This is a genomic window from Intrasporangium flavum (assembly GCF_001956915.1).
Lineage (GTDB): Bacteria > Actinomycetota > Actinomycetes > Actinomycetales > Dermatophilaceae > Monashia > Monashia flava.
This window is the reverse complement of the sequence record NZ_MLJO01000025.1, coordinates 1-51,983: the sequence shown is the minus strand read 5'-3', so window position 1 is coordinate 51,983 and position 51,983 is coordinate 1. Positions and strand designations below refer to the sequence as shown.

Here is a 51,983-nt window from a genome sequence, read left to right as displayed (position 1 = left end):
CTCGGCCCCAACGGCGCCGGAAAGACCACCACCGTCCGGATGATGACGACCCTCACCACCCCGACGAGCGGCACCGCCCGCGTCGCCGGGCACGACGTGCGCACCGATCCTGAGGCCGTCCGCCGCAGCATGGGCCTCACCGGGCAGGCCGCGACCGTCGACGAGATGCTCACCGGCCGCGAGAACCTCCGGCTCATCGGCTCGCTCTACGGCCTCGGGCGGCCCGACGTTCGGCGCCTGTCCGACGAGCTGCTCGAGCGGTTCTCGCTGACCGACGCCGGCAACAAGGTCGTCAAGGAGTACAGCGGCGGCATGCGGCGTCGCCTCGACCTCGCCGTCAGCCTCATCGCCGCCCCGCCCGTCCTCTTCCTCGACGAGCCCACCACCGGGCTCGACCCGCGCAGCCGCGTCGAGCTGTGGGAGGTCCTGCGCGGCCTCGTCGCCGACGGCACGACGCTGCTGCTCACGACGCAGTACCTCGAGGAGGCCGACCAGCTCGCCGACCGCATCGTCGTCATCGACCACGGCCGGGTCATCGCCGAGGGCACCCCGCTCGAGCTGAAGGACCAGTCCGGCCAGGCCGCCATCGTGCTGACCGTGTCGCACGCCGACCAGCTCGAGGAGGCGCGCGCCCTGCTCGCCTCGCACGTCACCGAGGTCCACGTCGACGTCCCGGCGCGCCAGCTGACCGCGCCCGCCGAGGGCCTGTCCGACATGACGCGCGTCGCCGCCGTCTTCGACCGCAGCCAGATCGTCCTCGACGACCTCGGCCTCAAGCGTCCGAGCCTCGACGACGTCTTCCTCAGCCTGACCGGCCACCGCGCCGAGCAGGAGGACGGCGCCGCCGCGGCCGGGGAGGGGGAGTCCCGATGAGCCAGTCCACCGCCACCGACACCCGGCGTCGCGCCGACGCCGCTGCCCCCGTCCTGCACCCGCCGGGGCTGCTGCGCCAGGTGCAGATGATGGTGTGGCGCAGCCTCAAGCACACCCGGCGCCAGCCGGAGATGCTCACCGACGTCACGATCCAGCCGATCATGTTCGTCGTCCTGTTCGCCTTCGTCTTCGGCGGCTCGATCCAGACCGACAGCGCCTCCTACCGCGAGTGGCTGCTGCCCGGGATCATGGCCCAGACGATGGCGTTCTCCTCGTTCATCGTCGCCAACGGCCTCAACATGGACCTCGACAAGGGCATCATCGACCGCTTCCGGTCGCTACCGATCTCGCGCGGCTCGGTCCTCATCGGCCGCAGCGTCTACGGCATCATCCACTCGAGCATCGGCGTCTTCGTCATGTCGATGACCGGCCTGGTCATCGGCTGGCGCATCCGCGACGGATTCGGCCCGGCGGTGCTCGCCTTCGCGCTGCTGCTGCTCTTCGGGTTCTCGATGATCTGGATCGGCATCCTCGTCGGCTCGGCGATGCGCTCGCCCGAGGCCGTCAACGGCCTGATGTTCACGACGATGTTCCCGATCACCTTCCTGGCCAACACGTTCGCGCCGACCGCGGCCATGCCCTCGGTGCTGCGCACCATCGCCGAGTGGAACCCCATCAGCGCGCTCGTCCAGGCGATGCGCGAGCTGTGGGGCAACGTCCCGGGCACGCCGCCGGGTGCGGCCTGGCCGCTGCAGCACGCGGTCGGCGTCTCGATCGGGTGGTCGCTGCTCATCACGGCCGTCGTCGCCCCGCTCGCGATCCGCGCCTACGTGCGCCGCACCACCGACTGACGCCCCAGCACGTCCCCACGCGCGAACGGCGCGGTCCCCGGGTGGGGGCCGCGCCGTTCGCGTCCTGCTGGTGGTCTGAGGTGGTGACGAGTCGGGTGCCGGCTACTTCACCGAGCCGCTCATGAGGCCACCGATGAAGTAGCGGCCGAGCAGGATGTAGACGAGCAGCGTCGGCAGCGAGGCGAGCAGCACGCCCGCCATGATCTGCGGGTAGTTCGGGTTCTGCCCGCCGGCCAGCTCGTTGAGCGCGTACGTCACCGGGCCGTTGTTGCGGTTGGTGAGGAACAGCGCGAAGAGGAAGTCGTTCCAGGCCGAGGTGAACTGCCAGATCATCGTCACGACGAAGCCCGGCATCGAGATCGGCAGGACGACCGAGAAGAACGTGCGGAACAGGCCCGCACCGTCGACCTTGGCCGCCTCGAGGATCTCCGTCGGGAGCGCCGTCGCGTAGTAGTTGCGGAAGATCAGCGTGCAGATCGGGATGCCGAAGATGACGTGCACGGCGATGAGCTTGGCGATGCCGTCGAACCACGAGAAGCCCGGCGTGGACTGCACGTCGATGAGCATCCCCTGCAGCGGGATCATGACCGCCTGGTACGGGATGAACATCCCGAAGAGGAACAGCGTGAAGACCGTCGTCGCCCCGGGGAAACGCCACTTGGAGAAGACGAACCCGTTGACCGAGCCGAGCGCCGAGGAGAGCACGGCGACCGACAGGGCCAGGATGAGCGAGCGGAACAGGGGCGGCGAGAGCGCCGTCCACGCTGAGGCCCAGCCGTCGCGGGAGAACACCGTCGGCAGCGACCACGCCTGGCTCGCCGTGACGTCGCCGCTGCGCTTGAAGCTCGTGACGAGCAGCACGTAGAGCGGCAGCAGGATCATGACGAGGAAGAGCACCAGCAGCGCGTAGCGGACGGTCCGTCCCGCGACCGTCCCCTCGGTGCCGGGCGCCTTGCCCGTCGTGCGACGCGTCGGGATGGGCTCGCCGACCGCGCCACCGCGTCCGCCGGCGGCGACCGGCGCGACCTCGTTCGTCGTGGCGGTCATCCGCGCGTCTCCTTCTCCGTCTTGTTCGTGTAGATGAGGTACGGCACGACGACGAGGGCGACGAGCACCAGCAGGATCGTGGCGTTGACCGCGGCGGCGGTCGGGTTGTTCTGCTGGAACATCTGGGTCCACATCATCGTCGCGGGCACCGAGGCCTTGTACGAGTTCTGGCCGGCGATCGCGTAGATGAGGTCGAACATCTTCATCGACATGTGCCCGATGATGATGAGCGCCGACAGGGCGATCGGGGACAGCTGCGGGAAGAGGACGTGCCGGTAGAGCTTCCACTCGCTCGCGCCGTCGATGCGGGCGGCCTCGCGCTGGTCCTCGCTGATCCCGCGGAACCCCGCGAGGAAGAGGGCCATGACGTAGCCGGACAGCTGCCAGATGGCCGGGATGGCCATGGCCGCCATCGAGAACGCGCTCGGTGACTGCCACCACGCGCTCTGGAAGCGTTCGAGCCCGATCATCGCGAGCAGCTGGTTGAGGCCGACGGCCTGGTCACCCTTGCCGGGCGAGAGCAGCCAGCGCCACACGATGCCGGCCGCGATGAACGAGATCGCCATGGGCAGCAGGTAGACGGAGCGGAAGATGCCCTCGGCGCGCACGCCCTTCTCGAGCAGGACGGCCCACAGCAGGCCGAAGAGCATCGTGCCGGCGACGAAGACGACGGTGAGGACGAGCAGGTTGAACAGGGCGTGCTGGTAGTCGTCGCTGCCGAGCAGGTTCGAGTAGTTCTGCAGGCCGCCCGGGTTCGTGACGCGCTTGGTCGCCTTGGTCACGGTGCGGTCGAGCGACGTCGCGACGTTGCGCCCGATGAGCCAGTAGACGAAGACCCCGACGAGGATGATCGACGGCAGCACGAGGAGGAACCCCGGCAGCCAGTCCTTGGTCTTGCGCATGGATGGTCCTTGAGGGAACGGGCGGTCCGGCCGGCGCGGGCCCACCTCCGACGGAGGCGGGCCGCGCCGGCCGGGACCGCGTCAGCTGACGTACTTCTTCGCGGCGGCCGCGAGGTCGCTCACGAGGGTCGCGTCGTCCTTGCTCGAGTAGAACTTGCTGATCGCGGTGCTGATGTCCGCGTTCCACGCGAGCGACACGGCGGCGCCGTGCGCGATCGAGGACACGATGGTGTTGGACTTGAAGGCGTCCATCGCGGACTGCTGGTAGGGCGGGAAGTCGGTCTTCGGCACGTCGGTGCGCGCCGGGATCGAGCCCTTGGCCAGGTTGAAGGCCTTCTGGCCCTCGGCCGAGCCGATGAGCATGAGCCAGTCCTTCGTGCCGCCGGGGTTCTTCGCGCCCTTCGGGAGCGTGAAGGAGTCGGCGAGGAAGTCGAAGACGCCGTCGGTGCCCGGGGTCGGGAACCACGTCCAGTCCTGGTCCTGCTTCTTGCCCTTGTCCGCGAACTCGGCCACGGCCCAGTCGCCCATGACGTTGTAGGCGGCCTTGCCGTCGATGACCATGTCGGTCGCGACCGGCCAGTCGTCACCGTCGGAGGCCGTGTTGGCGTAGGTCAGCAGCTTCTTGTAGTCGGCCGCGGCGGTCTTGACCTCCGCGGAGTCCCACTTGGTCTTGCCGTCGAACAGGCCGCTGTACTTCTCCGCGCCGAGGTCGGCGATGAGGACGTTCTCGAACAGCTGGACCTGGGTCCACGTGCCCGAGACCGACAGCGGCGTCGAGACGCCGGAGGCCTTGACCTTGTCCATGTCGGCGATCCAGGACTTGATGTCCTTCGGCGGGGTGTTGACACCGGCCTTCTTCAGGACGGCGACGTTGGCCCACACGACGTTGGCGCGGTGGATGTTCGAGGGGACCGAGTAGATGTTCCCGTCGACGGTCAGCCGCTCGATGAGGTTCTTCGGGAAGACCGACTCGCCACCGAGCGCCTGGATGACGTCGTTGACGGGCTCGATCTGCTCCGCGTCGATGTAGTCGGCGAGCTCGGCACCGGCGTGGCCCTGGAACGAGTCCGGCGGCTGGTTGTTCTGCAGGTCGGACGCGAGCTTGGCCTTCGCGTTCGAGCCTGCGCCACCGGCGACGGCCAGGTTGACGAAGGTGTCGTTCGGGTACTTCTCCTTGAAGAGCGCCTCGAGCGCGTCGAGGCCCTTCTTCTCCGAGCCGGCCGCCCACCACGTGAACACGCCGACGTCACCACCGGCGCCGCCGGCCTTGGTCGCGAGCGAGGTGCTCGCGCCGCCGGAGCCACCGGTGTCGTTGGTCGAGCCCGACCCGCAGGCGGCGAGCGCGACGGCCACGACCCCCGCCATCGCCACGGCTGCAACAGCCCTGTTGCGCATTGATCCTCCTTGTTGGTTCCGATGCCCCGACCGGTTGCCGGATGGGACTCGGTGCGGTGCCGGTGCCCCCTCCGGGTCCGGCCGTGTGTCGGTGCCGCGGTCAGGCGGCGGGAGTGCCATACGGCGGCATGCACCGGATGACGGTGACGTCTCCCTCGACGCGGACGGAACCCGCGCCGTGGGGGACGAGGAGGACATCTCCCCTGGTGATGTCCATGGATGCGCCGCCGGTGTCGCCGGCGCCGGTCACGAGGGTGCCGTGACCGTCGACGACGACCGTGACGGCGAACGCCGCCTCGACGGTGACCGGCTCGGGGCCGGTCGGCCGGACGACCTGCGCCCGGAAGAAGGTGTCGGCCTGCGCGGGCAGCGCGCCGCCCGACCCGACGACGTCGGACCAGCGCCGGCGCAGGCCGGCGAGGGCCTCCGGCGTCAGCGGGCCGCGGTCGACGCTGCGCAGCGCGAGGCCGCGTTCGAGGCCGAGGAAGGCGTGCGCCTCCTCGAGTCCGAAGCGTTGGTGCTCGAGCATGACCGACAGGTCGGTGGGCTCCTGCAGCTCGAGGACGAGGACGCCCTCGCCGATGACGTGCGGCTGCCCGGCCGGCACGAGGATCGCGTCGCCGCGGGTCACCTCGACGGGGTTGAGGGCCGCGAGCAGCTGGTCGTCCTGGGCCTCGACGAGCTCGGCGAGACGCTCGGGCGAGACCTCGTCGCGGAACCCGAGCCACACGCGGGCGCCCGGCTCGGCGTCGAGGACGATCCACGCCTCGGTCTTGCCGTTGTCGCAGTGCAGGTGGGCCTTGGCGAAGGCGCGGTCGGGGTGGGAGTGCACCGGCAGGCGCTCGCCGCTGTCGAGCAGCTTGGTCAGCAGGCCCGGCACGACGCCGAACGTGTCGACGTGCGCGTCGCCGAGCCACTCCCGCGGGTCGGACTCGAGCGCCGAGGGCAGGTCGGCGCCGTCGTCGAGCAGGGTGAGGCCGCCGCCGCCCTCGGCGAAGAGGCGCGTCGTCGAGGCGAGCCAGTCCTCGGGCCGGTGGCCGTCGAAGCCGTCGGGCACCGGCAGGCCGCGGAAGGCGAGGATCCGCTCGCCGCCGCGGTAGAAGCGGTGCGGCGTGTTGACGGGCAGGTGCCTCGGGACGAGGTGCTGGGTGGTGGTCATCGGTGGTTTCCTCGGGTGCTGTCGCGGCGGACGCCGGACGCGCGGACGATCAGACGCGTCGGCATGACGACGGTCTGGGGCGGGGACTCGTCGCCGAGGAGGCGCGAGAACAGCTGTTGGGCCGCCTTCTGCCCCATGGCGGCCGGGTCCTGGTGGACGACGGTCACGGGTGGGTCGATGAGCTCGGCGAGCTCGAAGTCGTCGTAGCCGACGAGCGAGAGGTTCGCGTGCAGGTCGCGGATCGCGAAGAGCGCCGCGAGGGTGATCCGGTTGTTGCCGGTGATGACGGCGGTGATCGGCTCGGGGCCGGCGCTCCAGCGGGTCAGGACGTCGCGGACCGACACGACCGAGTGCGGGCCCATGACGACGCGGGCCGAGCCGGGCAGGCCGAGCGCCTCGTGGGTGGCGACGAAGGACTCGCGACGCTGGCGGGCGGTCCAGAAGCCGGGGTCGTCGCCGAGGAAGGCGATGTGCCGGTGGCCGTGGGCGACGAGGTGCTCGATGGCGCTGCGGACCCCGCCCTGGTTGTCGCTGAGGACGGTGTCGCGGGGCGTGCCGCGCACGGGCCGGTCCATGTAGACGATCGGGGTGCCGCTCGCGTCGATCTCCGGGTCGGCCGACGCGGCCTCGCTCGCGGGCACGACGACGATGCCGTCGACGCGTCGGGCGATGAGCGCCTCGAGGGCCGCGCGCTCGCGGCTCGGGGACCCCTCGGCCGAGGCGGTGATGAGCTGGTGCTGGCGGATCCGGGCCTCGCGCTCCACCGCCGCGCCGACGAGGGAGTAGAAGGGGTTCGCGAGGTCCTCGACGACGAGCCCGATGGTGAAGGTGCGGCCCTGGCGGATGAGCCGGGCGCCGTCGTGGCGACGGAAGCCGAGCCGCTCGATGACGGCCCGGACGCGCTCGGCGGTGTCGGGCCGGACGCCGGGTTCGTGGTTGACGACGCGCGACACCGTCTTGACCGAGACATGTGCCTCGGCGGCCACGTCCGCCATCGTGGGACGTGCGCCTGTCCGGTGGTCAGACAACGCTGTCATGCCTGCAATCTGAGCAGATCGAGGCGAAGCTCGGCAACGGAATCCGGTGGGTCGAGGCCTGTCCGGCCGGTTCCTGTCCGATTGGCTGTCCCGACCGGACAAGAACCATCTGCACCGTTGACGACACTCGTCCCCCGGGGAAAGTCTCGCCGGGTCTTGCATTGCTCAGCTCAAGGACGAGCACGGAGGAACCGATGGGTTTGACACCTGGGATCCAGAGAGGCGCCGTCGCCATGGCGCTGCTGGTCACCTCGACGATGGGGGCGGTCGCCGGACCGCCCAGCGCGGCGGCCGCGGCCGCCGACGACACCGGCAGCTTCTCGACCTCGTTCGAGACCGGCGACCCCCAGCCGGCCTTCGGGGCGGTCGAGAACGGGCCCGACGGGCCGCGTCAGAAGAACGTCACCGGCACGGTGAGCGTCGACGGCAGCCTGCTCGGTCAGGTCACGGCGGTCACCGCCAGCGCCGAGAACACGCCGGGCGAGGTGGCGGCCAACCTCGCCGACGCCAACCCGGACACCAAGTGGCTCGCCTTCGCCTCGAGCGGCTGGGTGCGCTACCAGCTCGCCTCGCCGGCCAAGGTCGTGCGCTACTCGCTGACCTCGGCCAACGACTCGCCCGAGCGCGACCCGAAGAGCTTCACGCTCCAGGGCTCGGCCGACGGCACGACGTGGACCGACCTCGACTCGCGCAGCAACATCGACTTCGCCGGCCGGTTCGCGAAGCAGGACTTCACGGTCACGACGCCGGGCAGCTATGCGTACTACCGGCTCAACGTCACCGCCGTGCACTCGGGCAGCATCGTGCAGCTGGCCGACTGGGACATCTCCGACGGCTCGACCGGTACCGGTCCGGCCACGCCGATGGTGACGAAGGTCGGCTCGGGCCCGATCTCCGGCTTCAACATCAAGCCCCTCGTCGGCTGGACCGGCGTCAAGGCGCTGCGCTACTCCGGTGGCCACACCGCCGACGGCCGCGGCTACGCCTGGAACCGCCTCTTCGACGTCAACCTCCCGGTCAACCCGGCAACCCGCCTGTCCTACAAGGTCTTCCCCGACATGGTCGCGGGCGACCTCAGCTACCCGTCGACCTACAGCGCCCTCGACCTGCACTTCACCGACGGCACCTACCTGTCCGACCTCGAGGCCACCGACGCCAACGGCGTCGCCGCCAGCCCGAACGGCCAGGGCAGGGGCAAGATCCTCTACGCCAACCAGTGGAACGCCGTCTCCGTCGACGTCGGCACCGTCGCCGCGGGCAAGACGATCGACCGCATCCTCGTCGGCTACGACAACGACACGGCGAAGAAGGACACCCGCTTCGGCGGCTGGATCGACGACCTCGACGTCGCGGCCCACCCCGCCGCGGTCGACGCGTCCGACCTGACGCACTTCGTCGACACGCGTCGGGGCACGAACGCCTCGGGCAGCTTCTCGCGCGGCAACAACCTGCCGATCAGCGCGCTGCCCAACGGCTTCACGTTCTTCACCCCCGTGACGAACGCGAACTCGCAGTCGTGGGAGTACTACTACCAGTCGGCCAACAACGCCTCGAACCTGCCGGTGATGCAGGGCCTGGCCATCTCGCACGAGCCGAGCCCGTGGATGGGTGACCGCAACCAGCTCTCGGTCATGCCGTCCACGACGACCGGCACCCCCACCGGCAGCGCGTCCGGTCGCGCCCTCACCTTCGACCACCGCACCGAGGTGGCCCGGCCCGACTACTACAAGGCCGTGCTCCAGGGCGGCCTCGTGTCGGAGATGACGCCCGCCGACCACGGCGGCGTCTACCGGTTCACCTTCCCGTCCGGCACGACCAAGGGCAGCCTCGTCCTCGACACCATCGACGACAACGGCACCTTCACCGTCGACGCCGCGGCCGGCACCGTGACCGGCTGGGTCGACAACGGCAGCGGCCTGTCCGCCGGGCGCAGCCGGATGTTCGTCTACGGAACCTTCGACCGGGCCGCGACCGCCGCCGGCACCGCCCCGAACGGGCACGCCGGCACGCGGTACGCGTCGTTCGACACGAGCACCGACAAGACGGTCGTGCTCAAGCTCGCGACGTCGTTCATCTCGCTCGACCAGGCGAAGCGCAACCACGCGCTCGAGCTGGCCGCCCGCGACTTCGACGCCGTCCACGCGGCCGCCAACACGGCGTGGAACCAGCGCCTGGGCGTCGTCGGGGTCAAGACGAACACCGACACGAACGCCGACACGCAGCGCACGACGCTGTACTCGAACCTCTACCGGCTCAACCTCTACCCGAACAGCCAGTTCGAGAACACCGGCACGGCAGCGGCTCCGCACTACCAGTACGCGAGCCCCGTTGCGGCCAAGTCGGGTTCGGCCACCGCGACGACGACGAACGCCGCCGTCAAGGACGGCAAGATCTACGTCAACAACGGCTTCTGGGACACCTACCGGACCGTGTGGCCGGCCTACAGCCTCCTCTATCCGGAGGTCGCGGCCGAGATCGCCGACGGCTTCGTGCAGCAGTACCGCGACGGTGGCTGGATCGCCCGCTGGAGCTCGCCGGGCTACGCCGACCTCATGACCGGGACCAGCTCGGACGTCGCCTTCGCCGACGCGTACGTCAAGGGCGTCAAGCTGCCCGACCCGCTCGGCGCCTACGACGCCGCCGTGAAGAACGCGACGGTCCTGCCGACGTCGAGCGCCGTGGGCCGCAAGGGCCTCGACACCTCGATCTTCCTCGGCTACACGAGCACGAGCACCGGCGAGTCGGTGTCGTGGGGTCTCGAGGGCCTCGTCAACGACTTCGGCATCGGCAACATGGCCGCGAAGCTCGCCAAGGACCCGGCCACGCCGGCGAACCGGCGCGCCCAGCTGCAGGAGGAGTCGCAGTACTTCCTCGAGCGGGCCACGCACTACGTCAACGCCTTCAACCCGAAGGTCGGGTTCTTCCAGGGCCGCAAGCCCGACGGCAGCTTCCCGGCGACCTTCGACCCCGAGGCGTGGGGCGGGGACTACACCGAGACGAACGGCTGGAACTTCGCCTTCCACGCACCGCAGGACGGCACGGGCCTGGCCAACCTCTACGGCGGCCGCGACGCCCTCGCGAAGAAGCTCGACACGTTCTTCGCGACGCCCGAGACGGCGACGAAGCCCGGCGGTTACGGCGGCACGATCCACGAGATGCTCGAGGCGCGTGACGTCCGGATGGGCCAGCTCGGCCAGTCCAACCAGGTGTCGCACCACATCGCGTACATGTACGACTGGACCGGCCAGCAGTACAAGACGGCCGAGAAGGTCCGCGAGATCCTGCGCCGCCTCTACGTCGGCACCGACACGGGCCAGGGCTACCCCGGCGACGAGGACAACGGCGAGATGTCGGCCTGGTACGTGCTCTCCTCGCTCGGCCTCTACCCGCTGCAGGTGGGCTCGTCGCAGTGGGCCGTCGGCTCGCCGAAGTTCCAGCAGGTCACGGTGCACCGCACGCAGGGCGACCTCGTCGTCAACGCACCCGGCAACTCGGAGAAGAACCTCTACGTGCAGGGCCTGACCGTCAACGGCCAGAAGCAGAAGTCGGTCTCGGTCGACCAGTCGCAGATCGCTGGCGCCTCGACGCTCGACTTCGCGATGGGCAGCACGCCGTCCGACTTCGGCGCCCGGGCCCAGGACGCCCCGCCGTCGCTGACGACGGGCACCGAGGCCCCGAAGCCGTTGCGCGACATGACCGGTCCCGGTCGTGGCACCGCCTCGGCCACCGGCCTCGCATCGGGTGCCGACGCCGCGAAGCTGTTCGACGACACGTCGCGCACCTCGGCCGCGTTCGCCTCGGGGACGCCGACCGTGACGTTCGACCTGTCGGGCGTCGGGCAGCGGGCCACCTGGTACACGATCACCTCCGGCCCGGCCGCGGGCGACCCGTCCGCGTGGCGCGTCGAGGGCAGCAAGGACGGCGGCAAGACGTGGCGCACGCTCGACACGCGCACCGACCAGTCCTTCCCGTGGCGGGTGCAGACGCGTCCGTTCAAGCTGGCCGACACCGGCACGTACACCTCCTACCGGCTCGTCGTCACGGCGACCACGGGGGCGGCCGCGCCGAACCTCTCGGAGGTGGAGTTCCTCACCGACGGCTCGAAGGCGCAGAACACCGGCATCACGGTGACCGCCGGTCCGGCGTTCGAGACGTCCGAGGACACCGCCTGGTCCGGCACCGTCGGGACCTTCTCCGGAGGCGTCGGCCAGGGTCAGGACCCCTCGGCCACCGCGACGGCGACCATCGCCTGGGGCGACGGCTCCACCTCGGAGGGCACCATCACGGCCGGTGACCTCGGGTCGTTCACGATCCGCGGCAGCCACACGTGGGCCAAGCCGGGGTACTACCAGCCGAAGGTCACCGTGACTACGGCCAACGACAGCGGCTCCGCCCTCGGCGGCGCCACGGTCCACACGGCGTCGGTGCCGTCGTACGCGGTCGGGTTCGACTCGGTGTGCTTCGGAAACGTCGGCGACTCGGTCCCGTGCGACGGCGACCGGGCGGGCCTGTCCCGTGAGGCGCTCGCCGACGCGGGCGGGGTGCCGGGCAAGCTGCTGACCGTCCCGGGCACCGACCTTCGCTACTCGATGGCGGGCATCCCGGTGGGGCAGAAGGACAACGCCACGGGCGCCGGCCAGACGCTCACGGTGTCCCTCGCGCCGGGAGCCACGAAGCTGTCGTTCATCGGCACGGCGACGCAGACGGCCCAGGACGTCACGGCGACGGTCCACTTCACCGACGGCACGACGGCGCCCTACCGGGTGCAGTACGGCGACTGGTGCGGTTCGGCGCAGTTCGGCAACGTCGTCGCGCTCGAGATGGCCTACCGCCTCAACGGCACGAGCACGGACAGCTGCCACGCCAAGCTGTTCGCGACGGCACCGCTGAGCATCCCGTCGGGCAAGACCGTCGACTCGGTGAGCCTGCCGACGCAGACGGGTGACCCGAAGTCGGCCGGGCGGATCCACGTGTTCGCCGTCGCCGACAACGGCTCGGCCATGCAGGTCACGCCGGGCGCCGACGCGTCGGCCCAGGCGGGTGCGGCCGCGGACGTCGCGCTCGGCACCGTCACCGGAGGCGTGCCGGACGGCACGTACCGGGCCCGGGTCCAGTGGGGCGACGGGTCCGTCACCGAGGACGCGACGGTCGCGGCACCCGGTGCCGACGGCGTCGCGACGATCAGCGCGAACCACGCGTGGGCCGCGGCCGGCACCTACCGGGTGCGCGTGCTCGTGTCCGACTCCCGCTCCGACGTGCTCGGGACCCTGACGGTCACGGTGCGCTGAGGACCGACCCCACCGCACGCGGGACAGACCGGCCCGCCGACAGCCACGAGCCGTCGGCGGGCCGGTCGGGCGTCAGGGGGCAGGGTTCTCAGGACGTGTCGAGGAAGGGGCGGACGGCGGCGAGGAAGCCGTCGGGGTCGGTGTCGTGGACGAGGTGACCGGCATCGACGCGGACGAGCCGGCCGGCGGGCAGCGTGCGGGCCAGCTCCTCGACGTGCTCGGCCGGCATCGGGCTCGACGGACCGCCCCACACGACGAGCGTCGGGGCGCCGACCGAGCGGGCGACGTCGGCCCAACCGGGGTCGGGGTCGTCGATCTGCGCGCGCACCTGCAGCACCATCTCCCAGTCGAACCCGGGGTCGGCGTCGGGCCGCGCCGGCGGGTTCGGGGTGCGCGGGTGCGGCAGCGGGACGTCCTCGAGCACGACCCGCCGCACGCGTCGGGGCTCGGTGGCCGCGACGAGGAGCGCGACGAGCCCGCCCATCGAGTGCCCGACGACGTCGTAGGTGTCGGCCTCGGCGAGCACCGGCAGGCTGCCGGCCACGGCGAGGGCGTCGGCGGCCATCTCCTCGAGCCGGTAGGAGCCCGGGCGGCTGCTGCCGGCGTGGCCGCGCGCGTCGAGCGCGACGACGGTCCGCCTCGAGCGCAGGTCGCTCGCCACGTGCGCCCAGTCGAGCGAGGACTCGCCGGTCGCGTGGAGCAGGAGCACCGGCCGCCCCGCGGGGTCGGTGTCCGAGCCTTGCCGTGGCCAGGTGCGGACGAGCACGTCGACGCCGTGCAGCGCGACGAGGGCCGTGTCGCCGGGGTCGGTGGAGGTCACGCGCGAGGGTCCCAGGCGCGACGTCAGAGGGCGCGCATGCGGTTGTTGCGCGGCTGGTGCTCCACCTCGGCGAGGCCGAGCTCCTCCAGCAGCGGCGGCAGGTACATGCCGACCCGGCCGCGGTAGCCCTTGCGCAGGCCGTACCACCCGCCCACCGGGTTGGACTCCGAGCGGGCCCACGCCTCGACGGTCCCGTCCTTGGCCGGCTTCTGCTCGTCGGCCGAGCCCAGGGGCACCCAGTCGCCCTGCTCGCGCAGCCAGGCGTGGAGGTCGTCGACGACGCGGGCGTCGTAGGTCAGCCGCGTCGACCCCACCTGGCAGACGAGCTGCGCCGGGGTGGCGGCGTCGTCGCGGTGCATCGTGTACTCGGCGGTGCCCGGCGGGGTGCGCAGGACCCACGGGTCGTCGGTGCTTCCGGTGCCGCTCACGGTCGTCCTCCTCGGGCTCGTGCGTCCTTCCCACCTTTCTACCCCTGCCGCGTCAGGATCGCGTCAAGACGGCGTCAGGGTGCCGCGGTCCCCGCCTCGCGCGCGCCCGCGCGGCGCGACGATGAGGCCATGACCAGCGACACCACCGGGCGAATGGCAGGGCGGATCACCGATCGGCTCGCCGATCGACTCACGACGCGACGCGGGCTGGTGCGCCTGCTCGCCGTGCTCCTGCCCGTCGTCGTCGGCGCGGGCCTCGCGCTCGTGCGCTCCGGGATGGACCAGAGCACCGCGGCGATGGTCCTCGTGCTGCCGGTCGTCGCGGCGTCGGCCACCGGGGACCGGGTCGCGGGGGTGCTCGCGGCGCTCGCCGCGGCGGGCAGCTTCGACTTCTTCCTGACCGAGCCCTACTACTCGTTCTCGATCCACCACCGCGACGACCTCGAGCTGGCCGTGGCCCTCGTCGTCGTCGGGCTCGCCGTGACCGAGGTGGCCCTCTGGGGCCGGCGCCAGCAGGCTGCCGCGCTGCGCCGCGACGGCTACATCCGGGGCCTGGCCCAGCTGCTCGACGCCCCGGCCGACTCGGGCGTGCAGGAGCGCGCCGTCGCCATCGGGGCCGCGATCACCGAGGCGCTGGGCGCCGACCGCGCCGAGTGGGTCGGCACCCACCCCCGCTGGAACGACGCCGTCGTCGGCCCCGACGGGCGCGTCACCTCGGGCGGGCGCGTGGTGCCGGTGCAGCGCGTCGGGCTGCCCACGGAGGCGTGGACCGCGCTGCCCGTGCGGCGCGGTGACCGCGTCGTCGGGCACTTCCGGGTGACGGCCGCGACGCGCGTCGTGCGCCCGAGCGCCGAGCAGCTGCGCGTCGCCGAGCTGCTCGCCGACCGGATGGCCGCGGTGCTCGAGCGCGACCGCGCCTGACGCCGTCGCTGCGCGGCGTCAGGCGCGGCTTCCCCGCCCCTCAGTCGACCTGCGTGTAGAGGCTCTGCTCGACGGAGCCGAAGTACGGCCCGTACATGACGTCCTTCTCGCCGCGGTAGCCGAAGGAGTTGAGCGAGTTGAGCTGGCCTCCGGTGATCCAGCCGCCGCCCGAGGAGCCGCCGGTCATGCTGCACGGCAGCCGGTTGTCGGTGGATCCGCGGGTGTCCATCGTCGTGGCCCCGCTGCACTTCCAGAGGGTCTGGCCGTCGTACGGGCTCGCCTGCGGGTAGCCGTAGGCGTCGAAGGTGCGGCCGTACCCGAGGTTGAAGGCGATGGGGTAGGAGCCCCCGACGGTGGCGGCGAGCGTCTTGCCCGCGAGCGGGTTCATGACGGCGAAGCCGATGTCGTGGTTGAAGTCGCCGCTCGTGCGCCACTCGGTGGTCGTCAGCAGCGAGGCCGCCGTGAACGTGCCGTACGGGCGGTTGCCGTTCTCGTACTTGGGCACGAAGGCGAAGTTGGTGACGTAGGCGCCCGGGCCCTCGTTGACGCAGTGGCCGGCCGTCGTGACGAGCGAGCCGCTCGAGCTCTGCGTCACGGTTCCGGAGCAGACGTAGTTGAGGCCCTTCTCGGTGAAGAAGACCTTGCCGAAGAGCGGCGAGGCCGGCACCTGGACGGCCTGGGCGCCGCTCGTGCCGCCACCCGGCTTGCCCTTGTTCGCGACGTACTTCTTCTCGCGGGGGATGGCGCTCTTCATCCGGGCCGGCGTCCAGTAGGCGAGGACGCGCTGCTGCTCGGCGGGCGTCGTGGCCGCGGCGTGCGGCGTCGGGCCGTGCGAGCGTCCGGGACCCGACGCGGTGGCGACGGGAGCGGCGACGAGCGAGAGCACGAGGGCGCCGGCGCCCAGGGCGCCGGCGAGGAGCGAGCTGGTCCTGCGCATGCAGCCTCCTTGGGAGGAACGGCCGCCGGACGGTCCCCCGAGGACGGCCCTTCCTGCACGGTACGGGCAGGAGTGCCCCCCTTGGGTCAGGTTTCGGTCAGAAAAGGGTCAGGCGACCCGTCCGCGCAGCCAGGCGATGTCGGCGGCCTGGGCCTCGGTGCCGCCCGGCGTCTCGCACACGACGGGCGCCCCGGCCGCACGGACGACGTCGGCGAGGGCGTCGCCGTCGATGTGTCCGGAGCCGAAGTTCGTGTGCCGGTCGGCGCCGGAGTCGAACTCGTCGCGGGAGTCGTTGGCGTGGACGAGGTCGATGCGCCCGGTGATGGCGCGCACCTGGTCGACGACGCTGCCGAGGTCGTTGCCGCCGGCGTGCGCGTGGCAGGTGTCGAGGCAGAAGCCGACGTTCTCGCTGCCCGACGCCTGGCCGATGGCGTCCCAGAGCCGGGCGATGGCCTCGAGCCGGCGCGCCATGGCGTTGTCGCCGCCGGCCGTGTTCTCGATGAGCAGCGGGACCGGCAGGTCGAGGCCGTCGATGCACTTGCGCCAGTTGTCGAAGCCCTTGGCGGCGTCCTCCTCGACGCCGAGGTGGCCGCCGTGGACGATGACGCCCTTGGCGCCGATCTCGGCCGCTGCGGTGAGGTGCTGCTGGAGCAGCTTGCGACCGGGGATCCGGATGCGGTTGTTGAGACTGGCCACGTTGATCGGGTACGGCGCGTGCACCCAGAGGTCGATGCCCGCGGCTGCCGCGTCGGCCTTGAGCGCCTCGGCGCCGCCGGCGTACCGGACGACCGGGCCCTTGTAGCTCTGCGGGTCGCCGAGGAAGAGCTGCGAGAGCGACGCGCCGCGGGCCTTCGCCTCCGCGATCGGGTCCTCCTGGTCGACGTGCGCACCGATGTGTAGGGCCATCCCCCGAGCGTAGGCCGTGGTACCGACGCGGGGTCGTGCGGGCTCGCGCGTGCCGATGTCACACATCGGTGCCGCCGGGTGTCCACCTGTCGACGGACGATTTCCCACCACCTGCAGGAGGACACGATGACCACCAGGATCCCGCCGAAGGAGATCACCGGGCCCTACGGCGCCCTCGTCAAGCGGTTCAGCAAGAAGATGTTCGGCAGCGTGCCCGAGTCCCTCGGGGTCATGTGGCACCACCAACCACTGCTGCGGGCGACGATGAGCCTGGGCCAGAAGATCCAGAAGGCTGACGAGTGCGACGAGGGCCTCAAGGCATTCGCGCACATGGCCGTCGCCTCGATGCTCGGCTGCTCGTGGTGCCTCGACTACAACTACTTCATGGCCTACCACGAGGGCCTCGACGTCGAGAAGGCGCGGGAGATCCCCAGGTGGCGCGAGTCGGAGGTGTTCTCGCCGCTGGAGCGCACGGTCATGGAGTACGCCGAGGCGATGAGCCAGACCCCGCCCGAGCCCGATGAGGAGCTCGTCGCGAGCCTGCTGCGCGAGCTCGGTCCGGCGGGCCTCGTCGAGCTGACCACCGTGATCGGGTTCGCCAACCTCACGACCCGCTGCAACATCGCCCTCGGCATCGAGTCGGAAGGCTTCGCCGCCTCGTGCGGCCTCGCCCCGATGGCATCGAGGTCCGAGTCCGTGTCGAAGTGAGGGCCCGGTGTTCGACGTGAGGGCATGACGACGACCACCGACACCCAGACGGTCCCCACCCGGACCAGCCCCGCCGGCACCACCTCCGCCAGCACGCCGACGCGACGCCAGTGGCTCGCGCTCGGCGTGCTGGCCCTCACCGCCCTGCTGCTGTCGCTCGACGTCAGCGTCCTCTACCTCGCGCTGCCCGAGCTGTCGGCCGACCTCGGCGCGAGCACGACCCAGCAGCTGTGGATGCTCGACATCTACAGCTTCGTCCTCGCCGGGTTCCTCGTGACGATGGGGGCGGTCGGCGACCGCGTCGGCCGCAAGCGCCTCCTTCTCGTCGGCGCCGTCGCGTTCGGCGTCGCCAGCGCCTGCGCCGCCTACGCGAGCAGCCCCGGCCAGCTCATCTTCTGGCGCGCGGTGCTCGGCATCGCCGGCGCCACCCTGATGCCCTCGACGATGGGCCTGATCCGCACGATCTTCACCGACGAGAAGGCGATGATGGCGGCGATCGGTGTCTGGTACTCGTGCTTCATGGGCGGCATGGCCGTCGGACCGCTCGTCGGTGGCGTCCTGCTCCAGCACTTCTGGTGGGGCTCGGCGTTCCTGCTCGGCGTGCCGTTCATGCTGCTGCTCGTCGTCGTCGGCCGACGCGTCCTGCCCGAGTCGGAGCGGCACGCCGGCACGAAGGTCGACGTCGCGAGCTCGGTGCTGTCGCTCGCCACGACGCTGCCGGTCATCTACGGCTTCAAGGAGATCGCCCGCGGCGGCAGCACCACCGTCGCCCTCGTGACGGTGTCGGCCGGCCTGGCCATGGGCCTGGTCTTCGTGCGCCGCCAGCGCCGGATCGCCAACCCGCTCGTCGACCTCTCGCTCTTCCGCAGCCGGGCCTTCTCGGTGGCGCTCGCCGTCATGCTCGTCGGCGGCGTCGTCATGGCCGGGGTGTCCTTCCTCGGCTCGCAGTGGCTGCAGCTCGTCGCCGGCCTCTCGCCCCTCGGCGCCGGCCTGTGGATGCTGCCGGCGAACCTGGCCCTGCTCATCGGCTCCTCGACGTCGGCCCGGATCGCCGGGCGCCTCGGCACGGCCCGCAGCATGGCGTCCGGCCTGCTCGTGTGCGCCGCAGGGCTCCTGCTCTACACCCAGGTCGGCGCTGCCGCAGGGCTCGGCCTGCTCGTCTTCGGGATGTGCCTGACCTCGTTCGGGATCATGGTCCCCTCGACCCTGACGATGGGCGTCATGATGCAGTCCGCGCCGCCGGAGCGCGCGGGCTCGGTCGCCTCGATGTCCGAGACGTCGGCGGAGTTCGGGATCGCCGTGGGCGTCGCCGGCCTCGGCTCGCTCGCGACGTTCGTCTACCGCGGACAGCTCGCGCCGTTCGCAGCCGACCACGCGTCGGGCGCCACGACCTCGGCGCTCGACTCCCTCGCCGGTGCGGTCCGTGCGGCGGCGGCGCTGCCGGCCGACGCCGCGCGCGAGCTCGTCACGGCCGCGCAGGACGCGTTCACGACGAGCCTCAACGTCGTGGCCGGCGTCGGTGCCGTCCTCTTCGTGGTCTGCGCCTTCTTCGCGCTGCGCGTGCTGCGCACCGCCTGAACGGCCGTCCTCTCGACAGGTGGCGGTCACGGGCCCATGGCACCATGGGCGCCCGTGACCGCCCTCCTGCGCATCCTCGGCGTCGAGCTCATGGCCCGTCTGGGCCGCCGCCTGCCCACCCCGGTGGCGCGGGCGCTGAGCGCGTCGATCCTCGTCGGCGCCAACCTCCTGCCGGTCTGGGCCGTGCTCGACGGCCGCCTCGGCATGGGCGACGTGCTGCTCGTCTACTGGTTCGAGAACGTCGTCGTCTGGTTCACGACCACCGTCAAGCTGCTGACCTCGACGCGTCGCCGCGACCCCTCGGGCGCGCACCCGGTGCGCGGACCCGAGCTGCGCCGGCTCGAGGGCTGGCTCGCGGCGAGGTCGTGGGTCAGCGGCGACCCGGCGTACGCCCTGTCCTTCGCGATGCTCTTCGGCCTCTTCACGCTCGTGCACGGGGCGTTCACCGCGGTCCTCGTCGGGATGGTCGGCCTGGACGGCGGCCTGCTCGACTGGGTCGCGACGGCCGGGGTCATCCTGCTCAGCCACATCCTGTCGGTCGGGCTCAACTGGTTCGGGCGACGGGAGCGCGCCTCGGCCAACCCCGCGTGGGTCATGGTCGCGCCCTACCCGCGGATGGTGGCGCTGCACGTGACCGTCCTCGGCGGGTTCTTCCTCCTCGGCGGCGTCGACGGGCGCACGGCCCGCGAGGTCGCCGCCGTCGTGCTGCTCATGGCGCTCAAGACGCTGCTCGACCTCGTGCTGCACGTCGTCGAGCACGTCGTCCTGGCCCGGCGCGCGGCGAAGCGGGTCGCCCGGCAGTCGGCCGAGCGCGAGGCGAAGCGCGAGGCCGAGCGCGAGGCCGCGCGGCGGCGGGTGTCCACGCCCTGACCGTCCGCCCCGTGACCCGGGGTTGCATAAGTGGGCCTTATGGAGTCCATAATGCTGGCATGAGTTCCTCGCGCTTTCCCGCGGTCGTCGACGACGTCACGGTGCGGCTCATCGCCGCCGTCGTCCTCGTGGTCGGCTCCGTCGCCCTCGCGACGCAGCAGTGGTGGCTCTACGCCGTCCTCGCCGTCGACTTCACCCTGCGGGCCGCGCTCGGACCGAAGGCCAGCCCGGTGGCGCAGCTCGTCCAGCGGTGGATCCGACCCGCCGTCCGGGCGCCGAAGCAGCCGACCGCCGGCACGCCGAAGCGGTTCGCGGCGAGCATCGGTGCCGTCATGACGCTCGCCGCGACCGCGCTCTGGGTCCTCAGCCTCGCGACCGGCGCCTCGTGGGCCCTCGTCGGGGTCGTCGCGATCGGCGCGATCATGGTCGTCTTCCCGCTGCTCGAGTCGGCCTTCGGGATCTGCGTCGGGTGCATCCTCTTCTCGGGCCTCATGCGCATCGGCCTCGTGCCCGAGGAGGTCTGCCTCGAGTGCGCCGACATCACCAAGCGACGCGAGCGCATCCTCGCCGAGCGCGCGGCCGAGCGGGCCGCGGCCGCCTGAGGCGTCAGGGGGCCGCCGCGCGCAGCTTCTCCAGCAGCGGCGTCGCGGCCTCGGCCAGGAACGCCTCCTGTGCGTCGCCGCCCACCTGCACGAGGGCGATGTCGGTGAACCCCGCCTCCCAGTAGGTGCTGACCGCCTCGACGATCCGGTCGAGGTCGGGTCCGCACGGGATCGAGGCGGCGACGTCCTCGGGGCGCACGAACTGCGTCGCGCCGGCGAATCCCGCCGGCGTCGGCAGGTCGCTGTTGACCGACCACCCGCCACCGAACCACCGGAACTGGGCGTGCGCGCGCTCGATCGCCACCTTCTCGTCGGGGTCCCAGCAGATCGGGATCTGCCCGACGGCCCGGGCCCCGGAGCCGACGCGCTCGGCCCCGTCGGTGCGGTTCCACGTGTCGATGAGCTCGGCCTCCGGTTGGACGGCGATCATGTGGTCGGCGAGGGGCGCGAGCCGCTCGATCGACAGGTCCCCGCTGACGGCTACCGCGACCGGCACGAGGATGTCGGGCAGGTCCCACACGCGCGCGGAGTCGACGTCGAAGTACTCGCCGTGGTGCGTGACGAGGTCGCCGGAGTGCAGCTTGCGGATGATCTCGATCGCCTCGGCGAGCATCTCCTGGCGCGTCACGACGCCGGGCCAGCCCTCGCCGACGACGTGCTCGTTGAGGCTCTCGCCGCTGCCCAGCCCGAGCGTGAAGCGCCCGTCGGCGAGCAGCTGGAGCGTCGCGGCCTTCTGGGCGACGACGGCCGGGTGGTAGCGCATGGTCGGGCACGTCACGTACGTCATGAGCCCGACGCGCTCGGTGGCGTGGGCCACCGCGCCGAGCACCGACCACGCGTAGGGAGCGTGGCCCTGCTCGGTCAGCCACGGCGAGTAGTGGTCGCTGCTCACCTCGAAGTCGAAGCCCGCCTGCTCGGCCCCGACCGCCCACCGGACGAGGTCCTTGGGCCCGCTCTGCTCGGTCATGAGGGTGTATCCGAAGTCCGTCACGGACGCGCCGTACCCCTCGCGTCAGGCTGCCACACCAGCCTGTCCAAGGTTTGACGCTCGGCTCGTACAAGGTCTGTCCACAGTTGTGTACAAGGTTGTGGACGACCAGGCCGGCGGGGAGGCGCCGTCGGGCCGTCAGTCCACGCGATGGCGCAGCAGGAACGAGCGGATCGCCTCGCGCGGCCGGCTGCGCAGCTCGGCGCCATGGGTGAAGGCCGCGACCTCGTAGTCGAGCTCGGCGAGCCGGTGGGCCGTCTGCTGGGTCATCCGGAAGTCGGTGCAGAACGCCCTGATCGGCCAGCGCAGCCCGAGGACGTTGAAGATGGCGTCGCCGGTCACGAGGACGCCGGTCGGCTCGTGGAGCAGCGACACGTGCCCCGGTGAGTGGCCGGGCGTGTGCACGACGCGGACCCCGCCCGCGATCGGCAGCACCTCGCCGTCGGTCATCTCGTGCTCGACCGGTACCGCCGCGAAGTCCTTCCCGGGCCGGGACAGGCGGTCGAAGAGGCGCCCGAGCAGGAAGCTGCGGTCGCGCGGGGGCGAGGATCCCTCGGCGGCGTACGCGGCGTCGTCGTGGTGCACCGTGAAGGCGCGGCCCGTGGCCTCGGCGACGTGGGCCGCCCCGCCCGCGTGGTCGGGGTGGGCGTGGGTCAGCACCAGCCGCGTCACGTCGGAGGGGCCCGACCCGATCGCCGCGAGCGCAGCCACAACCTTGGGGCCGCTCCTCGCCACCCCCATGTCGACGAGCGTCACCTGCCCGTCGTCGTCGCGGAAGGCGAACCCGTTGACGAGGTCGCGCACGAGGGGGATGCGCCAGACGCCGGGCGCGAGCGGAACCACGAGGTCCTGGGCCATGCGCCGAGCGTAGGTCAGCAGGAGGGCTTCCGCCCGGGTAGCCGCCACCGGTCGGTGGGTACGGGGGCGGGACAGCGAGACGACACCACCGACACCAGGAGGGTCCCGTGTCCAAGAAGGTCGCATTCCTCGTCGCGAGCGAGGGCATCGAGCAGGTCGAGCTGACCGAGCCGTGGAAGGCGGTGACGGACGCCGGCCACGACGCCGTCCTCGTCAGCCCCGAGTCCGGGCAGGTGCAGATGTTCAACCACCTCGACAAGGGCGACACCAAGGACGTCGACGTGACCGTGTCCGACGCGTCGGTCGACGACTACGACGCGCTCGTGCTCCCCGGAGGCGTCGCCAACCCCGACGCGCTGCGCACCGATGCCGACGCCGTGGCCCTCGTCCGCGACTTCGTCGCCTCGGGCAAGCCGGTCGCCGCGATCTGCCACGCGCCGTGGACGCTCGTCGAGGCCGGCGTCCTCTCGGGCCGGCGCCTGACCTCGTGGCCGAGCCTGCAGACCGACATCCGCAACGCCGGTGGCGACTGGACCGACGAGTCGCTCGTCATCGACGGCAACCTCATCACGAGCCGCAAGCCTGATGACCTGCCCGACTTCTGCGGGGCCGTCGTCGAGGCGCTCGAGCACGGGGCGGCGGCCAGGTCGGCCTGACCTCCGACCCGCTCGCCCGGGGCGTACCGCCGGCACGGCTCGAGGGCCTACGCTCCGGGGCATGAGCGGGGACATGGGTGGCGACGACGCCGCCGTCGAGGCGCTGCGGGCACTGATCCGGATCCCGACGGTCTCGAGCTGGTTTCGCGAGGAGGAGGACCGCGACGCGTTCGACGCGCTGCTGTCCGAGCTGGCGTCGCGCTTCCCGCGGCTGCACGCGGCCTGCGAGGTCGAGCGGATCGCCGGTGACGCGCTGCTCGTGCGGTGGCGCGGCCGGACGCCCGAGGCGCCCGTCGTGCTCATGGCCCACCTCGACGTCGTGCCCGTCGGCGACGAGTCGGCGTGGACCCACCCGCCGTTCGCGGCCGAGCTCGACGGCGGGTTCGTCTGGGGCCGAGGGTCGCTCGACTGCAAGGGCTCTCTCGTCGCCATCTGCAGCGCCGTCGAGCAGCTGCTCGCCGAGGGCGTCGTGCCAGCACGTGACGTCTGGCTGTCCTTCGGGTGCAACGAGGAGGTGTCGGGCGGCGCCGCCAAGGAGGCGGTCCGCCTGCTGCGCGAGCGCGGCGTCGACGCCTGGGTCGTGCTCGACGAGGGCGGCGCCATCGTGCAGGGCGCGCTGCCCGGCGTCGCGGCGCAGACCGCGGTCATCGGCACGACGGAGAAGGGCACCGTCGACGTCGAGCTCGTCGCGCGTGGCGACGGCGGCCACGCGTCGGCTCCGAAGCGGATGGGGGCCACCGCCCGGATCGCCCGGGCCGTCCTGCGCCTCGAGCGGCACCCGTTCCCCGCGCGCCTGCCCGACCCCACGGTCGACATGCTCGAGCGGCTCGCACCGCACGCGTCCGCCCCGTACTCCCGCGTGTTCGCCCGCGCCCGCCGGCTGCGTCCCCTGCTCGGCCGGGTGCTGCCCCGGCTCGGGCACGAGCCCGCCGCGATGGCCCGCACGACGACGGCCGTGACGCAGCTGTCCGGCTCGCCCGGCGCGAACGTCATCGCGGCCGAGGCCCGCGCCCACGTCAACATGCGGGTCATGGTCGGCGAGACCGTCGACAGCGCGCTCGAGCGCATCCGCACCGTCGTGCGCGACCCGGCGGTCGAGGTCGTCCTCGTCAGCGGCGACGACCCGAGCCCCGTGTCGCCGACCGACGACGACGCGTACCGCCTCCTCGAGTCGACGCTCGCCGGCACGTTCCCCGGCGTCGTCCCCGTGCCGTACGTCATGCTCGCAGCCACCGACGCGCGGCACTTCCACCGCGTGTGGCCCCGGGTCTACCGCTTCACCCCGTTCCGGATGAGCGCGGAGCAGCGCGGTTCGATCCACGGCGTCGACGAACGCATCGGCGTCGGCGACTTCCTCGACGGCGTCCGCTGGTACCGCCGGCTCCTCGAGTCCCTCTGAGCGCGAAGGAGACCCGCACCCCCATGAGCGACCGCACCACCGGGCGTCCGGCCCTCGACACCACGGCGCGCGCCCTCGCCGCGAGCCCCATCGCCAAGGTCGTCGGCTTCCTCGTCTGCGTCGAGCTCGCGAGCGGTGTGCTCCAGGGCTACTACACGCCGATCTTCACCGACATCGCCCGGCACCTGTCGATCCACGACGCCGACGTCAACTGGTTCGAGGCGGCCCAGCTCATCGTGTCGGCGCTTGTCGTGCCGCTCCTCGCGCGGCTCGGCGACCTCGTGGGCCACCGCAAGGTCCTGCTCGGCTCGACGGTCGTCACCGCCGTCGCGTCGTGGGGCGTCGCGTTCGCGCCGAGCTTCGGCACGTTCCTCGTCGCCTGGGCCATCCAGGGCTTCTACGTCGTCTGGCTGCCGATGGAGGTCGCGATCATCCACCGCCGCACCGGGGGAGCGGAGTCGCGGGTGCGGGGCGCGGCCGGGGTGCTCGTCGCGGCGCTCGAGCTCGGCGTCATCGCGGGTGCGCTGACGAGTGGTGCGCTGGCCGAGTCCCTCGGCATGACAGGGCTGCTCGCGCTGCCGGCCGTCGTCGTGACGCTGGCGATCGCCGCGGTGTGGTTCGGCGTCGAGGACGCCCCGGGGCTCGGCGAGGGCCGCGTGCACTGGCGCGCGTTCGGCCTGCTGACGCTCGCCCTGGGCCTCGTCATGGCCGGCCTCGTCCTGATGCGCCTGCAGGGCCCGGGGTCGGTGCTGCCGTGGCTGGTCATGGTGCTCGGGCTGCTCACCCTCGTGCCCTACGCGCGCGTCGAGCTGGCGTGCGCGTGGCCGCTCGTCGACCTGCGGGTGCTCCGGGCGCGGGGCCAGTGGCCGGTGCAGGCGACGGCCTTCCTCTTCGGGGTGTCGGTGCTCGGGGCGCAGATCCCGCTGTCGACGTTCGCCCGCACCGACCCCGCCGTCACCGGCTACGGGCTCGGCGCGTCGGCCGGCAAGGTGTCGATCATCATCGGCGGGTACGTGCTCTCGCTCGCCGTCGGGGCGCTGCTGCTCCACGTCCTCGGCCGCCGCGTCGGCACCCGGGTGGCGCTCGTCGTGGCCGCGGGGTTCGTCGCCGTCGGCTACCTGCTCTTCCTGCCGTTCCACGACACCCTCGCCCAGACCATGACGAACATGGTCGTGGCCGGGCTCGGGTCCGGTGCGCTCGTCGCCGGACTGCCGACCGCCGCTGCGGCACAGGCGCCCCCGACCCACACCGGCCTCACCACCGGCATGACGAACACGACGAAGACGATCGGTGGTGCCTTCGCCTCGAGCACCTTCGCCATCGCCCTGGCCAGCACCGGGTCGGTCGACGCCGGGGCCACCGGGCACGCGTCGCTCGCCGGCTACATGACCGTCTGGGCCATCTGCGGCGTCACGGCCCTCGTCGCGGCCGTCTTCCTCGCGACGGTCCACGCCACCGACGCGCGTCGCGGTGGTGTGATGGCTACATGAAGATGCCCAAGCACACCGACGAGGCCAAGGCGTACTTCCGCGGCCTCGTGACCGCGGCCCCGGGCGTCGAGGTCAAGCCGATGTTCGGCAGCCTCGGCGCCTTCGTCAACGGCAACATGTACGCCGGTCTCTTCGGCGAGGACGTCGGCGTCAAGCCCGACGCCGACGCGCTCGCCGAGCTCGAGGCGCTGCCCGGCACCGGGCCGTTCGGCCCGGAGGAGCGGCCCATGAAGGGCTGGCGGTCGCTGCCCACGGCCATGCCGGACGGGGAGAAGTCGGCCTGGCTCGAGCGCGCCCGCGACCACGTCGCAACCCTGCCGCCCAAGGCCTCGAAGCGCTAGTCCGTCCGCCCGCCCGTAGGGTCGGGGCATGGCGCGCACGAGGCTGACGGTCACCGGCACGCCGGCCGGTGACGTCGACCTCGCCGTCGTCACGCCGACCGGCAGCCGCCGGGCCGACCCGCTGCCGCTGCTCGTCGCCCACGACGGACCCGAGTACTCGCGCCGCGCCCACCTGCTGTCGGTGCTGCGCCGCGCCACCGAGGCCGGACGCGTCCGGCGCCACCGCGTCGTGCTCCTCGAGCCCGGCCCGCGCAACGAGCGCTACGCCGCCAACCCCGCGTGGGCCGACGCCCTCGTCGGCGACGTGCTGCCCGCCGTGACGGACAGGTGGGCCACGCCGACGCGTCCGGCCCTCATGGGCGCGAGCCTCGGCGGCCTCGCCTCGCTGCAGGCCGAGTGGCTCCATCCGGGTACGTTCGGCGCGCTGTTCCTCCAGTCGGGCTCGTTCTTCCGCAGGCGGCTCGACGGCGAGGAGTCCTTCGAGCACTGGGACCGCGTCACGGCGTTCGTCGCCTCGGTCGGCCGGGCCCGGCGCCGGCGCACCGACGCCCGGATCGTGCTGACGTGCGGCCTGCAGGAGGGCAACCTCGCCAACAACCGGCTCATGGCCCGCACGCTCGAGCGCACCGGCCACGACGTCACGCTCGCCGAGGTGCCGGGCCGACACGACTGGCGCTACTGGGAGGTCGCCTTCGACCCGTTCCTGTTGACACTGCTGCAAGGATCGGGGTCACCCGACCCGTCGAGAGGGAGAGGCAGATGACGCAGACGCGCAACCACCTGATCGGACTGCTGCTGGGAGCCGAGGAGGACTGGCCCGCAGCCTTCGAGGCGCTCCTCGAGCGCGTCGGGCCGATCACCTCGGACGACGGCGTCACCCACCACCTGACCGCCGAACGGCTCACCATCGAGCCGTTCGACCTGCGCCAGCCCGTGCGCACCGAGCTCGTCATCGACCGCCTCGCGCACTGGTACTACCACCCGCGCGAGTGGCTCAAGAAGGCCGCGCTCGTCGACGGCACGTACCTGCTCAACAGCCCCTTCACCTTCCAGTCCATGGAGAAGCACAGCGCCTACTGCGCCCTGATGCGCCTCGGTCTCAAGGTGCCCGAGACATGGCTCGTGCCGTACAAGAACCCCGTCGACAACGTCCGGTGGGCCTACACGAGCGCCAAGTACAACCAGCCCTTCGACCTCAAGCAGATCGCGAACAAGCTCGGGTACCCGATGTACATGAAGCCGTTCGACGGTGGCGGCTGGCGCGGCGTCTCCCGCATCGACGACGAGGCCGACCTCGTCAAGGCCTACGACGAGTCCGGCGAGATGCTCATGCACCTGCAGGCGACCGTCGACTACGAGCACTTCGCGCGGGCCCTGTCGATCGGCCCCGAGACGATGGTCATGGACTTCCGCCCCGAGCAGCCGATGCACAACCGGTACGCCGTGTCCTACGACTTCCTCACCCCGTCCGCCGGCCGGCAGGCGGCCGCGATCAGCCGCATCGTCAACGCGATGTTCGGCTGGGAGTTCAACTCGGCCGAGATGCTCGTCCGGGGCGACGACGTCTACCCGATCGACTACGCCAACGCCTGCCCCGACGTCGCCGTCACCTCGCTGCACTACTACTTCCCGTGGGCCATCAAGGCCCTCGTGCGCTGGTCCGCGTACTGCCTCGTCACGGGCCGCCGCGGACGTGTCGACCTCGAGATGCAGCGCTACTTCGACGTCGCCGACCGCGACGACCTCACCGACGAGCAGAAGCTCGAGGCCTACCTCGGGCTCGCCGACGAGTACTTCGAGACCGACGCGTACTGGGCGTGGTGCGACACCCACCTGCCGCACCTCGACGCCGCGGTGCTCGAGTGGGTGCAGTCGGACGCGTTCGACTCGCTGCTGCGCGCCACGGTCGTCACGACGTACCCCGCGCACGAGCGCGACAAGTTCATGGCGCACTTCGGCGGGCTGGTGCGGATGTGGGTGCGCGACGAGACGGCGCGCCTCGGCATCGCCTGAGGTCCGGGCCCTCGGGCCTCAGGCCTGGCCGCCGATGCCCACGACGAGGTTGATCGTCGAGGCGATGACGATCGTGCCGTAGAGGTAGGCCAGCAGGGTGTGCCCGAGCACGACGCGGCGCACCTGCGATGACCGCACGGCCGTGTCGGACACCTGGTAGGCCATCCCGAGGTTGAACGAGAAGTAGGCGAAGTCGCTGAACGCCGGGTCCTCGTCGGTGTTGAAGTCGATGGGCGCGCGTCCCTCGTCGGCCACCGCGTAGTAGAGGCGCGCGTACCGCAGCACGTAGACGGTGTGGACGCAGAGCCAGCCGACGCCGACCGCGAGCACGCCGATGACGCCGTCCATGACCAGCTCGACGCCCTTGGCCTTGGTCGCGATGAGCAGCACCGCCACCCCGAAGAGGCTCGCCAGCCCGACGACGATGACGACGACGTCGTACCAGGCGGCGTCGCCGTCGCGCCCGGCCACCTTCTCGCGCGTGCCGGGGGCGTCGTGGCCGAGCACGTGCGCGAGCAGCGGCACGGCGAAGGACAGGCCACCGACGACGAAACCGACGAGCGCGTGCGCGAGCGGGCCACCCGCGGGGCCGAGTGGGACGAACCCCGCCGCGACCCCGACGAGGACCGCGACGAGGAGGCGGCGGCGGATCGTCGGCACGGCTCGCAGGCTACTCCCGCAACAGGTGCCGCCCCTGCGGGTATGGGGTGCAGAGGCGGGTCGTGTCGCGCCGAGACACCGTTCGCGCCCACCGCAGACCCCAGCCCGGGCCCCACCACGACACCTAGGATCCGACCCATGGCCGACCCCTCGCCGAGCCCGACCGCGTCCCAGGCCGCGTCGCAGGCCCCGTCCTCGACCGCCTCCCCGACGCGTCGACGGCTCACCGTCGTCTACAACCCCGTCAAGGTCGAGGACGTCGACCACGCCCGCGGCGTCGTGGCCGAGGCCGCGTCGCGCCACGGCTGGGAGACGCCGACGTGGATCGAGACGACCGAGCAGGAAACCGGCGAGAAGCAGGCCCGTGAGGCCGTCGAGGGCGGCGCCGACGTCGTCGCGTCGATGGGTGGCGACGGTACGGTCCGCGCGGTCGCGACGGCCCTCGTCGGCACCGACGTCGCGCTCGGGCTGCTGCCCGCCGGCACCGGCAACCTGCTGGCCCGCAACCTCGGCCTGCCCATCGACACCCTCGAGGAGGCCGCCCGGGCCCTCGTGTCCGGTGGCGAGCGACGCGTCGACGTCGGCGCCGTGCGGATGGGGGAGTCCGAGCAGGTCAGCCCCGGCACGGCCGAGGGCGTCGAGGACGGCGAGGAGGTCTTCCTCGTCATGTGCGGCCTCGGCCTCGACGGCGAGGTCATGGCCGGCACGAACGAGAAGATCAAGGGCGTCATCGGCTGGCCCGCCTACATCCTCTCGGGAGTCAAGAGCATCGGCCGTCGCGGCTTCCGGGCCGACGTCCGCGCCACGGGCGGGTCGCCGCACGCGTCGCAGGCCTCCGGCGCGCTCGCCGACACCGGGGTCGTCGGCCGTGACGGCAACGACACGAGCAAGCACGCGCGCATGGTCGTCGTCGGCAACTGCGGCACCCTGCAGGGCGGGCTCGACCTCATGCCCGACGCCCGCATCGACGACGGCGTGCTCGACGCCGTCGTCATCGCGCCGCGCGGCGTCTTCGGCTGGGCGTCGGTCGTGTCCGACATCGTGACCCGCCACCGCGCGGGCCACCACCGCCTCGACCGCCTCCGCGGCGCAGTCCTCGAGGCCCGGGTGCGCGAGGCCGTCGAGGCCGAGGTCGACGGTGACCCAGTCGGCCCCCGCGTCTCGCTGGCGGCCCGCGTCCTGCCCGGAGCGCTGGTGGTCCGCAGTGGCTGAAGCCCCCACCGGCGTCGGGTCGCAGGGCGCGCGCGAGCAGCGCGAGTCCCGCGAGGCCGCGACGCCGGGCCCGGGCAGGTGGCGGCGGCTGCGCAAGGCGATCGGCCTCGGCCTCGCCTTCGCCGTGCCGGTCACCGCCCTCGCGTTCGTCGCGCGGGAGAAGTTCCAGCCGGTCATCGCGCTCGACGACGCCGCGATCCGGGCCGCCACCGACGTGACGCGTGCGAACCCGGGCTTCAAGACGTTCCTGCTCGTGTGGCAGGAGGCGACCCAGCCCAAGTGGCCCTACATCGCGGCCACCGTCCTGTGCATCTGGGTGTGGCGGCGCCACGGTCTGCGCAGCCGCGCGATCTGGGCGTTCGCGACGATGATGGTCGCCTGGAACCTCCAGCTCGTCCTCAAGGAGGTCGTTCGCCGCGCGCGTCCGGTCGTCAGCGACCCGGTGTCGCACGCGCCGGGCTACAGCTTCCCGTCGGGGCACGCGGCCAACGCCGCCGCCATCGCGACGGCCGTCGTGCTCCTCGTCTGGCCGGTGGTGTCCTCGCGCACGCGCGTCGTCGTCGTCACCGTCGCGGTGGTCGCCGTGCTCGTGACGATGGCCGACCGCGTCTTCCTCGGCGTGCACTTCCCGTCCGACGTCGTCGGCGGGCTCCTCTTCGGTACGGGCCTCGTCGGGGCCTCGTACCTCGGGTATCTCGGGTGGAACCCTCGCAAACCGGACGACCCGGCCCCGCCGGAGGGCAGGACGGGTCCCGAGTCGAAAGGCAACCGTTGAACAACACGACCCTGCACCGTTACGAGCTCGACCGCTCGAGGCCCTCGTTCGGGGAGTCCCTGCGCGACCTCGGCCTGCGCGTCCTCGCCCCCGCGGTCGCCCTCTTCGCCGTCATCCTCGGCATCGGCCTGGTCATCGGCGGCCCGCTCGGCGGGTTCCAGTCCGAGACGTCGATCAACCGCGCGATCCAGGGCACCCGCACCAAGACGTGGGACTCGATCACCATGGTGTGGTCGCACATCGGCAACACCGAGTACGTCATCGGCGTCTGCATCCTCGTCGCGCTCCTCGTGTGGTGGCGCACGAAGCAGTGGTTCTACGCCGCCGTGCCCGCCATCGCGATCGCGACCCAGGCCAGCGTCTTCGTCGCGGCCACGACGCTCACCGGCCGGGACCGCCCGGACGTCCCGCACCTGGACCCGGCGCCGCCGACGTCGAGCTACCCCAGTGGCCACGTCGGGGCCTCGACGGCGCTCTACGTGACCTTCGCGTTCATGGCCCAGCGCATCGAGACGCCGTGGCTGCGCCGCCTCGTGACGACCCTTTGCCTCATCGTCCCGCTGCTCGTCGCCTACGCCCGGCTCTACCGCGGCATGCACCACCTGACCGACGTGCTCGTCGGCATGGCCAACGGCCTCGTCTGCTTCTGGCTGGCGTGGTTCTGGCTGCGCCGCGACGCCGGGCCGGCCAACGCGTGGGAGGCGCTGAAGGGCTCGGACACGCAGAGCCGCTCGATGGCCGCAGCGCGCTGAACAGCCCCCGCGAACGACTGCACCGCTCGCCCCTCAAGGGGGGCCGAGCGGTGCAGACGTGTGAGGCGGGTGGGGCAGGCTCAGACGCGAGCGTGCTTGGCCCGCCCGAAGGAGTAGATGCCGTAGGCGATGAGCCCGAGAGCGACGAGGGTCAGCAGGAACGGACCACCCGGGGCGCCGAGGAGGTTGTGCAGCGCGCCGTCGAGACCGCGGGCCTCGCTCGGCTTGTGCCGGACGGCGGCGAGGACGAAGAGGCCACCGACGATGGCGAGGGCGACGCCCTTGGAGATGTAGCCGAACCGGCCGGCCTTCTCGATCCACGGGCCGGGGTGCTGCTCGAGGTCCTCGAGGAACGTGCGCTTCCAGCCCTTGTACACGTGGTAGGCGCCGACGCCGATGACGACGAGGCCGACGAGGGCGACGAGCCACACCCCGGCCGGCTTGGACATGAGCGAGGAGGTGAAGTCGCGGGTCTGCGACGTGCTGCTCTGGCCCCCGCTGCCCTGGGCGTACTTGAAGGCGGTGGCCGACAGGACGAGGTAGACGACGGCCTTGGCGACGGCCTTGGCCCGGTCGCTCGCCTCGCCCCGGGTGACCGCCTCGGTCACCTGCCAGAGCGCGAGGCCGAGCCAGCCCAGGACGCCGAGCCAGAGCACGACGATGCCCAGGGGGTTGTCGGACAGGGCCCCGAGCGCACCGGACTGGTCGGCCCGGCCGCCGCTGGAGAACCAGGCGAGCTTGAGGGCGATGACGCCGATGAGGATGTGGAGGACGCCGTTGACGGCATAGCCGACGCGCGCGGCGTTCTCGAGCGCTGGGTGGTCCCCGGCGCGGGCTGCGGCGGTCGTGACGTCGGTCGAATCCATGGAGCGATCCTGTCGGTAGAGGGATCCCGAGACTTTCCCGGGACATACCCAGCGCGAACCGCCCAGCGTCGATCAGGACGAATGCCCCTCGAGCAGGCCGAGGACCCGCAGCAGCTCGGGCCAGGCGCGTAGCCCGAGGGCGCGGTCGGCCTCCTCGGTGCCGCCCCGTGCCATCCGCATCCCGCCGGCGGGAACGGGCTCCCCGGGCAGGACGACGCGGTGCCCGGCGTCGGGGTGGCTGACGACGGTCGTCGGGAGCCCGGCCTCCGAGCGACGCGCCTCGATGGCCCGGGCGCTCTCGAGGGCCGGCCAGAGCCGGTCATCGCCACCGGCGACGAGCAGGACGTCGCCGAAGAACCGCTCGACCGGGATCGTCGCGGCCACGACGCGGTCGGCCGCGGCCTCGAGGCTGTGCCGGTAGAGGCCGACGAACTCGGGCGGGTCGCCGGCCACCTCGTAGTCGTCGTCGTAGGGCACGAAGGGCACCGGCTCGCCGCCGCGGCTCCACGACGCGTGTTGCGGTCGGAGCTCGCCGTCGGGACCGGGCCCGACGTTGGCCCAGACGACGTGGCTCGGGGCGAGAGCGACGACGGCGTCGACGCGTGGGTCGTCGCTGGCGAGCAGGAGGAAGCCCTCGGCCGTCTTCGACGTGCCGAGGAGCACGACCCGGTCGCAGTCGGCGGCGAGCCGGTCGATGGCCGGACCGAAAGACTCGAGCGGATACTCCCAGATCGCTTCGGGTGTGCCGGGGGCACCGAACCACTTGTAGGACAAAGCAGCCGACGCGCCGGCGGCCGCGAGCAGGCGCGCCCTCGGCGCCTCGACGCGTCCGCTCGAGCCGGAGAGCACGAGCACCCCCGTGCCGTTGCCGCCGTCGTGCGGCATCGCGACCACGCCGTCGGCGTCGGGCAGCGGGTCGACGCGGACCGCGTCGCCGTCGAGGCGGTCGAGCACGGCGTCGAGGCCGGGGACGGAGGACAGGTCGCTGTCGGTCATGGCGACCACCCTAGGCACGACGCGTTCGCGATTCGCGCCGCGCCGCGGCCGGGCGGTGCCACGATGGGGCCATGCCCGACCACTCCCGCACCGAGGTCGTCGACGCGCCACCCGCGACGGTCTTCGCCATCCTCGACGACGTCACCCGCGCGCCCGAGTGGCTCAAGCGGTGCACGCAGCTCGACAACGTCACCGGCGGCCCGACGGCCGTCGGCACCAGGCTGCGCTACCACTACAAGGACGGCGGCCGTACCGGCGTCATGGACGGTGAGGTCGTCGCGCGCGAGCAGGACCGCACGCTGACCAACCACTTCGTCGACAAGATGATGGAGGTCACCGTCGACTTCGACGTGCAGCCCGGTCCGAGTGCGAGCCAGACCCGGCTGACCCACACGATCACGATCCGCACCAAGGGGTTCGGCAAGGCCCTGACACCCCTGATCAACCGGCAGCTGCCCGCCCAGACCGAGAGTGCGATGACCGAGCTCAAGCGTCTCGCCGAGTCGGAGGCGACGAGCGCCTGAGGCTCACCCGCCGAGGCGCTCGAACCCGGTGACGGTGAGGACGGCGGCGCCGACCTCGTCGCTCGCCGCGAGGTCGACGACGGCCGTGACGCCCCAGTCGCGGTCGCCGTCGGGGTCGACGACGACCTGGCGCAGCCGCCACTCGCCGGGCACCTTCTCGACCTGCAGCAGCCCGGGGGAGCGGGCCTCCTGGTCGGTGGCGATGGCGTCGTGCTCGTCGTAGTAGGCGCCGAGGGCCTCGTTCCACGCGTCGGCGTCCATGACGACCTGCCGCGGCGGGTCGGTCAGCTCGGCCACCCGCGCCTCGAGCTCGCCCAGCTGCTCCCACGCGTCGCGGGCGGCGAGCTCGACGCGGTGGAACATCGCGTTTCGGAGCATGACGGTGAAGGCGCGCTCGTTGGCGGTGAGCGGTCGGGCCGGGGGCGCCACCTCACCGAGACGACCCGGCGTCGCGTCGTCGGAGGGGTTGACGAGGTCCTCCCACTCGTCGAGCAGGCTCGAGTCGGTCTGTCGCACGAGCTCGCCGAGCCACTCGACGGCGTCGTCGAGCTCGTCGTCGCGGTAGTGCTCCGGCACCGTGCGGCGTAGGGCGCGGTAGGCGTCGGTGAGGTAGCGCAGCAGCAGGCCCTCGGACCGCGAAAGCCCGTAGTACGAGACGAACTCGGTGAACGTCATGCCACGCTCGTACATCTCGCGCACCACCGACTTCGGCGACAGGGCGTCGGCGGAGATCCACGGGTGGCTCTGGCGGTACGCGGCGAGGGTCACCTCGAGCAGGTCGGCGAGCGGCTTGGGCCAGGAGACCTCCTCGAGCCGCTCCATCCGCTCCTCGTACTCGATGCCGTCAAGCTTCATCGCGGCCACGGCCTCGCCGCGGGCCTTGTACTCCTGGGCCCACAGCACCTGGCGCGGGTCCTCGAGGATCGCCTCGACGATGCTGACGATGTCGCGGGCGTAGGTGTCGGACTCGCGGTCGAGGGTCTCCATGACGGCGAGTGCGAACGGCGCGAGCGGCTGGTTGAGCGCGAAGTCGCGCTGGAGGTCGATGGTGAGCGCGTGCCGGCGCCCCGACGCGTCGGCCTCGGGGAGCCGCTCGACGACGCCGGAGGTGAGCAGCTCGCGGGCGAGCACCAGCGCGTGCTTCTGCAGGCGCCGCTGGTCCTTGGCCTCGTGGTGGTTGTCCGAGAGGAGCCGAACCGCGTGCGCGACCGGGTTGCCTTGGCGGGCAAGGAGGTTGACGAGCATCGAGTGGGACACGCGCAGGCGCGGCTGGAGGGGCTCGGGCTCGCTCGTGATGAGCCGCTCGAAGGTCTCCTCCGACCAGCCGACGAACCCGTCGGGCGCCTTCTTGCGCTGGATCTTCTTCTGCTTCTTCGGGTCGTCGCCCGCCTTCTCGACGGCGCGCAGGTTCTCGATGACGTGCTCGGGGGCCTGCGCCACGACCCAGCCGCGCGAGTCGAAGCCGGCCCGCCCCGCGCGTCCGACGATCTGGTGGAACTCGCGGGCCTTGAGGAGCCGCTGCTTGGTGCCGTCGAACTTCGTCAGCCCGGTGAGCAGCACGGTGCGGATCGGCACGTTGATGCCGACGCCGAGGGTGTCGGTGCCGCAGATGACCTTGAGCAGCCCGTCCTGGGCCAGCTGCTCGACGAGGCGCCGGTACTTGGGCAGCATGCCGGCGTGGTGCACGCCGATGCCGTGGCGCACGAGCCGTGACAGGGTGCGCCCGAAGCCGGTGCCGAAGCGGAAGCCGCCGATGCGCTCGGCGATGGCGTCGCGCTCCTCGCGGGTCGTCACCTTGAGCGCGACGAGGCTCTGGGCGCGCTCGAGCGCCGCGGCCTGGGTGAAGTGCACGACGTAGACCGGGGCGCGGTCCTGGTCGAGCAGCTCCTCGATGGTCTCGTGGATCGGCGTCGTGGCGTAGGAGAACTCGAGCGGCACGGGACGCTCGGTGCCGGTGATGACCGCCGTGGCCCGGCCGGTGCGCCGCGTGAGGTCGTCGCGGAACATCGTGACGTCACCGAGCGTGGCCGACATGAGGACGAACTGCGCCTGCGGCAGCTCGAGGATCGGCACCTGCCAGGCCCAGCCGCGGTCGGGCTCGGAGTAGAAGTGGAACTCGTCCATGACGACGAGCCCGATGTCGGCGGCCGAGCCCTCGCGCAGGGCGAGGTTGGCCAGCACCTCGGCGGTGCAGCAGATGATCGGGGCGTCGCCGTTGACCGTGGCGTCGCCGGTGATCATGCCGACGTTGTCGGCGCCGAACTGGTCGCACAGCGCGAAGAACTTCTCCGACACGAGCGCCTTGATCGGCGCGGTGTAGAAGGAGACGCGGTCCTCGGCGAGGGCGGTGAAGTGGGCGGCCGCGGCCACGAGCGACTTCCCGGACCCGGTCGGCGTCGCGAGGATGACGTTGCTGCCCGAGAGGACCTCGAGGAAGGCCTCCTCCTGGTGCGGGTAGAGGGCCAGCCCCTGCTCGGCCGCCCACTCGGCGAACGCGTCGTAGAGCGCGTCGGCGTCCGCGTCGGCGGGGATGCGCTTCTCGAGGTTCGTCGTCACCACGCGAGCATGCCACCGGCCCGGGGTGCGGGCCGAATCGTCAGGCGCCCGCGGAGGGTGCCCGACGCAGCCGGTCGGGGACCGCGAGCAGCACGACCGCCCCGACGACGGCACCGAGGACCGTCTCGAGGAGCCGGTCGCGCAGCAACGGCCCCGCGGCGACCGGGTGGGCGAGCTGGCCCATCAGGAGCGCGAGCGGGGTGATGAAGAGCAGGGCGACGGCGTAGTTGCGGCCCACGACGAGCTCGGTGAGCACCTGCAGGACACCGATGGCGAGCACGGCCCACGCGCCCTCGGGCGCCCACAGGAGGATCGGCGCAGCGACGACGACACCCGCCGCCGTGCCGACGACGCGGTGCAGCCCGCGGGTCAGCCGGGCCGCGAGGTCGGGGCCCGACAGCACCGTCACCGCGGCGACCATGGCCCAGTACGGGTGCTGCCACCCGAGCCCGGTGGCGACGGCGCCGGCCACCCCGAGGGCGATGACGTGCCGCAGCAGGTGGGCCCGGGCACCGGGCGCGGCGAGCGCGTCGCTGAAGTGCGGCGCCGGCAGCTCGGGCCGACGCCACCCGGACGGCTCGCGCAGCACCCCGACGTGCGCGACGAGCAGCGAGAACAGCACGCTCGCCGTGGCCACCGCGGCAGCCACGAGGACGGTGCCCGGCGTGGCCGGCACCATGGCGCACACCGCGAAGGCGAAGACGAGGAAGAGCGGGCCGGGCGGGTGCCACCGGTAGGCGTCGGAGGCGAGGGAGCCCGCCGCCGCGAGCAGCGCCCCGAGCGGCACGACGAACCAGCGCGCGTCCGGCGTGAGTGACACCAGCGCCCCGGCCGTCACGGCCACCACGAGGAACGCGCCGGCGACGACCTGCATGCCGGCGCGCTCGGCGCGGGCGTGCCGCCGGCCGTAGAGCGAGGTGAAGGCGCCGAAGGCGGCGTACGGCGCCCACCCGACGCGTCCGGCGAGGACGAGGACGAGCAGCGGGACGGCGACGGAGACGCCGGCCCGCAGGGCCACCCGGTGCGCACCGCCGTGTGGCCCCCAGCGCAGCAGGCCCGAGTCCATCGCCCCCGAGTGTAGGAGCGGTGGAGAGCTCCCCGTCGACTACCCATCGACGTGCCGCCCCCGGTGGGCCACAATCACGCCAGCCGGGGACGAGACCCCGGCCCATCCAGGGGACACCAGGGGAACAGGGGAACCACATGAGGAAGACCGCAGTCGTCGCTGCCCTCGGGGCCGCGGCGGTGGTGCTCGCCGGAGCCGTCGCATCGGCCCCGGCGCAGGCCGTCACGACCGGCAGCAGCGCCCGCAACGTCATCGCGCGCGACTTCCCGGACCCCGGGTTCGCGAAGTTCACGACGCGCGCCCAGGGGACGAAGTACTACCTGTACGCCACCGGGGCCGGCTTCCGCGTCGCCCGGTCCGCCTCGCCCGGCTCGGGCTTCGGCATCGTCGGGAACTCGATGAGCGGGCGCCCCGCGTGGACGTTCGAGTCGACCGACAGCACCAAGGCCGAGCTCTGGGCCCCGCACGTCTTCCAGACGGCGAGCACCCCGGGCAGCGAACGGTTCACGATGTACTTCGCCGCCCGCCGCGAGGCACCCGGCTCGGCCACGAACAACAAGCACTGCATCGGCGCGGCCCGCTCGGCCTCGCCCACCGGCCCGTTCGCCCCGGCGTCGACGCCGCTCGTCTGCCCGCCGTCCGGCTACAGCGAGGCCATCGACCCGGCGCAGTACACGAGCCGCTACGGCAACCGCTACCTCGTGTACAAGATCGGCAGCTACAGCCCGCGCCGCTTCCAGATCATGGCGGTGCGCGTCGACAACGCCACCGGCACGAAGCTCGCCGGGTCGCCGCAGGTGGTGCTCGGCGCCGCCCGCATCGGCTCGGCCGTCGCCGAGGCGCCCGACGTGTACCGCGACGGCAGCGGCACGGTGCACCTGTTCGTCTCGCGCAACGGCTACAAGGACTGCAACTACGCCACGCAGGTCTGGTCGGGCAAGGATCTCTTCGCGCTCGGCAACCCGCGCTGGGTCGGCGGCATGGGCATCTCGACGACCGACCGCTTCTGCGGCCCCGGCGGCGCCGAGGTCATCAGCGACGGCGGGGTGCTGCGCGTGGCCTTCCACGCCCGCAAGAGCTACGACCCGCTCGTGCGACCGGCGTGGACCGGCGTCCTGAAGTGGAGCAACGGTACGCCGTACCTGTCCTGAGGCCCGCGCGGCCGCACGCCCCGGGTACGGGCCGACACCCCGTCGGCCCGTACCCCCATTTTCCGGACACGCGTGCCTAGGGTGGTTAGAGCCCCCCGCCTCGTGGGCATGGGGTGCTCGAACGACGTGACGCTCGGTCGGCGTGCCCGAACGCCGGGGAAGGTGACGGTCATGGAGGCGAAGAAGACGTTCCTGTCCTGGCCCGTGGTCCGGCAGGTCCGCTCCGGTGACTTCCTCGGACGCGGCCCGGCCGTGACGTCTGAGCGCACCCGGTCCCTGACGCCGCGCACGTCCACGGCCGACCGCGTCGTGCAGAGCGTCTGCCCGTACTGCGCCGTCGGTTGCGGGCAGAAGGTGTACGTCAAGGACGACAAGGTCGTGCAGATCGAGGGCGACCCCGACTCGCCCGTGTCGCGGGGGCGCCTGTGCCCCAAGGGGTCCGCGAGCGAGCAGCTCGTCAACAACCCGACGCGTCAGCGTCACGTGCTCTACCGGCGCCCCGGCGGCGCCGACTGGGAAACGATGGCCCGCGAGACCGCCGTCGAGATGATCGCGCAGCGCTTCGTCGAGAGCCGCCGCGCCGGCTGGCAGGACCACGACGAGAAGGGCCGTCCGCTGCGGCGGACCATGGGCATCGCCTCGCTCGGCGGCGCGACGCTCGACAACGAGGAGAACTACCTCATCAAGAAGCTCTTCACGGCGGCGGGCGCGATCCAGATCGAGAACCAAGCCCGTATTTGACACTCCTCCACGGTCCCCAGTCTGGGGTCCTCGTTCGGACGCGGCGGCGCCACGCAGTACGTGCAGGACCTGTCCAACTCGGACTGCATCGTGATCCAGGGCTCGAACATGGCCGAGTGCCACCCGGTCGCCTACCAGTGGGTGACCGAGGCGCGCCTCAAGGGAGCCAAGGTCATCCACGTCGACCCGCGGTTCACCCGCACGTCGGCGACCTCGGACAAGCACATCCCGATCCGCGCGGGCAGCGACGTCGTGCTGCTCGGCGCCCTCATCAACCACATCCTGGGCAACGAGCTGTACTTCGAGGAGTACGTCGTCGCGTACACGAACGCCGCGACACTCGTCAGCGAGAAGTTCCAGGACACCGAGGACCTCGACGGCCTCTTCTCGGGCTACGACGACGAGAAGGGGAACTACGCCCCCGACACGTGGGCCTACGCCACCGAGGAGGACGAGGAGGACGGGTCGCCCGGCACCATCGGCGGCCCCGCGGCCGGCCACGAGGGCGGTGGCGACGGCGGCCACGAGCACGGGCACAGCACGTCCGAGCGCGCGGCCGGCGACGAGCACGGCTCCGGCGGCCCGGCGCTCGAGCACGCGCGCGTGCTGCGCGACGAGTCGCTGCAGGACCCGCGGTGCGTCTTCCAGATCCTCAAGAAGCACTACGCCCGCTACACCCCGGAGATGGTCGCCGACACGTGCGGCGTCAGCGTCGACGACTTCGCCTACCTGGCCAGGGCCGTCACCGAGAACAGCGGCCGCGACCGCACCACGGCGTTCGTCTACGCCGTCGGCTGGACCCAGCACACGCTCGGCGCCCAGTTCATCCGCACCGCGGCGATCATCCAGCTGCTCCTCGGCAACATGGGCCGTCCGGGCGGCGGCATCATGGCGCTGCGCGGCCACGCCAGCATCCAGGGCTCGACCGACATCCCGACGCTCTACAACATCCTCCCCGGCTACCTCGCGATGCCGGTCGCGGGCCTGCACGACACGTGGGACGAGTACGTGGGCGCCATCGGCAGCAAGGAGCAGAAGGGCTTCTGGGCCAACGCCGACACGTACGCCGTCAGCCTGCTCAAGGCCTGGTGGGGCAAGGCCGCGACCGCCGAGAACGACTGGTGCTTCGACTACCTGCCGCGCCTCTCCGGCGCCCACGGCACCTACCAGACGACGATGGCGATGCTCGAGGACCAGGTCGAGGGCTACTTCCTCCTCGGCCAGAACCCGGCCGTCGGCTCGGCGCACGGGCGGATGCAGCGCCAGGCGATGAGCCACCTCAAGTGGCTCGTCGTGCGCGACTTCGCGATGATCGAGTCGGCCACGTTCTGGAAGGACGGCCCCGAGATCGCCACGGGCGAGATGCGCCCGGAGGACATCCGGACCGAGGTGTTCTTCCTGCCGGCGGCGGCCCACACCGAGAAGGCCGGCTCGTTCACCCAGACCCAGCGGATGCTCCAGTGGCACCACAAGGCGGTCCCGCCTCCCGGCGACGCCCAGAGCGAGCTCGAGTTCTTCTTCGAGCTGGGCAAGCGGGTCCGTGAGATCCTCGCCGACTCCACCGACCCCCGCGACCGACCGCTGCTCGACCTCACGTGGGACTACCCGCTCGATGCCGACGGCGAGATCGACGCCGAGGCCGTGCTCGCCGAGGTCAACGGCCGCCACCTGACCGGTGACAAGGCGGGAGAGCCGCTCTCGGCGTTCACCGAGATGAAGGCCGACGGCTCCACCGACGGCGGCTGCTGGATCTACACCGGCGTCTACGCCGGCGGCACGAACAAGGCCGCCAACCGTCGGCCCGGCCAGGAGCAGGACCTCACCGCCCTCGACTGGGGCTGGGCGTGGCCGGCCAACCGCCGCATCCTCTACAACCGCGCCTCGGCCGACCCCGAGGGCAACCCGTGGAGCGAGCGCAAGAAGTACGTGTGGTGGGACGCCGACGCCGGGAAGTGGACCGGCCACGACGTGCCGGACTTCCCCGTGGCCAAGGCGCCCTCGTACCGCCCCGAGCCCGGCACCGGCGGCCCCGACGGCCTCGCCGGCGACGACCCGTTCATCATGCAGGCCGACGGCAAGGGCTGGCTCTTCACCCCCAAGGGCATGCTCGACGGGCCGCTGCCGACGCACTACGAGCCGCAGGAGTCGCCGGTCCAGAACCCGCTCTACCGGCAGCAGTCCAACCCGGCCCGCAAGGTGTTCCCGCGCAAGGACAACCTGTGGAGCCCCTCGGGCAACGACCCGGGCGCCGACGTCTACCCGTTCGTCTTCACGACCTACCGGCTCACCGAGCACCACACGGCCGGTGGCATGAGCCGCTTCCTGCCCTACCTGTCCGAGCTGCAGCCGGAGTTCTTCTGCGAGGTCTCTCCCGAGCTCGCGGAGGAGCGCGGGCTCGAACCGGGCGGCTGGGCCACCATCGTGTCGGCCCGCGCCGCCGTCGAGGCGCGGGTGCTCGTCACCGAGCGGATGACGCCGCTCGTCATCCGGGGTCGCACCGTGCACCAGGTCGGTCTGCCCTACCACTGGGGCGTCGGCAGCGCGGCCGTCGTCAGCGGCGATGCCGCGAACGACCTGCTCGGCGTCGCCCTCGACCCGAACGTGCAGATCCAGGAGAGCAAGGCCGGCTCGTGCGACATCGTGCCCGGCCGCCGTCCCACCGGTGAGGCGCTGCTGCGGTTCGTCGCCGAGTACCAGTCGCGGGCGGGCTCGACGGTCATGACGAGCAACGAGCTGCGCACCGGGCACCCCGAGTCGATCCCCGACACATCGCCCGAGACGAAGAAGGAGGGCTGAGGCGTGGCCTTCTGGCGCAACCAGCTGTCCGGACCCACCGACCCTGCGGCCGACGCCGCGTGGGACCGGCGCGAGCCGCGCAAGGGGTTCTTCACCGACACCTCGATCTGCATCGGCTGCAAGGCCTGCGAGGTCGCGTGCAAGGAGTGGAACGGCATCCCCGAGGACGGCCTCGACCTGCTCAACCAGTCCTACGACAACACCGGGGCGCTCGGTGCGAGCACGTGGCGCCACGTCGCGTTCGTCGAGCAGGGCACCGTGCGCATCGAGCAGGCCCGCGAGTCGGGCCGCCGGCTCGTCCAGCTCGGGATGCCGACGGTGCGCGACCGGTCGACCGTCGAGGAGCCGGCCGCCGCCCCGGTCACCACGGCCGTCGCCGAGCCCGAGCTGCCCGACGTGCGCTGGCTCATGGCGTCGGACGTCTGCAAGCACTGCACCCACGCCGCGTGCCTCGACGTCTGCCCGACCGGGTCGCTCTTCCGCACCGAGTTCGGCACCGTCGTCGTGCAGGACGACGTGTGCAACGGGTGCGGGTACTGCGTGGCCGCGTGCCCGTTCGGCGTCATCGAGCGCCGGCGCGGCGACGAGGGCCACGAGGGCGGACGCCAGTCGCACGGCATCACCATCAACGGCGGCGGGGCCGACCCGGCGCACAACGGCGAGGTCAAGAACGTCGGCATCGCCCAGAAGTGCACCCTCTGCTACGACCGGCTCGGCGCCGGCCAGACTCCCGCGTGCGCCAAGGCGTGCCCCACGACGTCGATCAAGTTCGGCGACCTCGACGAGATGCGCGCCACCGCGCAGGCCCGCGTCGCCGAGCTGCACGGGCTCGGCTACACCGAGGCCCGGCTCTACGGCACCGACCCCAACGACGGCGTCGGCGGCACGGGGTCGGTGTTCCTGCTGCTCGACGAGCCCGAGGTGTACGGCCTGCCGCCCGACCCGCGCGTCACGACGGCCGACCTGCCCGACATGTTCCGCAAGGCCGGCCTCGCCGGGATCGCCATGCTCGGCATGGCCGCTGCCGCGTTCGTCGGGAGGAAGCGATGACGACCAACCCCTTCGACGCCGACCGCCCGCCCGAGAAGGAGCGTCGGCGCGACGGCGGCCAGAAGGCCGGCCAGAACGGTGGACGCCGGCGCCGCGACGAGTCGCTCATGGTGCCCGACGTCCGCTTCGACAGCTACTACGGCCGCCACATCGTCAAGCCCGCCCCGTGGGAGAAGGAGATCGCGGCGTACCTGTTCCTCGGCGGCGTGGCCGCCGGGTCGGCGCTGCTGGCGGCGGGAGGCGCGGCGCTCGGCTACCCGGCGCTGCGCCGGGCCGGACGCGTCGGCGCCGTCGGGGCGGCCGCGCTCGGTGGGGCGGCGCTCGCCAAGGACCTCGGCAAGCCGAGCCGTGCCCTCAACATGATGCGCACCGTCAAGCTGACCTCGCCGATGTCGGTCGGGTCGTGGATCCTCACCGCGTTCAGCGGGTTCTCGGGCCTGGCCCTGGCCTCCGAGCTCGGTCGTGCGCTCATCGAGTCCCGTTCCGGCGCAGGCGGACCCGGCACCGCGCTGGCTCGCGTGTCGCGCCTGCTCGAGGTCGCCGACGGCCCGGCCACGGTCGGCTCGGCGCTCTTCGCCCCGCCGCTCGCCGCCTACACGGCGGTGCTCCTCGCCGACACCGCGACGCCGACGTGGCACGAGTCCTACCGCGAGCTGCCCTTCGTCTTCGTCAGCTCGGCCAACCTCGCCGCGTCGGGGCTGGCCCTCGTCACCGTCCCCGCGCGGCAGAACGGCCCGGCCCGGCGCCTCGCCGCCGTCAGCGCGGTCGTCGAGACCCTCGCCTTCGAGCGGATGCAGGACAAGCTCGGCCCGACGCTGTCCGAGCCGCTGCGCACGGGCAAGGCCGCCCGGCTGCTCCGGGCCAGCAAGGTGCTCACCATCGCCGGGGCCGTCGGTGCCGTGACCGTCGGCCGCTGGCGCGTCGGGGCGGCGCTCAGCGGCCTCGCGCTCATGGCCGGCTCGGCGTGCACGCGCTTCGGGGTGTTCGAGGCGGGTATGACATCGGCGATCGACCCGAAGTACACGGTCGAGCACCAGCGCGAGCGCCTCGAGGCGCGACGCGCGAAGGGCGTCGTGAACGACTCCATCACGACGGCGCGATAGCGCCACCGGGGCGGCCCACAGGGGCGTCGCCCGACGACAAAGGAGATTGCCATGAGCAGGACCGCTGTCGATCCACCCGCCGGGCCGTCCGCCGGCGCAGCCGGCGCGAGCGAGGGGCCGAACCGCTGGCTCATCCTCGTCGCCGGTGTCCTCGTCCAGCTGGCCATCGGGGCGGTCTACGCCTGGAGCGTCTTCGCCAAGGCGCTGCAGAGCCCCGACGCGTTCGGATGGTCGAAGTCGCAGGCCGCGGTGCCCTTCGAGGTTGCCATCGGCATGATCTTCCTCGGCAGCTTCATCGGCGGCCGGATCCAGGACCGGCGCGGTCCGCGCATGGTCGCGCTCACCGGTGGTGTCGTCTACTCGATCGGCGTCATCCTCGCCTCGTTCGCCGGCAAGGACCAGTTCTGGCTGCTCATCCTCGGCTACGGCGTCCTCGGCGGCTTCGGCCTCGGCATGGCGTACATCGTGCCGATCGCCATGCTGCAGAAGTGGTTCCCCGACAAGCCGGGACTCATCACCGGCATCGCCGTCGCCGGCTTCGGCTTCGGTGCGGTCATCACCGCGCCGCTCGGCCAGCGACTCATCAACCTCGACCCGACGGTCCCGACCAAGGCGTTCCTGCCGCTCGGCATCGGCTACCTCGTCGCGATCCTCATCGGTGCCAGCCTCTTCCGCAACCCGCCGGCCGGGTTCACCGTGCCCGGGGGCGCGCCGGCGGCCACGTCCGCGAGTGGCGAGCAGCCCACGACCGACCGCAGGGACTTCGAGGCCGACGAGGCGCTCCGCACGCCCCAGTGGTACCTGCTCACCGCGATCCTGACGCTGAGCGTCACGGCCGGCATCTCCCTCATCTCCGTCGCGGCCGGCAGTGCCAGCGACGTCGCCGGCCTGTCCGCGGCGGGCGCCGCGACGCTCGTCGGGGTCCTCGGTCTCTTCAACGGCGGCGGCCGCATCCTCTGGGGCTGGCTGTCGGACCGGATCGGCAAGATGCCGGCGTTCATGGGCATCCTCGGGATCCAGGGCGTCTGCCTGCTCCTCATCCCGCACGCGTCGTCGACGGTCCTGTTCGCCGTGCTGGCCGCCCTCGTCTACACGTGCTACGGCGGCGCCTTCGGCACGATGCCCTCGACGGCCGGACGGTTCTTCGGGGTCCGCAACGCCGGCGCCATCTACGGGCTCATGCTCATCGGCTGGAGCATCGGCGGCATCGTCGGTCCGCTGCTCATCTCCGGCCTCATCGGCAGCGACAAGGCGTACACGCTCGGATTCACCGTCGTCGGGATCATCGCGCTCGTCGGCATGGCGCTGCCGCTGCTGACGCGCCCGCCGAGCCCCCGCGCCGTGGCCCCCGAAGAGGCACGTCCGCGGCAAAGCCTGCGCGACTGACCTCGAACGGCGCCCGTCCCCGCTGGGTACGGTGAGGGCGTGCACGTCGTCGCCACCGCTGGTCATGTCGACCACGGCAAGTCGACCCTCGTGCGCGCCCTCACCGGCATCGAGCCGGACCGGTGGGAGGAGGAGCGGCGACGCGGCCTCACCATCGACCTCGGCTACGCGTGGACGACGCTGCCCTCGGGGGCATCGGTCGCCTTCGTCGACGTGCCGGGGCACGAGCACTTCGTCGGCAACATGCTCGCCGGCCTCGGCCCTGCACCCGCGGTGGTCCTCGTCGTCGCGGCGGACGAGGGATGGCGACGCCAGTCGGCCGAGCACCTCGCCGCCGTCGACGCTCTCGGGCTGCGGCACGGCCTCGTCGTCGTCACCCGGGCCGACCTCGCCGACCCCGCGGCAGCCCGCGCCGACGCCCTGGACCGGGTGGCGCGGACGTCGCTCGCCGGTGCGGAGGCCGTCGCCGTCTCGGCCCGCACCGGTGCAGGCCTCGACGACGTCAGGGCGGCGCTCGACCGACTCGTCGCCGCGCTCCCGGTGCCGGACACCGGGACGCGCGTGCGCCTCTGGGTCGACCGGTCCTTCAGCGTCAGGGGCGCGGGCACCGTCGTCACCGGCACGCTGGGCGCCGGCACCGTCCGCGTCGGCGACGAGCTGCTCGTGCAGCGCGCCGACGGCACCCAGGCCCACGTCACGGTACGCGGCCTGCAGAGCCAGGAGCGACCGGCCGACGTCGTCGGACCGGTGAGCCGGGTCGCCGTCAACCTCCGTGGCGTCACGGCCGACGAGGTCGGCCGGGGCGACGCGCTGGTGACACCCGACGCGTGGCGCACCACGGCGTCGCTCGACGTGCGTGTCGAGACCGACGGGTTCGACCGCGTCCCAGCGCATCTCATGCTCCACGTCGGGTCGCTGGCGGTCGAGGTGCGCACGCGACCGCTCGGCGCCAGAGCCCTGCGGCTCGCCCTACCGGCCCGCCTCGCCCTCGCGGCCGGGGACCGGCTCGTGCTGCGCGACCCCGGGTCCCGGCAGGTCGCCGGCGCCCTCGTCGTGGACGCCGACCCGCCGGCCCTGAGCCGGCGCGGCGCGGCCGCCCGGCGCGCCGAGACGGTCGCGACGATGGGCGGCGCGCCCGACCTCGCGGCGGAGGTGGCGCGACGCGGGGCCATGACCGTCGCGGACGCCGTGGCGCTCGGCGCCCCTGTGCCGGAAGGCGACCGACCGGCCGACGGCGTGACGCGCCGTGGTCGGTGGCTCGTCGCGGACGCCGCGTGGCAGGAGTGGGGCCGGCGGGTGCACGCCGCGGTCGCCGCACGCGCCGACGCCGACCCGCTCGACCCGACGCTGACCCTCGAGGCCGTGCGGGCCGCGTCGGGCGCCCCCGACCGCGTGCTCGTGCCCGACCTCGCGGCGTCGGCCGGGCTCGACGTTCACGACGGACGCGTCGGCCTGCCCGGGCGTGCCGCCGAGCTCGGCGCCCGCGCCGAGGAGGGGCTGCGCCGGATCGAGGCGCGGATGGCCGAGGAGCCCTTCGCGGCGCCGGAGCAGAAGGAGCTCGACGCGTCGGCGATCGGTCCGCGCGAGCTGGCCGCGGCGGTCCGGGCCGGGCGGCTCGTGCGCCTGCCCGGCGTGCCCGACGACGTCTACCTGCTGCCGGTCGCCCCGGCCCGCGCGATGCGCGTGCTCGCCGGGCTGCCGCAGCCGTTCACGACGAGCGAGGCCCGGGTGGCGCTGGGCTCGACCCGCCGCACCGTCATCCCTCTGCTCGAGCACCTCGACGCCCGTGGCTGGACCCGCCGCGTCGACGGCACCCACCGCGAGGTGCGTCGGTGAGGGTCGTGTCGGTGAGGGTCGTGTCGGTGAGGGTGGCGTCGGTGAGGGCCGTGTCGGTGCCGGGTGGAAGGGTGGCCGGTGATGACTGACGTGCTCGACCGGTTCTCCCGGGCCACCGCGGAGTGGTTCCGGAGCAGCTTCAGCGCGCCCACCACCGCCCAGGCCGGCGCCTGGGACGCCATCAGCTCCGGGCACCACTGCGTCGTCGTGGCGCCCACCGGCTCGGGCAAGACGCTGTCGGCGTTCCTCTGGGCCATCGACCGGATGGCGAGCGAACCGGTGCCCGAGGAGCGCCTCGAGCGCTGCCGCGTCCTCTACGTCTCGCCGATGAAGGCGCTCGCCGTCGACGTCGAGCGCAACCTCCGGGCCCCGCTCGTCGGCATCGGCCACGCGGCCACGCGGCTCGGGCTGCCCGTGCCCGACATCGGCGTCAGCGTCCGGTCGGGCGACACCCCGGCCAACGAGCGTCGCGCCTTCGCCCGCACGCCCACCGACGTGCTCATCACGACGCCCGAGTCGCTCTTCCTCATGCTCACCTCGTCGGTGCGCGAGGCGCTCAAGGGCGTCGAGACCGTCATCATCGACGAGGTCCACGCCGTCGCGGGCACCAAGCGTGGTGCCCACCTCGCCCTCAGCCTCGAGCGCCTCGACGCCATCCTGCCCAGGCCGGCTCAACGCGTCGGCCTGTCGGCCACCGTGCGGCCCGTCGAGGAGGTCGCGCGCTACCTCGCGGGCGGGCGTCCGGTCGACATCGTGCAGCCCGCCTCGACCAAGCAGTGGGACCTCGACGTGGTCGTGCCGGTCCCCGACATGGCCGAGCTGTCCGGCGCTCCAGCCGAGATCACGCCCGGCGTGCCCGACCTCTCCGGCCCGGCCGCGGGCAACGCGCCGCAGGCGAGCATCTGGCCGCACGTCGAGGAGCGCATCGTCGACCTCATCGCCGACCACCGCTCGACGCTCGTCTTCGCCAACTCCCGGCGCCTCGCCGAGCGGCTCACCTCGCGGCTCAACGAGATCTGGGAGGAGCGCCTCGCCGAGCAGGAGGCGCTGCCGTCCCCGGCCGAGGCCGCGGCCGCCGCGTCGCACCCGCCCGCGCAGGTCATGGCGCAGTCCGGCGCCTCGCGCGGGGCGCCCGCGGTGCTGGCCCGGGCCCATCACGGCTCGGTGAGCAAGGAGCACCGCGCCGCCATCGAGGAGGACCTCAAGGCCGGCCGGCTGCCCGCCGTCGTCGCCACGAGCAGCCTCGAGCTCGGCATCGACATGGGCGCCGTCGACCTCGTCGTGCAGGTCGAGAGCCCGCCGTCGGTCGCGAGCGGCCTGCAGCGCGTCGGCCGAGCCGGCCACCAGGTCGGGGCCGTCAGCCAGGGCGTGCTCTTCCCGAAGTTCCGCGGTGACCTCGTGCAGACCGCCGTCGTCGTCGAGCGGATGCGCTCGGGCGACATCGAGTCGCTGCGGGTGCCGGCCAACCCCGTCGACGTCCTCGCCCAGCACGTCGTCGCGATGTGCGCCATGGACGACTGGACCGTCGGCGACCTCGAGACCCTCGTCCGCGGCACCGCGAGCTTCGCCGGCCTGCCCCGCACCGTGCTCGAGGCCACCCTCGACATGCTCTCGGGCAAGTACCCGAGCGACGAGTTCGCCGAGCTGCGCCCGCGCATCGTCTGGGACCGCGTCACCGACACCCTGACCGGCCGCCGCGGCGCGCAACGCCTCGCCGTCACGAGCGGCGGCACCATCCCCGACCGCGGCCTCTACGCGGTCTTCCTCGCCTCGGGCGAGGGGCCCGGCCGCCGCGTCGGCGAGCTCGACGAGGAGATGGTCTACGAGTCGCGCGTCGGCGACGTCTTCACCCTCGGCACGTCCACGTGGCGCATCGAGGACATCACCCACGACCGCGTGCTCGTCACGCCGGCGCCGGGACAGGCCGGGCGGCTGCCGTTCTGGAAGGGCGAGCAGCAGGGCCGGCCCTTCGAGCTCGGCCGCGCCGTCGGCTCCTTCATCCGCGAGATCGTCGGCCTCACGCCCGAGCGCGCCCGCGCCCGAGTGCTGGAGGCCGGTCTCGACGAGTGGGCCGCCGACAACCTCCTCGGCTACCTCGGCGAGCAGAAGGAGGCGACGCGCCACGTCCCCGACGACCGGACCATCGTCGTCGAGCGGTTCCGCGACGAGATCGGCGACTGGCGCGTGGCAGTCCTCTCGCCGTTCGGCGGCCAGGTGCACGCGCCGTGGGCCCTCTGCGTCGCCGCCCGGATGCGCGAGAGGTTCGGCATCGACGTCCAGGCGATGCACGGCGACGACGGCATCGTCTTCCGCCTGCCCGACCTCGAGTTCGAGGATGGCGCGGCAGTGGGCCAGCAGCTCGTCGAGATCATCACCCTCGAGCCCGAGGAGGTGAGCGAGCTCGTCACCCAGGAGATCGGCGGCTCGGCCCTCTTCGCGTCGCGCTTCCGCGAGTGCGCGGCCCGGGCCCTGCTGCTGCCGCGGCGCCGGCCCGACCGGCGCCAGCCGCTCTGGCAGCAGCGCCAGCGGGCGGCCCAGCTGCTCGAGGTCGCGAGCCAGTACCCGAGCTTCCCGATCGTCCTCGAGGCCGTGCGCGAGTGCGTCCAGGACGTCTTCGACGTGCCCGGCCTCGTCGGGCTCATGGGCGACATCCGCTCGCGCGCCGTCACCGTCGTCGATGTCGAGTCGCGCCAGCCGAGCCCCTTCGCCAAGTCGCTCGTCTTCGGCTACGTCGCGCAGTACCTCTACGAGGGCGACTCCCCGCTCGCCGAGCGCCGCGCCGCCGCCCTCGCGCTCGACCCGTCCCTGCTGTCCGAGCTGCTCGGCCAGGGCGAGGCGCTCGCGCTGCGCGACCTGCTCGACCCCGAGGCGGTGGCCCGCACCGAGGCCGAGCTGCAACGCCTGACCCCCGAGCGGGCCGCGCGCGACGGCGAGGACGTCGCTGACCTGCTGCGCGTGCTCGGGCCGCTCTCGACGCGCGACGTCGTGGCCCGCGCGGCCGAGGGCTTCGACCCCACGGCTGTCGAGGCGGCGCTCGCCGAGCTCGAGGCCGCCCGACGCGTCATCGCCGTCCGCGTCGCCGGCGACGATCGCTGGGCCGCCATCGAGGACGCCGCCCGGCTGCGCGACGCGCTCGGCACGGCGCTGCCAGTCGGCGTCCCGCAGGCCTTCCTCGAGCCGGTCCCCGACCCGCTCGCCGACCTCGTGGCCCGGTTCGCCCGCACCCACGGCCCGTTTGCGGTACAGACCGTCGCGGCCTGGTGGGGCCTGGGCCCGGCCGTCGTCCACGACGCGCTGCGCCGGCTCGTCTCGGGTGGCCGCGTCGTGGAGGGCGAGCTGCTGCCCACCGAGAACGGCGGCGGCCACGGCCCCGAGTTCTGCGACGCCGAGGTGCTGCGCCTGCTGCGGCGTCGCTCGCTCGCGGCGCTGCGCCACGAGGTCGAGCCGGTCGACCAGGCCGACCTCGCGCGCTTCGTGCCGCAGTGGCAGGGCGTCGGCGGCGGCCAGCGCGGCCGCGAGGGCCTGCTGCGCGCCGTCGAGCAGCTGACCGGCGCCGTCGTGCCGGCCAGCGCGCTCGAGTCGCTCGTCCTGCCCGGCCGCGTCGCCGACTACCGCCCGGCCCTGCTCGACGAGGTCATGAGCTCGGGCGAGGTCGTGTGGCGCGGGCACGGCTCGCTGCCCGGCGACGACGGCTGGGTCAGCCTGCACCTCGCCGACACCGCGCACCTGACGCTCACCCCGCCCGACGACCCCACCGGACCCGACGGCGCGCTCACCGACGCCGAGCGCGCGGTGCTCGAGGCCCTCGACGGCGGCGGCGCGTACTTCTTCCGCCCGCTCGCCCAGCGGCTCGACCTCGACGACACCGACGTCATCGAGGCCCTGTGGTCGCTCGTGTGGTCCGGCCACGTCACCAACGACACCGTCGCCCCGCTGCGCGCGCTGCTGTCCGGAGGCCGCACCGCCCACAAGCGCACGACGTCCGCGCCACGGTCGGCGCGCTACACCTCACGGCGTGGCTCGCTCGGCCGGTTCGGCTCTCTGCGTGGGGCGCTCGCCTCCTCGACGCCCGCGCAGGTCGAGGCCGCCGAGGCGGCCGCCGCTGGGCGGGCGCTGCAGGCCGGTCGTGCCGCGAGCTCGGGTCCGCCGACCGGGGTCGGGCGCTGGACCCTCCTGCCCGCCGCCGAGACCGACCCGACCGTGCGCGCCGTCACCGCCGCCGAGCTGCTCCTCGACCGGTACGGCGTGCTGACCCGGGGGTCGGTCGTCAGCGAGGAGGTGCCGGGCGGGTTCGCCGCCGTGTACCGGGTGCTCGCCGCCGCCGAGGAGGCCGGCAAGGTGCGCCGCGGCTACTTCGTCGAGGGCCTGGGCGCCTCGCAGTTCGCCTCCACCGGAGCCGTCGACCGGCTCCGCTCGCTCACCCGCCTGCCTGGCGCCGACGCGTCG

41 protein-coding genes are annotated in these 51,983 nt (G+C 72.6%); 25 read left to right on the top strand and 16 right to left on the bottom strand.

Annotated elements, in window-relative coordinates; genetic code table 11:
• Together BIV28_RS17260 and BIV28_RS17255 are read left to right on the top strand one after the other, a co-directional pair.
• A partial coding sequence (locus tag BIV28_RS17260) for an ATP-binding cassette domain-containing protein (RefSeq protein WP_076263774.1) occupies positions 1 to 873 on the top strand: 873 nt, incomplete at its 5' end.
• Complete coding sequence (locus BIV28_RS17255; protein ID WP_076263767.1) at positions 870 to 1,724, top strand: ABC transporter permease; 855 nt, start codon at positions 870 to 872, stop codon at positions 1,722 to 1,724. The genes BIV28_RS17260 and BIV28_RS17255, both read left to right, overlap by 4 nt.
• Positions 1,725 to 1,826: 102 nt before the next feature.
• On the opposite strand, the gene BIV28_RS17250 is transcribed toward BIV28_RS17255, so the two are convergent.
• The 5 genes from BIV28_RS17250 to BIV28_RS17230 form a co-directional block, all read right to left on the bottom strand.
• On the bottom strand, positions 1,827 to 2,771 hold the full coding sequence (locus BIV28_RS17250) for a carbohydrate ABC transporter permease (RefSeq protein ID WP_083707463.1): 945 nt from the start codon (positions 2,769 to 2,771) through the stop codon (positions 1,827 to 1,829).
• Positions 2,768 to 3,673 carry a carbohydrate ABC transporter permease gene (locus tag BIV28_RS17245; protein ID WP_076263766.1) on the bottom strand — a complete coding sequence of 302 codons (906 nt, stop codon included), beginning with the start codon at positions 3,671 to 3,673 and terminating at the stop codon, positions 2,768 to 2,770. Before BIV28_RS17245 ends, BIV28_RS17250 begins: the two co-directional genes overlap by 4 nt.
• Before the next feature lie 81 nt (positions 3,674 to 3,754).
• Entirely contained in the window at positions 3,755 to 5,068 is a 1,314-nt protein-coding gene (locus BIV28_RS17240) for an ABC transporter substrate-binding protein (protein ID WP_076263765.1), read from the bottom strand.
• A 100-nt stretch (positions 5,069 to 5,168) separates the two neighbouring features.
• Positions 5,169 to 6,227: a class I mannose-6-phosphate isomerase gene (locus BIV28_RS17235; RefSeq protein WP_076263764.1), complete on the bottom strand. Its 1,059-nt coding sequence runs from the start codon at positions 6,225 to 6,227 to the stop codon at positions 5,169 to 5,171.
• The gene (locus tag BIV28_RS17230) at positions 6,224 to 7,222 is read right to left on the bottom strand and encodes a LacI family DNA-binding transcriptional regulator (protein ID WP_083707462.1); all 999 of its coding nucleotides are present in this window, start codon (positions 7,220 to 7,222) and stop codon (positions 6,224 to 6,226) included. Before BIV28_RS17230 ends, BIV28_RS17235 begins: the two co-directional genes overlap by 4 nt.
• A 275-nt stretch (positions 7,223 to 7,497) precedes the next feature.
• Here BIV28_RS17230 and BIV28_RS17225 point away from each other — a divergent pair, with 275 nt between their 5' ends.
• Entirely contained in the window at positions 7,498 to 12,552 is a 5,055-nt protein-coding gene (locus BIV28_RS17225; RefSeq protein WP_242653110.1) for a GH92 family glycosyl hydrolase, read from the top strand.
• 88 nt (positions 12,553 to 12,640) lie between these two features.
• On the opposite strand, the gene BIV28_RS17220 is transcribed toward BIV28_RS17225, so the two are convergent.
• Both BIV28_RS17220 and BIV28_RS17215 read right to left on the bottom strand, forming a co-directional pair.
• Entirely contained in the window at positions 12,641 to 13,372 is a 732-nt protein-coding gene (locus BIV28_RS17220; RefSeq protein WP_242653109.1) for an alpha/beta fold hydrolase, read from the bottom strand.
• A gap of 23 nt (positions 13,373 to 13,395) precedes the next feature.
• Positions 13,396 to 13,800, bottom strand: coding sequence for a DUF6855 family protein (locus tag BIV28_RS17215; protein WP_076263761.1), 405 nt, complete (start codon positions 13,798 to 13,800; stop codon positions 13,396 to 13,398).
• Between the two features lie 129 nt (positions 13,801 to 13,929).
• Between BIV28_RS17215 and BIV28_RS17210 the strand changes: the two genes are divergently transcribed.
• Entirely contained in the window at positions 13,930 to 14,721 is a 792-nt protein-coding gene (locus BIV28_RS17210) for a DUF4118 domain-containing protein (RefSeq protein ID WP_083707461.1), read from the top strand.
• 40 nt (positions 14,722 to 14,761) lie between these two features.
• On the opposite strand, the gene BIV28_RS17205 is transcribed toward BIV28_RS17210, so the two are convergent.
• Together BIV28_RS17205 and BIV28_RS17200 are read right to left on the bottom strand one after the other, a co-directional pair.
• The gene (locus tag BIV28_RS17205) at positions 14,762 to 15,658 is read right to left on the bottom strand and encodes a trypsin-like serine peptidase (protein WP_076263760.1); all 897 of its coding nucleotides are present in this window, start codon (positions 15,656 to 15,658) and stop codon (positions 14,762 to 14,764) included.
• A gap of 108 nt (positions 15,659 to 15,766) precedes the next feature.
• On the bottom strand, positions 15,767 to 16,564 hold the full coding sequence (locus BIV28_RS17200) for a deoxyribonuclease IV (protein WP_076263759.1): 798 nt from the start codon (positions 16,562 to 16,564) through the stop codon (positions 15,767 to 15,769).
• A gap of 126 nt (positions 16,565 to 16,690) precedes the next feature.
• Between BIV28_RS17200 and BIV28_RS17195 the strand changes: the two genes are divergently transcribed.
• Genes BIV28_RS17195 through BIV28_RS17180 form a run of 4 tightly spaced genes read left to right on the top strand, consistent with a single transcriptional unit; the run spans position 16,691 to position 20,322 of the window.
• Complete coding sequence (locus tag BIV28_RS17195; protein ID WP_076263758.1) at positions 16,691 to 17,272, top strand: carboxymuconolactone decarboxylase family protein; 582 nt, start codon at positions 16,691 to 16,693, stop codon at positions 17,270 to 17,272.
• A gap of 24 nt (positions 17,273 to 17,296) precedes the next feature.
• Entirely contained in the window at positions 17,297 to 18,850 is a 1,554-nt protein-coding gene (locus tag BIV28_RS17190; RefSeq protein WP_076263757.1) for an MFS transporter, read from the top strand.
• A 54-nt stretch (positions 18,851 to 18,904) separates the two neighbouring features.
• Positions 18,905 to 19,720 carry a DUF6498-containing protein gene (locus tag BIV28_RS17185; RefSeq protein ID WP_076263756.1) on the top strand — a complete coding sequence of 272 codons (816 nt, stop codon included), beginning with the start codon at positions 18,905 to 18,907 and terminating at the stop codon, positions 19,718 to 19,720.
• 59 nt (positions 19,721 to 19,779) lie between these two features.
• Positions 19,780 to 20,322: a DUF4395 domain-containing protein gene (locus tag BIV28_RS17180; protein WP_076263755.1), complete on the top strand. Its 543-nt coding sequence runs from the start codon at positions 19,780 to 19,782 to the stop codon at positions 20,320 to 20,322.
• Positions 20,323 to 20,326: 4 nt separating this feature from the next.
• Here the strand turns inward: BIV28_RS17180 and BIV28_RS17175 are convergent, their stop codons facing one another.
• Both BIV28_RS17175 and BIV28_RS17170 read right to left on the bottom strand, forming a co-directional pair.
• On the bottom strand, positions 20,327 to 21,313 hold the full coding sequence (locus BIV28_RS17175; RefSeq protein ID WP_076263754.1) for an LLM class F420-dependent oxidoreductase: 987 nt from the start codon (positions 21,311 to 21,313) through the stop codon (positions 20,327 to 20,329).
• A gap of 135 nt (positions 21,314 to 21,448) precedes the next feature.
• Positions 21,449 to 22,168, bottom strand: a complete 720-nt coding sequence (locus BIV28_RS17170) for an MBL fold metallo-hydrolase (protein ID WP_076263753.1) — start codon at positions 22,166 to 22,168, stop codon at positions 21,449 to 21,451.
• A 107-nt stretch (positions 22,169 to 22,275) separates the two neighbouring features.
• Here BIV28_RS17170 and BIV28_RS17165 point away from each other — a divergent pair, with 107 nt between their 5' ends.
• The 6 genes from BIV28_RS17165 (at position 22,276) to BIV28_RS17140 (ending at position 28,067) form a co-directional block, all read left to right on the top strand.
• Positions 22,276 to 22,824 carry a type 1 glutamine amidotransferase domain-containing protein gene (locus BIV28_RS17165; protein ID WP_076263752.1) on the top strand — a complete coding sequence of 183 codons (549 nt, stop codon included), beginning with the start codon at positions 22,276 to 22,278 and terminating at the stop codon, positions 22,822 to 22,824.
• A gap of 61 nt (positions 22,825 to 22,885) precedes the next feature.
• Positions 22,886 to 24,223 carry a M20/M25/M40 family metallo-hydrolase gene (locus BIV28_RS17160; RefSeq protein ID WP_242653108.1) on the top strand — a complete coding sequence of 446 codons (1,338 nt, stop codon included), beginning with the start codon at positions 22,886 to 22,888 and terminating at the stop codon, positions 24,221 to 24,223.
• A 23-nt stretch (positions 24,224 to 24,246) separates the two neighbouring features.
• Positions 24,247 to 25,713, top strand: coding sequence for an MFS transporter (locus BIV28_RS17155; protein ID WP_076263750.1), 1,467 nt, complete (start codon positions 24,247 to 24,249; stop codon positions 25,711 to 25,713).
• Positions 25,710 to 26,054 carry a TfoX/Sxy family protein gene (locus tag BIV28_RS17150; protein WP_076263749.1) on the top strand — a complete coding sequence of 115 codons (345 nt, stop codon included), beginning with the start codon at positions 25,710 to 25,712 and terminating at the stop codon, positions 26,052 to 26,054. Before BIV28_RS17155 ends, BIV28_RS17150 begins: the two co-directional genes overlap by 4 nt.
• 28 nt (positions 26,055 to 26,082) lie before the next feature.
• Entirely contained in the window at positions 26,083 to 26,817 is a 735-nt protein-coding gene (locus BIV28_RS17145; RefSeq protein WP_076263748.1) for an alpha/beta hydrolase, read from the top strand.
• On the top strand, positions 26,814 to 28,067 hold the full coding sequence (locus tag BIV28_RS17140; protein WP_076263747.1) for an ATP-grasp domain-containing protein: 1,254 nt from the start codon (positions 26,814 to 26,816) through the stop codon (positions 28,065 to 28,067). Before BIV28_RS17145 ends, BIV28_RS17140 begins: the two co-directional genes overlap by 4 nt.
• An 18-nt stretch (positions 28,068 to 28,085) precedes the next feature.
• Here the strand turns inward: BIV28_RS17140 and BIV28_RS17135 are convergent, their stop codons facing one another.
• The gene (locus tag BIV28_RS17135; RefSeq protein ID WP_076263746.1) at positions 28,086 to 28,727 is read right to left on the bottom strand and encodes a DUF1345 domain-containing protein; all 642 of its coding nucleotides are present in this window, start codon (positions 28,725 to 28,727) and stop codon (positions 28,086 to 28,088) included.
• A gap of 138 nt (positions 28,728 to 28,865) precedes the next feature.
• On the opposite strand from BIV28_RS17135, the gene BIV28_RS17130 reads away from it, so the two are divergent.
• The 3 genes from BIV28_RS17130 to BIV28_RS17120 are packed head-to-tail and all read left to right on the top strand — an operon-like array spanning position 28,866 to position 31,466.
• Entirely contained in the window at positions 28,866 to 29,939 is a 1,074-nt protein-coding gene (locus BIV28_RS17130; RefSeq protein ID WP_083707460.1) for a diacylglycerol/lipid kinase family protein, read from the top strand.
• Positions 29,932 to 30,714, top strand: coding sequence for a phosphatase PAP2 family protein (locus BIV28_RS17125; RefSeq protein WP_242653107.1), 783 nt, complete (start codon positions 29,932 to 29,934; stop codon positions 30,712 to 30,714). Before BIV28_RS17130 ends, BIV28_RS17125 begins: the two co-directional genes overlap by 8 nt.
• Positions 30,711 to 31,466 carry a phosphatase PAP2 family protein gene (locus BIV28_RS17120; RefSeq protein ID WP_076263745.1) on the top strand — a complete coding sequence of 252 codons (756 nt, stop codon included), beginning with the start codon at positions 30,711 to 30,713 and terminating at the stop codon, positions 31,464 to 31,466. Before BIV28_RS17125 ends, BIV28_RS17120 begins: the two co-directional genes overlap by 4 nt.
• Before the next feature lie 80 nt (positions 31,467 to 31,546).
• Here BIV28_RS17120 and BIV28_RS17115 read toward each other — a convergent pair whose 3' ends face one another.
• Together BIV28_RS17115 and BIV28_RS17110 are read right to left on the bottom strand one after the other, a co-directional pair.
• Positions 31,547 to 32,332, bottom strand: a complete 786-nt coding sequence (locus BIV28_RS17115; RefSeq protein ID WP_076263744.1) for a DUF1206 domain-containing protein — start codon at positions 32,330 to 32,332, stop codon at positions 31,547 to 31,549.
• 72 nt (positions 32,333 to 32,404) lie between these two features.
• A complete protein-coding gene (locus tag BIV28_RS17110; RefSeq protein ID WP_207556061.1) occupies positions 32,405 to 33,328 on the bottom strand; it encodes an acyl-CoA thioester hydrolase/BAAT C-terminal domain-containing protein in 924 nt (307 codons plus the stop codon).
• A 71-nt stretch (positions 33,329 to 33,399) separates the two neighbouring features.
• Between BIV28_RS17110 and BIV28_RS17105 the strand changes: the two genes are divergently transcribed.
• Positions 33,400 to 33,852 carry an SRPBCC family protein gene (locus tag BIV28_RS17105; protein ID WP_076263743.1) on the top strand — a complete coding sequence of 151 codons (453 nt, stop codon included), beginning with the start codon at positions 33,400 to 33,402 and terminating at the stop codon, positions 33,850 to 33,852.
• A 3-nt stretch (positions 33,853 to 33,855) separates the two neighbouring features.
• Here the strand turns inward: BIV28_RS17105 and BIV28_RS17100 are convergent, their stop codons facing one another.
• The gene (locus tag BIV28_RS17100; RefSeq protein ID WP_083707459.1) at positions 33,856 to 36,411 is read right to left on the bottom strand and encodes a DEAD/DEAH box helicase; all 2,556 of its coding nucleotides are present in this window, start codon (positions 36,409 to 36,411) and stop codon (positions 33,856 to 33,858) included.
• A gap of 37 nt (positions 36,412 to 36,448) precedes the next feature.
• Positions 36,449 to 37,474, bottom strand: coding sequence for an FUSC family protein (locus tag BIV28_RS17095; protein WP_076263742.1), 1,026 nt, complete (start codon positions 37,472 to 37,474; stop codon positions 36,449 to 36,451).
• Positions 37,475 to 37,611: 137 nt separating this feature from the next.
• On the opposite strand from BIV28_RS17095, the gene BIV28_RS17090 reads away from it, so the two are divergent.
• From BIV28_RS17090 to BIV28_RS17060, 7 genes are all read left to right on the top strand, one after another.
• On the top strand, positions 37,612 to 38,625 hold the full coding sequence (locus BIV28_RS17090) for a family 43 glycosylhydrolase (protein ID WP_076263741.1): 1,014 nt from the start codon (positions 37,612 to 37,614) through the stop codon (positions 38,623 to 38,625).
• Between the two features lie 171 nt (positions 38,626 to 38,796).
• The gene (fdh, locus tag BIV28_RS17085) at positions 38,797 to 42,162 is read left to right on the top strand and encodes a formate dehydrogenase (RefSeq protein WP_083707458.1); all 3,366 of its coding nucleotides are present in this window, start codon (positions 38,797 to 38,799) and stop codon (positions 42,160 to 42,162) included.
• Positions 42,163 to 42,165: 3 nt separating this feature from the next.
• Entirely contained in the window at positions 42,166 to 43,212 is a 1,047-nt protein-coding gene (locus tag BIV28_RS17080; RefSeq protein WP_076263740.1) for a 4Fe-4S dicluster domain-containing protein, read from the top strand.
• Entirely contained in the window at positions 43,209 to 44,315 is a 1,107-nt protein-coding gene (gene nrfD / locus BIV28_RS17075; RefSeq protein WP_076263739.1) for an NrfD/PsrC family molybdoenzyme membrane anchor subunit, read from the top strand. The genes BIV28_RS17080 and nrfD overlap by 4 nt, the downstream gene beginning before the upstream one ends.
• Before the next feature lie 51 nt (positions 44,316 to 44,366).
• Positions 44,367 to 45,701, top strand: coding sequence for an L-lactate MFS transporter (locus BIV28_RS17070; protein ID WP_076263738.1), 1,335 nt, complete (start codon positions 44,367 to 44,369; stop codon positions 45,699 to 45,701).
• Between the two features lie 39 nt (positions 45,702 to 45,740).
• Entirely contained in the window at positions 45,741 to 47,537 is a 1,797-nt protein-coding gene (gene selB / locus BIV28_RS17065; protein WP_076263737.1) for a selenocysteine-specific translation elongation factor, read from the top strand.
• 81 nt (positions 47,538 to 47,618) lie between these two features.
• A partial coding sequence (locus tag BIV28_RS17060) for an ATP-dependent helicase (RefSeq protein ID WP_076263736.1) occupies positions 47,619 to 51,983 on the top strand: 4,365 nt, incomplete at its 3' end.

Coding starts and splice junctions, on each gene's coding strand:
- BIV28_RS17255 (WP_076263767.1), top strand. CDS start 870: ATGAGCCAGTCCACCGCCACCGACACCCGGCGTCGCGCCGACGCCGCT.
- BIV28_RS17250 (WP_083707463.1), bottom strand. CDS start 2,771: ATGACCGCCACGACGAACGAGGTCGCGCCGGTCGCCGCCGGCGGACGC.
- BIV28_RS17245 (WP_076263766.1), bottom strand. CDS start 3,673: ATGCGCAAGACCAAGGACTGGCTGCCGGGGTTCCTCCTCGTGCTGCCG.
- BIV28_RS17240 (WP_076263765.1), bottom strand. CDS start 5,068: ATGCGCAACAGGGCTGTTGCAGCCGTGGCGATGGCGGGGGTCGTGGCC.
- BIV28_RS17235 (WP_076263764.1), bottom strand. CDS start 6,227: ATGACCACCACCCAGCACCTCGTCCCGAGGCACCTGCCCGTCAACACG.
- BIV28_RS17230 (WP_083707462.1), bottom strand. CDS start 7,222: ATGGCGGACGTGGCCGCCGAGGCACATGTCTCGGTCAAGACGGTGTCG.
- BIV28_RS17225 (WP_242653110.1), top strand. CDS start 7,498: ATGGCGCTGCTGGTCACCTCGACGATGGGGGCGGTCGCCGGACCGCCC.
- BIV28_RS17210 (WP_083707461.1), top strand. CDS start 13,930: ATGACCAGCGACACCACCGGGCGAATGGCAGGGCGGATCACCGATCGG.
- BIV28_RS17205 (WP_076263760.1), bottom strand. CDS start 15,658: ATGCGCAGGACCAGCTCGCTCCTCGCCGGCGCCCTGGGCGCCGGCGCC.
- BIV28_RS17200 (WP_076263759.1), bottom strand. CDS start 16,564: ATGGCCCTACACATCGGTGCGCACGTCGACCAGGAGGACCCGATCGCG.
- BIV28_RS17195 (WP_076263758.1), top strand. CDS start 16,691: ATGACCACCAGGATCCCGCCGAAGGAGATCACCGGGCCCTACGGCGCC.
- BIV28_RS17190 (WP_076263757.1), top strand. CDS start 17,297: ATGACGACGACCACCGACACCCAGACGGTCCCCACCCGGACCAGCCCC.
- BIV28_RS17180 (WP_076263755.1), top strand. CDS start 19,780: ATGAGTTCCTCGCGCTTTCCCGCGGTCGTCGACGACGTCACGGTGCGG.
- BIV28_RS17170 (WP_076263753.1), bottom strand. CDS start 22,168: ATGGCCCAGGACCTCGTGGTTCCGCTCGCGCCCGGCGTCTGGCGCATC.
- BIV28_RS17160 (WP_242653108.1), top strand. CDS start 22,886: ATGAGCGGGGACATGGGTGGCGACGACGCCGCCGTCGAGGCGCTGCGG.
- BIV28_RS17155 (WP_076263750.1), top strand. CDS start 24,247: ATGAGCGACCGCACCACCGGGCGTCCGGCCCTCGACACCACGGCGCGC.
- BIV28_RS17150 (WP_076263749.1), top strand. CDS start 25,710: ATGAAGATGCCCAAGCACACCGACGAGGCCAAGGCGTACTTCCGCGGC.
- BIV28_RS17145 (WP_076263748.1), top strand. CDS start 26,083: ATGGCGCGCACGAGGCTGACGGTCACCGGCACGCCGGCCGGTGACGTC.
- BIV28_RS17140 (WP_076263747.1), top strand. CDS start 26,814: ATGACGCAGACGCGCAACCACCTGATCGGACTGCTGCTGGGAGCCGAG.
- BIV28_RS17130 (WP_083707460.1), top strand. CDS start 28,866: ATGGCCGACCCCTCGCCGAGCCCGACCGCGTCCCAGGCCGCGTCGCAG.
- BIV28_RS17115 (WP_076263744.1), bottom strand. CDS start 32,332: ATGGATTCGACCGACGTCACGACCGCCGCAGCCCGCGCCGGGGACCAC.
- BIV28_RS17110 (WP_207556061.1), bottom strand. CDS start 33,328: ATGACCGACAGCGACCTGTCCTCCGTCCCCGGCCTCGACGCCGTGCTC.
- BIV28_RS17105 (WP_076263743.1), top strand. CDS start 33,400: ATGCCCGACCACTCCCGCACCGAGGTCGTCGACGCGCCACCCGCGACG.
- BIV28_RS17095 (WP_076263742.1), bottom strand. CDS start 37,474: ATGGACTCGGGCCTGCTGCGCTGGGGGCCACACGGCGGTGCGCACCGG.
- BIV28_RS17090 (WP_076263741.1), top strand. CDS start 37,612: ATGAGGAAGACCGCAGTCGTCGCTGCCCTCGGGGCCGCGGCGGTGGTG.
- nrfD (WP_076263739.1), top strand. CDS start 43,209: ATGACGACCAACCCCTTCGACGCCGACCGCCCGCCCGAGAAGGAGCGT.
- BIV28_RS17070 (WP_076263738.1), top strand. CDS start 44,367: ATGAGCAGGACCGCTGTCGATCCACCCGCCGGGCCGTCCGCCGGCGCA.